56 protein-coding genes, 2 tRNA genes and 2 pseudogenes (1 of these 60 cut by a window edge) are annotated in these 55,372 nt (G+C 59.4%); 18 read left to right on the top strand and 42 right to left on the bottom strand.

What is annotated here, in order from left to right; all coding sequences use genetic code 11:
- Positions 1-457 precede the first annotated feature (457 nt).
- The 4 genes and pseudogenes from ACVW0Y_RS14910 (at position 458) to ACVW0Y_RS14925 (ending at position 3,470) form a co-directional block, all read left to right on the top strand.
- Positions 458-1,327, top strand: coding sequence for an SPFH domain-containing protein (locus tag ACVW0Y_RS14910; protein WP_457439096.1), 870 nt, complete (start codon positions 458-460; stop codon positions 1,325-1,327).
- 384 nt (positions 1,328-1,711) lie between these two features.
- Positions 1,712-2,664, top strand: a pseudogene (locus tag ACVW0Y_RS14915) (TIGR02677 family protein).
- A gap of 471 nt (positions 2,665-3,135) precedes the next feature.
- Positions 3,136-3,306, top strand: a complete 171-nt coding sequence (locus tag ACVW0Y_RS14920) for a DUF4406 domain-containing protein (RefSeq protein WP_457439097.1) — start codon at positions 3,136-3,138, stop codon at positions 3,304-3,306.
- Entirely contained in the window at positions 3,303-3,470 is a 168-nt protein-coding gene (locus ACVW0Y_RS14925) for a hypothetical protein (protein ID WP_457439303.1), read from the top strand. The genes ACVW0Y_RS14920 and ACVW0Y_RS14925 overlap by 4 nt, the downstream gene beginning before the upstream one ends.
- Before the next feature lie 72 nt (positions 3,471-3,542).
- On the opposite strand, the gene ACVW0Y_RS14930 is transcribed toward ACVW0Y_RS14925, so the two are convergent.
- Positions 3,543-3,926 carry a hypothetical protein gene (locus tag ACVW0Y_RS14930; protein ID WP_457439098.1) on the bottom strand — a complete coding sequence of 128 codons (384 nt, stop codon included), beginning with the start codon at positions 3,924-3,926 and terminating at the stop codon, positions 3,543-3,545.
- 113 nt (positions 3,927-4,039) lie between these two features.
- Between ACVW0Y_RS14930 and ACVW0Y_RS14935 the strand changes: the two genes are divergently transcribed.
- Positions 4,040-4,252, top strand: coding sequence for a hypothetical protein (locus ACVW0Y_RS14935; protein WP_457439099.1), 213 nt, complete (start codon positions 4,040-4,042; stop codon positions 4,250-4,252).
- A pseudogene (locus ACVW0Y_RS14940) lies at positions 4,252-5,362 on the top strand (tyrosine-type recombinase/integrase). The gene ACVW0Y_RS14935 and the pseudogene ACVW0Y_RS14940 overlap by 1 nt, the downstream one beginning before the upstream one ends.
- Before the next feature lie 77 nt (positions 5,363-5,439).
- Here ACVW0Y_RS14940 and ACVW0Y_RS14945 read toward each other — a convergent pair.
- The 10 genes from ACVW0Y_RS14945 to ACVW0Y_RS14990 all read right to left on the bottom strand — a co-directional run bounded on the left by ACVW0Y_RS14945 (position 5,440) and on the right by ACVW0Y_RS14990 (position 13,195).
- A tRNA-Pro gene (locus tag ACVW0Y_RS14945) sits at positions 5,440-5,516 on the bottom strand.
- A 92-nt stretch (positions 5,517-5,608) separates the two neighbouring features.
- The gene (locus tag ACVW0Y_RS14950) at positions 5,609-5,965 is read right to left on the bottom strand and encodes a MerR family transcriptional regulator (protein ID WP_108096684.1); all 357 of its coding nucleotides are present in this window, start codon (positions 5,963-5,965) and stop codon (positions 5,609-5,611) included.
- Positions 5,946-6,248, bottom strand: coding sequence for an integration host factor subunit alpha (ihfA, locus tag ACVW0Y_RS14955; protein ID WP_003243414.1), 303 nt, complete (start codon positions 6,246-6,248; stop codon positions 5,946-5,948). The genes ACVW0Y_RS14950 and ihfA overlap by 20 nt, the downstream gene beginning before the upstream one ends.
- A gap of 3 nt (positions 6,249-6,251) precedes the next feature.
- The gene (pheT, locus tag ACVW0Y_RS14960; RefSeq protein ID WP_457439100.1) at positions 6,252-8,630 is read right to left on the bottom strand and encodes a phenylalanine--tRNA ligase subunit beta; all 2,379 of its coding nucleotides are present in this window, start codon (positions 8,628-8,630) and stop codon (positions 6,252-6,254) included.
- A 38-nt stretch (positions 8,631-8,668) separates the two neighbouring features.
- On the bottom strand, positions 8,669-9,685 hold the full coding sequence (gene pheS, locus ACVW0Y_RS14965; RefSeq protein ID WP_457439101.1) for a phenylalanine--tRNA ligase subunit alpha: 1,017 nt from the start codon (positions 9,683-9,685) through the stop codon (positions 8,669-8,671).
- 95 nt (positions 9,686-9,780) lie between these two features.
- A complete protein-coding gene (gene rplT / locus ACVW0Y_RS14970; protein ID WP_108096687.1) occupies positions 9,781-10,137 on the bottom strand; it encodes a 50S ribosomal protein L20 in 357 nt (118 codons plus the stop codon).
- Between the two features lie 29 nt (positions 10,138-10,166).
- Positions 10,167-10,361 carry a 50S ribosomal protein L35 gene (gene rpmI, locus ACVW0Y_RS14975; RefSeq protein WP_042552869.1) on the bottom strand — a complete coding sequence of 65 codons (195 nt, stop codon included), beginning with the start codon at positions 10,359-10,361 and terminating at the stop codon, positions 10,167-10,169.
- Between the two features lie 60 nt (positions 10,362-10,421).
- Entirely contained in the window at positions 10,422-10,973 is a 552-nt protein-coding gene (gene infC / locus ACVW0Y_RS14980; RefSeq protein WP_177411407.1) for a translation initiation factor IF-3, read from the bottom strand.
- The gene (thrS, locus tag ACVW0Y_RS14985) at positions 10,973-12,895 is read right to left on the bottom strand and encodes a threonine--tRNA ligase (RefSeq protein ID WP_457439102.1); all 1,923 of its coding nucleotides are present in this window, start codon (positions 12,893-12,895) and stop codon (positions 10,973-10,975) included. The genes infC and thrS overlap by 1 nt, the downstream gene beginning before the upstream one ends.
- A 223-nt stretch (positions 12,896-13,118) precedes the next feature.
- A tRNA-Val gene (locus tag ACVW0Y_RS14990) sits at positions 13,119-13,195 on the bottom strand.
- 183 nt (positions 13,196-13,378) lie between these two features.
- On the opposite strand from ACVW0Y_RS14990, the gene ACVW0Y_RS14995 reads away from it, so the two are divergent.
- A complete protein-coding gene (locus ACVW0Y_RS14995; RefSeq protein WP_457439103.1) occupies positions 13,379-14,662 on the top strand; it encodes an NAD(P)/FAD-dependent oxidoreductase in 1,284 nt (427 codons plus the stop codon).
- A gap of 57 nt (positions 14,663-14,719) precedes the next feature.
- Here ACVW0Y_RS14995 and ACVW0Y_RS15000 read toward each other — a convergent pair whose 3' ends face one another.
- From ACVW0Y_RS15000 to ppsA, 9 genes are all read right to left on the bottom strand, one after another.
- Positions 14,720-15,391 carry a peptidase C39 family protein gene (locus ACVW0Y_RS15000; RefSeq protein WP_457439104.1) on the bottom strand — a complete coding sequence of 224 codons (672 nt, stop codon included), beginning with the start codon at positions 15,389-15,391 and terminating at the stop codon, positions 14,720-14,722.
- A gap of 123 nt (positions 15,392-15,514) precedes the next feature.
- Positions 15,515-16,549, bottom strand: coding sequence for an OmpA family protein (locus ACVW0Y_RS15005; RefSeq protein ID WP_457439105.1), 1,035 nt, complete (start codon positions 16,547-16,549; stop codon positions 15,515-15,517).
- Between the two features lie 107 nt (positions 16,550-16,656).
- On the bottom strand, positions 16,657-17,247 hold the full coding sequence (sigX, locus tag ACVW0Y_RS15010; RefSeq protein WP_457439106.1) for an RNA polymerase sigma factor SigX: 591 nt from the start codon (positions 17,245-17,247) through the stop codon (positions 16,657-16,659).
- A 93-nt stretch (positions 17,248-17,340) separates the two neighbouring features.
- Entirely contained in the window at positions 17,341-18,165 is an 825-nt protein-coding gene (locus ACVW0Y_RS15015; RefSeq protein WP_457439107.1) for a mechanosensitive ion channel family protein, read from the bottom strand.
- Between the two features lie 2 nt (positions 18,166-18,167).
- Positions 18,168-18,413 (bottom strand): CrfX protein, encoded by a 246-nt coding sequence (locus tag ACVW0Y_RS15020; RefSeq protein WP_457439108.1) that lies wholly within the window; start codon positions 18,411-18,413, stop codon positions 18,168-18,170.
- A gap of 53 nt (positions 18,414-18,466) precedes the next feature.
- Entirely contained in the window at positions 18,467-19,462 is a 996-nt protein-coding gene (locus ACVW0Y_RS15025; RefSeq protein WP_457439109.1) for a zinc transporter ZntB, read from the bottom strand.
- 47 nt (positions 19,463-19,509) lie between these two features.
- Positions 19,510-19,998, bottom strand: a complete 489-nt coding sequence (gene rraA / locus ACVW0Y_RS15030; RefSeq protein WP_457439110.1) for a ribonuclease E activity regulator RraA — start codon at positions 19,996-19,998, stop codon at positions 19,510-19,512.
- A 101-nt stretch (positions 19,999-20,099) separates the two neighbouring features.
- Complete coding sequence (locus tag ACVW0Y_RS15035; RefSeq protein WP_457439111.1) at positions 20,100-21,098, bottom strand: alpha/beta fold hydrolase; 999 nt, start codon at positions 21,096-21,098, stop codon at positions 20,100-20,102.
- Positions 21,099-21,244: 146 nt separating this feature from the next.
- Positions 21,245-23,617, bottom strand: coding sequence for a phosphoenolpyruvate synthase (gene ppsA / locus ACVW0Y_RS15040; RefSeq protein ID WP_457439112.1), 2,373 nt, complete (start codon positions 23,615-23,617; stop codon positions 21,245-21,247).
- A 195-nt stretch (positions 23,618-23,812) separates the two neighbouring features.
- Between ppsA and ppsR the strand changes: the two genes are divergently transcribed.
- The gene (ppsR, locus tag ACVW0Y_RS15045) at positions 23,813-24,631 is read left to right on the top strand and encodes a posphoenolpyruvate synthetase regulatory kinase/phosphorylase PpsR (protein ID WP_457439113.1); all 819 of its coding nucleotides are present in this window, start codon (positions 23,813-23,815) and stop codon (positions 24,629-24,631) included.
- A 28-nt stretch (positions 24,632-24,659) separates the two neighbouring features.
- On the top strand, positions 24,660-25,304 hold the full coding sequence (locus ACVW0Y_RS15050; protein ID WP_457439114.1) for a LysE family translocator: 645 nt from the start codon (positions 24,660-24,662) through the stop codon (positions 25,302-25,304).
- A gap of 93 nt (positions 25,305-25,397) precedes the next feature.
- Here ACVW0Y_RS15050 and prpF read toward each other — a convergent pair whose 3' ends face one another.
- The 5 genes from prpF to ACVW0Y_RS15075 all read right to left on the bottom strand — a co-directional run bounded on the left by prpF (position 25,398) and on the right by ACVW0Y_RS15075 (position 32,188).
- Entirely contained in the window at positions 25,398-26,585 is a 1,188-nt protein-coding gene (prpF, locus tag ACVW0Y_RS15055) for a 2-methylaconitate cis-trans isomerase PrpF (RefSeq protein WP_457439115.1), read from the bottom strand.
- A 116-nt stretch (positions 26,586-26,701) separates the two neighbouring features.
- The gene (gene acnD / locus ACVW0Y_RS15060) at positions 26,702-29,314 is read right to left on the bottom strand and encodes a Fe/S-dependent 2-methylisocitrate dehydratase AcnD (protein WP_457439291.1); all 2,613 of its coding nucleotides are present in this window, start codon (positions 29,312-29,314) and stop codon (positions 26,702-26,704) included.
- Between the two features lie 14 nt (positions 29,315-29,328).
- On the bottom strand, positions 29,329-30,492 hold the full coding sequence (prpC, locus tag ACVW0Y_RS15065; RefSeq protein WP_457439116.1) for a bifunctional 2-methylcitrate synthase/citrate synthase: 1,164 nt from the start codon (positions 30,490-30,492) through the stop codon (positions 29,329-29,331).
- Positions 30,493-30,575: 83 nt separating this feature from the next.
- Positions 30,576-31,460 carry a methylisocitrate lyase gene (gene prpB, locus ACVW0Y_RS15070; protein ID WP_457439117.1) on the bottom strand — a complete coding sequence of 295 codons (885 nt, stop codon included), beginning with the start codon at positions 31,458-31,460 and terminating at the stop codon, positions 30,576-30,578.
- Positions 31,457-32,188 carry a GntR family transcriptional regulator gene (locus tag ACVW0Y_RS15075; protein ID WP_457439118.1) on the bottom strand — a complete coding sequence of 244 codons (732 nt, stop codon included), beginning with the start codon at positions 32,186-32,188 and terminating at the stop codon, positions 31,457-31,459. The genes prpB and ACVW0Y_RS15075 overlap by 4 nt, the downstream gene beginning before the upstream one ends.
- Before the next feature lie 378 nt (positions 32,189-32,566).
- Here ACVW0Y_RS15075 and rloA point away from each other — a divergent pair, with 378 nt between their 5' ends.
- From rloA to ACVW0Y_RS15090, 3 genes are all read left to right on the top strand, one after another.
- On the top strand, positions 32,567-33,118 hold the full coding sequence (gene rloA / locus ACVW0Y_RS15080; RefSeq protein WP_457439119.1) for a retropepsin-like aspartic peptidase RloA: 552 nt from the start codon (positions 32,567-32,569) through the stop codon (positions 33,116-33,118).
- Between the two features lie 143 nt (positions 33,119-33,261).
- On the top strand, positions 33,262-34,788 hold the full coding sequence (rloB, locus tag ACVW0Y_RS15085) for an osmotic stress tolerance membrane protein RloB (protein ID WP_457439120.1): 1,527 nt from the start codon (positions 33,262-33,264) through the stop codon (positions 34,786-34,788).
- 3 nt (positions 34,789-34,791) lie between these two features.
- Complete coding sequence (locus ACVW0Y_RS15090) at positions 34,792-35,778, top strand: alpha-L-glutamate ligase-like protein (RefSeq protein WP_457439121.1); 987 nt, start codon at positions 34,792-34,794, stop codon at positions 35,776-35,778.
- A 66-nt stretch (positions 35,779-35,844) separates the two neighbouring features.
- Here ACVW0Y_RS15090 and thrH read toward each other — a convergent pair whose 3' ends face one another.
- Positions 35,845-36,462, bottom strand: a complete 618-nt coding sequence (thrH, locus tag ACVW0Y_RS15095; protein WP_457439122.1) for a bifunctional phosphoserine phosphatase/homoserine phosphotransferase ThrH — start codon at positions 36,460-36,462, stop codon at positions 35,845-35,847.
- Between the two features lie 186 nt (positions 36,463-36,648).
- Here thrH and ACVW0Y_RS15100 point away from each other — a divergent pair, with 186 nt between their 5' ends.
- Positions 36,649-37,269 (top strand): phosphoadenosine phosphosulfate reductase domain-containing protein, encoded by a 621-nt coding sequence (locus tag ACVW0Y_RS15100; protein ID WP_457439123.1) that lies wholly within the window; start codon positions 36,649-36,651, stop codon positions 37,267-37,269.
- Between the two features lie 76 nt (positions 37,270-37,345).
- On the opposite strand, the gene ACVW0Y_RS15105 is transcribed toward ACVW0Y_RS15100, so the two are convergent.
- The 6 genes from ACVW0Y_RS15105 to ACVW0Y_RS15130 all read right to left on the bottom strand — a co-directional run bounded on the left by ACVW0Y_RS15105 (position 37,346) and on the right by ACVW0Y_RS15130 (position 41,926).
- Positions 37,346-37,882: a DinB family protein gene (locus ACVW0Y_RS15105; protein WP_457439124.1), complete on the bottom strand. Its 537-nt coding sequence runs from the start codon at positions 37,880-37,882 to the stop codon at positions 37,346-37,348.
- A 59-nt stretch (positions 37,883-37,941) separates the two neighbouring features.
- Positions 37,942-38,916: an HTH-type transcriptional regulator CysB gene (gene cysB / locus ACVW0Y_RS15110; protein WP_457439125.1), complete on the bottom strand. Its 975-nt coding sequence runs from the start codon at positions 38,914-38,916 to the stop codon at positions 37,942-37,944.
- Positions 38,917-39,079: 163 nt separating this feature from the next.
- The gene (locus tag ACVW0Y_RS15115; RefSeq protein WP_457439126.1) at positions 39,080-39,583 is read right to left on the bottom strand and encodes a universal stress protein; all 504 of its coding nucleotides are present in this window, start codon (positions 39,581-39,583) and stop codon (positions 39,080-39,082) included.
- Positions 39,584-39,697: 114 nt separating this feature from the next.
- Positions 39,698-40,603, bottom strand: coding sequence for a 5'-nucleotidase (locus tag ACVW0Y_RS15120; RefSeq protein WP_457439127.1), 906 nt, complete (start codon positions 40,601-40,603; stop codon positions 39,698-39,700).
- A gap of 7 nt (positions 40,604-40,610) precedes the next feature.
- Positions 40,611-41,567 (bottom strand): putative 2-dehydropantoate 2-reductase, encoded by a 957-nt coding sequence (locus ACVW0Y_RS15125; RefSeq protein ID WP_457439128.1) that lies wholly within the window; start codon positions 41,565-41,567, stop codon positions 40,611-40,613.
- Positions 41,567-41,926, bottom strand: a complete 360-nt coding sequence (locus tag ACVW0Y_RS15130) for a thioredoxin (protein WP_457439129.1) — start codon at positions 41,924-41,926, stop codon at positions 41,567-41,569. Before ACVW0Y_RS15130 ends, ACVW0Y_RS15125 begins: the two co-directional genes overlap by 1 nt.
- A gap of 32 nt (positions 41,927-41,958) precedes the next feature.
- Here ACVW0Y_RS15130 and ACVW0Y_RS15135 point away from each other — a divergent pair, with 32 nt between their 5' ends.
- Positions 41,959-42,381, top strand: coding sequence for a PilZ domain-containing protein (locus ACVW0Y_RS15135; RefSeq protein WP_457439130.1), 423 nt, complete (start codon positions 41,959-41,961; stop codon positions 42,379-42,381).
- Between the two features lie 168 nt (positions 42,382-42,549).
- Entirely contained in the window at positions 42,550-43,626 is a 1,077-nt protein-coding gene (locus ACVW0Y_RS15140) for a 3-deoxy-7-phosphoheptulonate synthase (RefSeq protein WP_457439131.1), read from the top strand.
- Between the two features lie 59 nt (positions 43,627-43,685).
- On the opposite strand, the gene ACVW0Y_RS15145 is transcribed toward ACVW0Y_RS15140, so the two are convergent.
- Both ACVW0Y_RS15145 and ACVW0Y_RS15150 read right to left on the bottom strand, forming a co-directional pair.
- Positions 43,686-43,955 (bottom strand): GNAT family N-acetyltransferase, encoded by a 270-nt coding sequence (locus tag ACVW0Y_RS15145; RefSeq protein ID WP_108096718.1) that lies wholly within the window; start codon positions 43,953-43,955, stop codon positions 43,686-43,688.
- 19 nt (positions 43,956-43,974) lie between these two features.
- Entirely contained in the window at positions 43,975-45,240 is a 1,266-nt protein-coding gene (locus ACVW0Y_RS15150) for a hypothetical protein (RefSeq protein ID WP_457439132.1), read from the bottom strand.
- A 447-nt stretch (positions 45,241-45,687) separates the two neighbouring features.
- On the opposite strand from ACVW0Y_RS15150, the gene oprI reads away from it, so the two are divergent.
- On the top strand, positions 45,688-45,939 hold the full coding sequence (gene oprI / locus ACVW0Y_RS15155; protein ID WP_108096720.1) for an outer membrane lipoprotei OprI: 252 nt from the start codon (positions 45,688-45,690) through the stop codon (positions 45,937-45,939).
- Between the two features lie 229 nt (positions 45,940-46,168).
- Here oprI and ACVW0Y_RS15160 read toward each other — a convergent pair whose 3' ends face one another.
- From ACVW0Y_RS15160 to ACVW0Y_RS15170, 3 genes are all read right to left on the bottom strand, one after another.
- The gene (locus ACVW0Y_RS15160) at positions 46,169-47,128 is read right to left on the bottom strand and encodes a L,D-transpeptidase family protein (protein WP_457439133.1); all 960 of its coding nucleotides are present in this window, start codon (positions 47,126-47,128) and stop codon (positions 46,169-46,171) included.
- 77 nt (positions 47,129-47,205) lie between these two features.
- Positions 47,206-47,487, bottom strand: a complete 282-nt coding sequence (locus ACVW0Y_RS15165; RefSeq protein ID WP_457439134.1) for a hypothetical protein — start codon at positions 47,485-47,487, stop codon at positions 47,206-47,208.
- Positions 47,488-47,678: 191 nt separating this feature from the next.
- Positions 47,679-48,284, bottom strand: coding sequence for an arylesterase (locus ACVW0Y_RS15170; RefSeq protein WP_457439135.1), 606 nt, complete (start codon positions 48,282-48,284; stop codon positions 47,679-47,681).
- 10 nt (positions 48,285-48,294) lie between these two features.
- Here ACVW0Y_RS15170 and ACVW0Y_RS15175 point away from each other — a divergent pair, with 10 nt between their 5' ends.
- Together ACVW0Y_RS15175 and ACVW0Y_RS15180 are read left to right on the top strand one after the other, a co-directional pair.
- Positions 48,295-48,978 (top strand): ABC transporter ATP-binding protein, encoded by a 684-nt coding sequence (locus tag ACVW0Y_RS15175; RefSeq protein WP_457439136.1) that lies wholly within the window; start codon positions 48,295-48,297, stop codon positions 48,976-48,978.
- Positions 48,978-51,482, top strand: coding sequence for an ABC transporter permease (locus ACVW0Y_RS15180; RefSeq protein ID WP_457439137.1), 2,505 nt, complete (start codon positions 48,978-48,980; stop codon positions 51,480-51,482). The genes ACVW0Y_RS15175 and ACVW0Y_RS15180 overlap by 1 nt, the downstream gene beginning before the upstream one ends.
- Before the next feature lie 78 nt (positions 51,483-51,560).
- Here the strand turns inward: ACVW0Y_RS15180 and greB are convergent, their stop codons facing one another.
- The 5 genes in view from greB to ACVW0Y_RS15205 are tightly spaced (at most 45 nt apart) and all read right to left on the bottom strand, a layout consistent with a single transcriptional unit that may run on beyond the window.
- Positions 51,561-52,040 carry a transcription elongation factor GreB gene (greB, locus tag ACVW0Y_RS15185; protein ID WP_457439138.1) on the bottom strand — a complete coding sequence of 160 codons (480 nt, stop codon included), beginning with the start codon at positions 52,038-52,040 and terminating at the stop codon, positions 51,561-51,563.
- Positions 52,037-53,182, bottom strand: a complete 1,146-nt coding sequence (gene solA, locus ACVW0Y_RS15190) for an N-methyl-L-tryptophan oxidase (protein ID WP_457439293.1) — start codon at positions 53,180-53,182, stop codon at positions 52,037-52,039. Before solA ends, greB begins: the two co-directional genes overlap by 4 nt.
- Positions 53,183-53,227: 45 nt before the next feature.
- Complete coding sequence (gene nadE / locus ACVW0Y_RS15195) at positions 53,228-54,055, bottom strand: ammonia-dependent NAD(+) synthetase (RefSeq protein WP_457439139.1); 828 nt, start codon at positions 54,053-54,055, stop codon at positions 53,228-53,230.
- 1 nt (position 54,056) lies between these two features.
- Positions 54,057-55,286 (bottom strand): nicotinate phosphoribosyltransferase, encoded by a 1,230-nt coding sequence (gene pncB / locus ACVW0Y_RS15200; protein WP_457439140.1) that lies wholly within the window; start codon positions 55,284-55,286, stop codon positions 54,057-54,059.
- 10 nt (positions 55,287-55,296) lie between these two features.
- Positions 55,297-55,372, bottom strand: the 3' end of a protein-coding gene (locus ACVW0Y_RS15205; RefSeq protein ID WP_457439141.1) for a nicotinamidase. It continues 572 nt past the right edge of the window; the window shows 76 of its 648 coding nt (coding positions 573-648); its start codon lies off the right edge, out of view; the stop codon is at positions 55,297-55,299.

Consider the following 55,372-nt stretch of genomic DNA (forward strand, 5'->3'; position numbering starts at 1 on the left):
TCAGATCAACTTCAGTCTCTCGTCAGCGGGAGGCGAATTCTACAGCGTTTCAAACCGCTGTCAACACCCTCTTTACACCGCTTTCGATCAACTCACCCGATCGACTAACAGGACCAAACCTCAACCCTGTCAGCCCGGCGCATTCTACGCAGATCACTCTGCTTTGCAACCCTTAATTTTTAGCTAACCTATTGATTAACAAGAAGTTTTAAGAGCCTTCCGCGCCGGAAGTGGTGCGCATTATAAGCATCCACAAAAACCCGTCAAGGCATTATTGAAATGATTCTGCGATCCAGTAGAAAACTGAGAAGAAGCCAGCAGGCAAGTCTGCCTTCAAGGGAGAAGACTCCATGGCTCAGTGACTCAATTGGCAGACCTCGCTCTCCTCTATCTATAAGCTTGCCTTCGTCGGGCCTCTCAACCCTGGAATGATCAGAACCTCTATAAAGGAAGGCGTATGCAAGGATTCAACAGTAAGGCCATCGGAGTGGTGATCGCCGTACTCATTGCCCTAGGTGTAATTTCCACCTCTTGGTACACCGTCGACGAAACCGAACGTGGCGTACTGCTGCGCAACGGTGCTCTGGTTGGCGTCATCGAACCAGGCCTCTCTTTTAAGACACCCTTTATCGAAACGGTAAAATTCATCTCCGTGCAAAGTCAGGCTACTTCCTACCGGGAGCTGCAGGCCTACAGCAAGGACCAACAGACCGCCACTCTTCAGGTGTCGGTGTCGTGGCACGTAGTCCCAGGTGAAGTTTCCAAGGTGTACACCCAGTATCAGGATCTAGACGGTCTTGTTTCCCGCCTTATAAGCCGCCAAGTTCCTACCCAGGTAGAAAACGTTTTCGGCCAATACAACGCGGTAACCGCGGTACAGCAGCGCGGAAAATTCGTCGCCGACGTCGCGAAAGCTATTAAGGAGTCAATTAACGGCCCCGTGGTGATTGATGGCGTCCAAGTCGAAAATATTGATTTCAGTGACGACTACGAACGCTCCATTGCGCTGCGCATGAAGGCCGAGGTGGAAGTAAAAACCCGCGAACAAATGCTGGCGACAGAACAAGTCCAAGCGCAGATTCGCGTCACACAAGCCCAGGCCGAAGCCGATTCCAAACTGGCCGAAGCCAAAGCAGACGCCGAAGCCACTCGACTGCGCGGTGAAGCTGAAGCCGATGCCATTAAAGCGCGGGCTCAAGCGCTCTCCAGCAACCAGAACCTAGTGGAGCTGACCAAAGCCGAGCGCTGGGACGGCACCTTACCGACAACCATGCTGCCAAACAGCGCCTTACCCTTTATTGATGCGACCAAGCGAAGCGAGCAATAACGCCGAAAGTGGATGTACAAAGGCCTACATCGTGTAGGCCTTTTTTGCTTCTGACAGACGCGAAACAAACCCAACCTATACTCGTGCCGCCCCACTTCCGCTACATCGTTGCGAAAACGGCTGACTACTGCCTGACGACGGCCGCTCAGCAACTCCTTGCGAATGCTTGGCAAGCGCAAGAAAGAACTTAAGAATGGCACCATCACTCACGTGACGACCGTCACTGGAGCAGCTTTGGTGATTCGCGACTCAGCTTGGCAGGACGCTAGCTCAGGCCTGTTTCGCCACGCCACGGCGGAGAAGGGAGGCCTCTATCGCGCCATATAGGAAGTCTTCGCGGCCGCCAAGCGCCAGTAACGCCTGCAACTGCGCCCCGATGAGGTAATCGCTGAGGCTAGCTGGACCAACAGAACGCCACCGTCGCAAGAAAAGGTCTCCGCAGCGCTGACTCAACTGGCGGCGTGGGGCAACCTTGAATCGCAGCCGGACATGACCCGAGTGTCCACGCTCAATGACTACTACCGCGCGCGTTACCTTTACCGGCTTTCGCGCGGAGGCGAAGCAGTAGAGGCAAGCCTCGTCGCATTCGCTGAAAGCCTGCGCCCTCGTGCCGAACTGCAGACAGTCGCCCTCGAAGACATCGATAGCCGCTTGCAAGCCCTGCAGCGGCTAATCGACGAAGCACAACCCAACGCCCTCGTAGACACCCACAAGGCACACGAGATTCTTCGCGACCTGGTGCGGGTGTTCAAGGTCTTGCCGAAAACGCTCAAGCATTCATGGCGGGCGTCGCTCGCAGCCTGGAGTTGCAACAGGCGGATGCGACCACATTGGTCGCTTATAAGCGTCGCCTGATCGACTATCTGGAACGTTTCATGGGCGATCTGATTCGCCGCTCCGACGCCATTGCCCGCAGGCTGCTGGCGTTATCAACCGCCATCGAACCCATCCTGCTGCAAGTGTCTGGCCGCGAAGCGCGCGACGCAGCTCCTGATGATGCAGGCGAACAGGCGCAACAAACGCAACGTCACCTGAATAACTGGCGTGAACGCTGGAAAGGTCTGCGAGGCTGGTTCTTGGCCAGTGGCAACGAGCCGCCGCAAGCAGAGTTGTTACGCGCCCGTGCTCGCTCGGCAATTCCGCAATTGTTAAGTGCAATCGCGGTAGTCAATGAGCGACGCAGTGGCCGCAGTGGCCGCAGTGGCCGCAGCGACCGGTCGGCCGACTTTCGCGTCCTTGCGCAATGGTTCGCCGCCTGCTCCCGCGATGACAATGCCCACCGCCTGGCGCGCGCGGCCTTTGCACTGCAACCGGCACGACATTGTCCTTTTCACTAAAGCTCTGGGTTGAGCTTTCCAGTAGTGGTGATAGACCATCAGACGGCTACTTGCCACCCGACACCCGACTTTTTAGCTATTTGCTGTAAGGGAACAGCAGGCGTTTCCATAGACTCGGCCGCGGTGGCCTCGTCACCCTGCGAAACACCTTCAGCACCGCATCAGAACCAACCTCCAGCTCTCGAAGGCTTCGCCGGTTCTTCTCCATCTCGCGAATAACCAACAGCGCCAGCTGAGTTTCTGTCTCCGTAAGCTTTTCCGTCTCGCCCTACCCCTTCCAATAACCACTTACCAATCACGCTAGCAGGTGAGGAATTCCCGTGCGCCGAATCTACCTTTCCTGGCCAATGACCGGCCTCCCCGACTTCAACTACCCAGCCTTCAACGCCGAAGCCGCACGCCTCCGGGCCCTGGGCTACGACGTGGTGGAATCCAGCCGAGAACCCGCCGCAAGCATCCTGGGCCGACTACATGCGCCAGGACATTCCGCAGCTGCTCACCTGCGACACCCTGGCCCTGCTGCCGGCCTGGCGCAACTCGCGAGGTGCCAAGCTCGAACACCACATCGCGGCCCAGCTGGGAATCTTCAAGGTCAGCACTGCAGATATCCGGCAACCAGCAGTACAGGCGATGCCCGCATGAGCACGAACCGATCCATCATCTTCACCGAAGAACCACTGGCGGAAGCGCTCGGCAAGGTCCAGTCGGTGCTTGAGATGAGCGTCGAGCTGATAGCGCAATGCGTGTTGGGCGACATCAAGCCCGTACTGGCGCGAGGAAAATGGATGGTTCGTAGGGTCTTTTGAGATTGACGACTTTACGCCTTTCGAATGGCAGCCCTTGCCATCCTCGCCAGCGAGGGTGGGGGAATGAGCAGGTCACTGCCCTGCCTCGCGCCTGAACTCTTCGCGGGTGGGCATCGTCCAGTCGGAGGGCCGTCTCTCGTATATCGAATCGGGGTGCTTGTCGCCTTCGTAGGCGAACAATAGTAGGTAAAAAATCAGCGCCAGGGCCGCCAGGGCTGCTCGAGCAGCAGGGTGTGCATCTCTGCCAAGGCTACCCGGGCCAATGGTAATTGTGCTCCCCCGGAGGTAAGCAAAGATCGCCTGGGCGAACAGTGCGTGCCCTAACAGCATTCCCCAGAAATTCTGAGAGTCGTTGCTGAACCGCATGAAAACACTGGTCAGCGAGGCCGTAACCATCAACGCCAGTATCAGGTATCGATAGCGTTTTAAAAACGGAAGGGCAGCATCCAGCCGCATACAGTCTTGCTCCTTCAAGTAAACGATTCGCCAGCATTGTCCCACGCTACAGCTGCAAACCCCATTCCCCACTCCCCTACAGCCTGCCGGTGATCGGCAGGAGGAGAATCCCTATGCGCAAAGAACTGATCAAAATCAGTGAGTTTCGCCGGCACCGGTGGGGCCAGAACGGCACACCGCCCTGCTCCCAGGCCATCAGGAACTACATCCGCAACGGCCAGATCCCCGGCGAGCAAATTGGCAAACTCTGGTATATCGACTGGGCTGCCTTCCAACAGGCCGGCGGCAATGACCTGGTCGCGATGGTATTGAAAGGAGCTGCATGATGTCCCCACTGTCGCGCAACAAGTCGAATAAGGGACTGCCACAGAACCTCTACTTCGACGACCGCCGGAGCACCTACCGCTACCGGCGACCCACGGATGGCAAGTGGTTTCAGTTCGGGGTCGACCGCCTGAAAGCCATTGATGCGGCCAAGCAGCCGAACCTGGCATTCTTGAAAGGCGCAGACCGGGTCGGTGCCGTCTTAGGCGAATCGTCCGAATCGTTCGGGTCGTTCCTCGACGACTACGAGAAGGACGTCTTGCCGCCGCGCGGGCTGTCGAAAGGCACGCTGACCTTGTACGGCGTGCACTACCGGCGGTTTCGCCGGGAGTACGCCAGCAAGGCCATGGACCAGATCACCATCCGCATGGTCGCATGCATTGCTGGACCCGCTCACCCCTAGCACGGCCAACCAGTGCCGGGCGTTGCTGGTGGACATTCTCAACCACGCCGTGGCCAAAGGCCTGTGTCCGGACAATCCGGCGGCCAGCACCATCGGGCGTATCGAGAAGAAAAAGCGCAAACGCCACACCGTCGAAGGCCTGAAAGCCATCCGCGAACACTCGCCGGCCTGGCTGCAGAACGCCATCGACCTGGCACTGATCACCGCGCAGCGGCGTACAGGCATCTTGGATATGAAGTTCGAAGGGGTTCGGGACGGCCACCTATACGTGGTCCAGAAGAAAACAGCCAAGGCCAGCGATGCGGCGTGGATTCGCTTCAAGACTACCCCCGAGCTGCAGGCCGTCATCAGCCGCTGCGGCGACGACACCGTGTCGCCGTACCTGGGGCACCGGAAAACCGAGCGCAAAACCAGAAGCAGACAGAAACGAAGGACCACTGGACCAAGGTGGAAGAGCGGTACCTGACCAGGGCATTTAAGGAGGCGCGCGAGGCGGCGGATTGCTACAAGGTTGGACTGACGAGGAGATGCCGGGCTTCCACGAAGTTCGGGCGCTGTCGCTGCGCCTGTACAAAAAACCGGGAAGGACGGGCAGAAGATTGCCGGGCATGCCAGCGAGGAGATGACCAAAAACTACCAGCGCGATCACGCGGAAGTGGTGTGGTCTGAGGCGGTTCCGGACTTGGATATCAGCGATATCGCCGGTTAGTTTTGCGCGGGTTTTGCGCAAGCCGGAAATGAAAAAGGGGACCAGCACCGTAAGTGACTGATCCCCTTCACAAATTATGGTCGGGACGGAGTGATTCGAACACTCGACCCCTAGCACCCCATGCTAGTGCGCTACCGGACTGCGCTACGCCCCGACGGTACATCTGAAACGCTTCCCAACAGCTCGAAAGCGGATCGGACTATACATTAAGCTTTTGAAAAGTGGAAGTTTTTCGAAAGCCAAGTGTTACTTACGCAAAACCAGCAGAACCTCTTCCAATTCGGCAATCATCTGCCGAATAAGCTGCTTATATTGCGTGGTGTCATCTTTTGCCTCATCCCCCGACAGGCGCTGGCGAGCGCCGCCGATGGTGAAGCCCTGATCGTAAAGAAGGGCTCGGATCTGCCGAATCATCAGCACATCCTGGCGCTGGTAGTACCGACGGTTGCCGCGCCGCTTTACCGGGTTAAGCTGGGTAAATTCCTGCTCCCAGTAACGCAGCACATGCGGCTTCACCGCACACAGCTCGCTCACCTCACCAATGGTGAAGTAACGCTTACCAGGTATGGGCGGTAACTCGTCGTTATGACTTGGTTCCAGCATAAGCCTCAACTCTGGCTTTTAATTTTTGCCCGGGGCGGAAGGTCACCACGCGTCTTGCCGTGATTGGAATTTCTTCCCCTGTCTTGGGATTCCTGCCAGGGCGCTGACGCTTGTCACGCAAGTCGAAATTGCCGAAACCGGACAACTTCACCTGCTCGTTCAGCTCCAGCGCCTGACGGATTTCCTCAAAGAACAGTTCCACCAATTCCTTGGCTTCCCGTTTATTCAGGCCTAGCTCTTCGTACAGACGTTCGGCCATTTCAGCTTTCGTCAGAGCCCCCATACGCTACTTCCTTAACGTGGCGTTGAACCTTTCTTCAAGCGAGGTAAGGATATTCTGCGTTGTAGTACTCACCTCTTCGTCATTAAGAGTGCGCGATGGATGTTGCCAGGTCAAGCCAACGGCCAAGCTTTTTCTATGCGGATCAATACCTTTACCGTGATACACATCAAATAGCTTGAGGTCCGTCAGATACTCGCCCGCCGCCTCACGAATGGCACCGAGTACAGCATCAGCTGCAATGCTCTGATCAACCAGTAACGCCAGGTCACGACGCACTTCGGGGAAGCGCGACAACTCGTGAAACTTGGGCAGAAGACCTTGAGCCACTTCGGCCAGAACCAGCTCGAAGAGAAATAGCGGCTGTTCAACACCTAGAGTTTTCGCCAGCTCGGGGTGGATCGCACCGACGTAACCTACCAGCTGACCATCACGCTCAACCCGAGCAGTCTGACCTGGATGCAGCGCGGGGTGTTCGCCAGCAACAAAACTGAACGCGCCTTGCGCACCGGAGAAACCCAGAAGCGCTTCAACGTCGGCTTTGGCATCGTAAAAATCGACGGTTTCGCGACCGTGCGCCCAACCTTCAGCCAAACGCGAACCGCAAATCACACCGGCGAGCATCGCTTCTTGCTTCAGTCCTTCAAGCTGCCCAACAAAACGCAGGCCACTTTCGAACAAGCGCACGCGGGTTTGCTGGCGGTTCAGGTTGTGCTGAACGGATTTGACCAGACCTGGCCACAACGAAGAACGCATCGCCGCCATATCCGAGGAAATCGGGTTGGCCAGCATCAACGGCTCCACACCTGGAGTGAACAAGGCAAACAGCTGAGGATCGATGAAGCTGTACGTGATCGCTTCCTGATAACCGCGGGCGACCAGCAGACGACGCAACGCTGGCAGCTCGGCCCGCGCTTCAGCCTTAGGCTGAGGTGCCAGGCGCGCTTGCGGGTAGCGAACGGGCAGGCGGTTGTAGCCGTAGAGACGGCCCAGTTCTTCGATCAAGTCGACTTCGAGGCTGATATCGAAACGATGACTTGGCACCACAACTTGCCATTGGCCTTGCGCCGCAGCGCTCACCTGCAAGCCCAGCGCAGTCAGCAAGCGCTCGATTTCGCCAGCATCCATTTCCATGCCAAGCATTTGATTGATGCGCTCGGCACGCAGGGTGATGGAGGGAGTCGTCGGCAGATCGGTGGCACTGGCCACTTCGATGATTGGACCAGGCTCGCCGCCAACGATTTCCAGCAGCAAACCGGTTGCACGCTCCATCGCCTCGCGGGCCAGACGCCAATCCACACCGCGCTCGAAACGATGCGAGGCATCGGTGTGCAGGCCATACGAACGCGCCTTACCGGCCACGGCGATGGTGTCGAAGAAGGCACTTTCCAGGAACAGATCGCGAGTACCGGCGGCAACGCCGCTGTGCTCGCCACCCATCACGCCGGCAATTGCCAAAGCGCGCTGATGGTCAGCGATTACCAGGGTGTCGGCGCGCAGCGCTACTTCCTGGCCGTCGAGCAGAATCAGCTTCTCGCCCTCTTCCGCCATACGCACACGGATACCGCCATTGATCTCATTGAGATCGAAGGCATGTAGCGGCTGACCGAGCTCGAGCATCACGTAGTTGGTGATATCCACGGCCGCATCGATGCTGCGAACGTCAGAGCGACGTAGGCGCTCGACCATCCATAGCGGGGTCGTCTTGCTCAGGTCGACATTGCGAATCACACGACCGAGATAACGCGGGCACGCCTTGCTGGCGAACACCCCAACAGGGATCACTTGATCGTGAGCGGCCGGAACCACTGCCACAGCAGGACGGCTAACTGGCGCGGCGTACAGCGCCCCTACTTCTCGCGCCAGACCTGCCAGCGACAGGCAATCGCCACGGTTAGGGGTGAGGTCGACTTCGATACTGGCGTCATCCAAACCCAAATAAACGCGTAGATCCTGGCCAACAGGAGCGTCGCCGGACAGTTCCATCAAGCCGCTATTCTCATCGCTGATCTGCAGCTCGGACGCCGAGCAAAGCATGCCGTTGGATTCAATGCCACGCAGCCTGGCTTTCTTGATGTTGAAATCATCAGAGAGCTCGGCACCGATCATGGCGAACGGCACTTTCAAGCCAGCGCGCACATTCGGCGCACCGCAGACAACCTGGAAGGTTTCTGAGCCATTGCTTACCTGGCAGACGCGAAGCTTGTCAGCATCCGGATGCTGTTCAGTGCTCAGCACTTCACCGACCACGACACCGCTGAACACGCCGGCGACCAACGCAACGCTGTCGACCTCAAGACCGGCCATGGACAAACGCGCTACCAACTCATCACGGGAAACCGACGGATTTACCCAACTACGCAGCCATTGTTCGCTGAATTTCATTCTGTTCTTCTCCTAGAAAACGTTAACGGGCATGCGACCTAGCGAAATTGCGCAAGGAATCGCAGGTCGTTGTCGAAGAACAGACGCAAGTCGTTAACGCCGTAGCGCAGCATGGCCAGGCGCTCAACGCCCATACCGAAGGCAAAACCTTGGTATTTTTCCGGGTCGATGCCGGACATTTTCAGCACATTCGGGTGCACCATGCCGCAACCCATGACCTCGAGCCAACCGGTTTGTTTGCACACACGGCAGCCTTTACCGCTGCACATCACGCACTGCATATCGACTTCAGCGGACGGCTCGGTGAAAGGGAAAAAAGACGGACGGAAACGCACGCCCAGGTCTTTCTCGAAGAACACCCGCAGAAACTCTTCGATGGTGCCTTTCAGGTCAGCGAAGCTGATGTCCTGGTCGACCAGCAGACCTTCCACCTGGTGGAACATCGGCGAGTGGGTGATATCCGAATCACAGCGATAAACGCGACCCGGGCAGACGATGCGGATCGGCGGCTGCTGGGATTCCATGGTGCGCACCTGAACCGGCGAGGTGTGAGTGCGCAGCAACATGTTGGCGTTGAAATAGAAGGTGTCATGCATTGCCCGCGCCGGGTGGTGGCCAGGAATGTTGAGCGCCTCGAAGTTGTGGTAATCGTCTTCGACCTCAGGGCCTTCGGCAATGCCGTAGCCAATGTGAGTGAAGAACTGTTCGATACGCTCAAGCGTACGAGTGACAGGGTGCAGCCCACCGGAGGACTGACCGCGGCCTGGCAAGGTGACGTCGATGAATTCGGCAGCGAGCTTTGCGCTCAAAGCTGCTTGCTCAAGCAATTCCTTGCGGCTGTTGAGCGAGTCTTGCACACGGTCCTTGGCGGCGTTGATCAGCGCACCGACCTTAGGGCGATCTTCGGCTGACATATTGCCCAGGCTCTTCATTACCTGAGTCAATTCGCCTTTCTTGCCGAGATACAGAACCCGGATTTGCTCCAGGGCATTGACGTCTTCTGCGCGCTGAACGGCCTCTAGTGCTTGAGAGACCAGCGCATCCAGGTTTTCCATTTACAGACTCCAGATACGAAATAGGGGAAGAGCTCGAAGGCTCTTCCCCTATTGGTGACGTTTAGCACCGGGCGAGCCCGGTGATTGTCGGGGACTTAAGCCAGAACGGCTTTCGCTTTCTCGACAATCGCAGCAAACGCCGCTTTTTCGTTCACTGCCAGATCAGCCAAAACCTTACGGTCGATCTCGATAGCTGCCTTTTTCAAGCCAGCGATGAAACGGCTGTAGGACAAACCGTTGATGCGGGCGCCAGCGTTGATACGGGCGATCCACAGAGCACGGAATTGACGTTTTTTCTGACGACGGTCGCGGTAGGCGTATTGGCCTGCCTTGATTACCGCTTGTTTGGCAACGCGGAACACGCGCGAACGTGCACCATAGTAGCCTTTAGCGAGTTTCAGAATTTTTTTGTGACGACGGCGAGCAACAACGCCACGCTTAACACGAGCCATGAGTAACTTCCTCTAATTCTTGACCGAAATTAACGAACGCGCAGCATGCGCGCGACCTTTGCCACGTCAGACGGATGCACCATGGTGCTGCCGCGCAGATGACGCTTACGCTTGGTCGACATTTTGGTCAGGATGTGGCTCTTGAAAGCGTGCTTGTGCTTGAAACCGGTAGCGGTTTTCAAGAAACGTTTAGCTGCACCGCTTTTGGTTTTCATTTTTGGCATGTTCGGATACTCCGCATTCAGTTGATAAACATAACCGCAAGGCCTGCCGTGCCCTGGTGGTTATTTCTTCTTTTTGGGGGCGATGACCATGATAAGTTGGCGTCCTTCCATCTTCGGGTGCTGCTCAACGGTGCCGTATTCAGCAAGGTCACCTTCAACCCGCTTCAACAACTCCATGCCCAGCTCCTGATGCGCCATCTCACGGCCGCGGAATCGCAAGGAAACCTTGGCCCTGTCCCCATCACTAAGGAAACGTACCAGGTTGCGTAGTTTTACCTGGTAATCCCCTTCTTCCGTCCCTGGACGAAACTTGATTTCTTTAACCTGAACCTGTTTCTGGTTCTTCTTCGCTGCGGCAACCTGCTTCTTCTTTTCGAAGATCGATTTGCCGTAATCCATTACGCGACAGACCGGTGGAACCGCATCAGCGGAGATTTCTACCAGGTCCAGCTTGGATTCTTCAGCGATTCTAAGCGCTTCATCAATCGAGACGATGCCAATTTGCTCGCCGTCAGCGCCAATTAACCGAACCTCGCGTGCCGAGATATTCTCGTTGATCGGGGCTTTCGGTGCAGCTCGTTTATCTTGTCTCATTTCACGCTTAATAATAATTACTCCGAATCTTGGCGACCACGCCGGGAAACCGCTTGCGTAAGGAACTCAGCGAATTGGGCGACTGGCATGGAGCCAAGGTCAGCACCTTCTCGCGTACGCACAGCGACAGTTTGCGTTTCAACTTCCCGATCTCCGATAACCAAGAGATACGGAACCTTGAGCAAAGTATGCTCGCGGATTTTAAAGCCGATTTTTTCGTTTCTCAAGTCAGACTTGGCACGGAACCCGCTTTGATTGAGGCTTTTTTCAACCTCAAGCGCAAAATCAGCCTGTTTGTCGGTGATATTCAAAATCACCGTCTGAGTAGGCGATAGCCAAGCCGGGAATGCACCTTCGTAGTGCTCGATCAGCATGCCGATAAAGCGCTCGAACGACCCCAGGATTGCGCGGTGCAACATAACGGGGTGCTTGCGGCTGTTATCTTCACTGACGAATTCAGCCCCCAGACGCACTGGCAGGTTGAAATCGAGCTGCAGGGTACCACACTGCCATACGCGTCCCAGGCAATCCTTCAAAGAGAACTCGATCTTCGGACCGTAGAACGCACCCTCGCCCGGCTGCAGATCATATGGCAGGCCAGCACTATCCAGCGCAGACGCCAGAGCGGCCTCAGCACGATCCCACAACTCATCGGAGCCCACACGCTTTTCAGGGCGAGTCGATAGCTTGAGCTGAATATCGGTGAAGCCGAAATCTGAGTACACATCCAGGGTCAACTTGATAAACGCGGCCGACTCCGCCTGCATTTGCTCTTCGGTGCAGAAAATGTGGGCGTCGTCCTGAGTGAACGCGCGAACCCGCATGATGCCGTGCAGCGCACCCGACGGCTCGTTACGGTGGCAGGCACCGAACTCAGCCAGACGCATCGGCAGCTCGCGGTAGCTTTTCAGCCCCTGATTGAATACCTGCACGTGGCATGGGCAGTTCATCGGCTTAATCGCGTAATCGCGGCTTTCCGACTCAGTGGTAAACATGTTTTCGGCGTAGTTGGCCCAGTGCCCGGATTTCTCCCACAGGCTACGGTCGACAACTTGCGGCGTCTTGATTTCGAGGTAGCCGTTCTCACGCTGAACTTGGCGCATGTACTGTTCAAGCACTTGGTACAACGTCCAACCGTTCGGATGCCAGAACACCATACCCGGCGCTTCTTCCTGGGTATGGAACAGGTTCAGGCGCTTGCCGATTTTGCGGTGATCGCGCTTTTCAGCTTCTTCAATACGCTGAACATAAGCAGCCAGCTGCTTCTTATCTGCCCAGGCAGTGCCGTATACGCGCTGCAACTGCTCGTTCTTGGCATCGCCGCGCCAGTAGGCACCGGACAGCTTGGTCAGCTTGAATGCCTTAAGGAAACGAGTGTTCGGCACGTGCGGACCGCGGCACATGTCGAGGTATTCTTGGTGATAGTAGAGGCCCATCTGCTGGGTATCAGGCATGTCCTCGACCAGACGCAGCTTGTATTCCTCGCCGCGAGCGGAAAACTCAGCGATGACTTCGGCACGCGGAGTCATCTTTTTGACCACGTCGTATTCGGTATCGATCAGCTGGTGCATACGCGCTTCGATCGCGGACAGGTCGTCCAGCGTAAAGGGGCGCTCGTAGGCGATATCGTAATAGAAGCCTTCTTCGATGACCGGACCGATCACCATGCGCGCAGTCGGATACAGCTGCTTGACCGCATGCCCCACCAAGTGAGCGCAGGAGTGACGGATAATTTCCAGCCCCTCTTCGTCCTTCGGCGTAATGATCTGCAGAGTGGCGTCGCTGCTGATGAGATCGCAGGCGTCTACCAGCGTACCGTTGACTTTGCCAGCCACGGTGGCCTTGGCCAGACCGGCACCAATGGATTGAGCCACCTCGGCTACGGAAACCGGGTGATCGAATGAACGCTGACTGCCGTCGGGAAGAGTAATAACAGGCATGGCGCTTCCTCTCCTAGTGGTGACCCCTACCAAAGGTCACATGGGTTGGGATGAGCCAGTACGCGATCCGGCGGTATACCCGCCTCACAGTGGCAGGAGCCCGAGGGCCAACCTGAACCGAACCGCAGTCACTGGGGATTTTTAGGACCTTGGATGCTTTCAGAAAGCCGCAGCCCTGACAAGCGCCCAATAAAAAAGGGTCACCGAAGTGACCCTTTAAATTTGGTAGGCACGATTGGACTCGAACCAACGACCCCCACCATGTCAAGGTGGTGCTCTAACCAACTGAGCTACGTGCCTGCAATGGAGGCGCATTCTACGGAGGCAGCTAAAAGAGTCAACTCTTTTCTCGCTAACTACCTGAATAAACGTATTTTTTACTGTTCAGAGCGGCGTTTTATATTTTGCACGGAGGCTAGCCGGGCATTTTTATCTCAGGTAGCATCGGCCGATTCGTAAAAAATATAAAACAGAGGTTGCAAGATGGCACACACTTCTTATCCGCAGTCTTACTACGCCGCGTCGGCCAATGCCGTACCCGCCAGACCCGAGTTGGTCGGCGACGTAGAAACCGATGTCTGTGTTGTGGGTGCAGGTTACACCGGGCTTTCCACCGCCCTCTTCCTCCTGGAAAACGGCTTCAAAGTCACCATCGTTGAAGCCGCCAAAGTTGGCTTCGGCGCCTCCGGCCGCAATGGCGGTCAGATCGTCAACAGCTACAGCCGCGATATCGACGTCATTGAGCGCACCGTCGGCCCGAAGCAGGCGCAACTCCTTGGCCAGATGGCGTTTGAAGGTGGTCGCATCATTCGCGAGCGCATCGCCACCTACAATATTCAGTGCGACTTGAAGGACGGAGGCGTGTTCGCAGCCATCACCAAAAAGCAGATGGGCCATCTGGAATCGCAAAAAAAGCTCTGGGAACGCTACGGCCACACCCAGCTTGAGCTGATGGATAGCACGCGCATCCGCGAAGTGGTCAATACCGAGAATTACATTGGCGGCATGCTCGACATGAGCGGCGGCCACATCCACCCGCTGAACCTGGCGCTCGGCGAAGCCGCGGCCGTTGAATCTCTGGGTGGTGTTATCTACGAACAAACCCCTGCCACTCGCATCGAGCGCGGTGCCAACCCTGTAGTGCACACGCCGCAGGGCCGAGTGAAAGCCAAGTTCGTGGTCGTCGCCGGCAACGCTTACTTGGGCAACCTGATTCCGGAGCTGTCTGCCAAATCGATGCCATGCGGCACCCAGGTGATTACCACCGAACCGCTGAGCGACGAAGTCGCCGCCAGCTTGCTGCCGCAAGACTACTGCGTGGAAGACTGCAACTACCTGCTCGACTACTACCGCCTCAGCGGCGACAAGCGCCTGATCTTCGGCGGCGGCGTGGTGTATGGCGCTCGTGATCCGGCCAACATCGAAGCCATTATTCGCCCCAAACTGGTGAAAACCTTCCCACAGCTGAAGAACGTGAAGATCGACTACGCCTGGACCGGCAACTTCCTACTCACCTTGTCGCGGCTGCCGCAAGTGGGTCGCCTGGGCGACAACATCTATTACTCCCAAGGCTGCAGCGGCCACGGTGTTACCTACACCCATCTGGCGGGAAAGATTCTGGCCGAATCCCTGCGCGGTCAGGCTGAACGCTTCGACGCCTTCGCCGGCCTGCCGCACTATCCGTTCCCGGGCGGCCATATGATGCGCGTACCGTTCACCGCGATGGGCGCCTGGTACTACAGCCTGCGCGACAAGCTCGGCTTCTAAGTTCGAATGCAGAAATGAAAACGGCGCCTCGAGGGCACCGTTTTCATTTTCAGCTATTTAATGTGCGCCGTGCTCAAGTGCTTCACGGGCATTACCAGCGGCCAGCTTCTGGCCTGCTTGCTCAAGCTGCGACACCGCACTCAACCAGCGTTGCCGCTCGACATTCGCTGGCAACTGCGCCGGCGCCTGAATCAGCACAGCCCAATTGCCGAGCTTATCCCAGGCCGCCTGGAAGTCTTTGAAGCTCACCACCAGCCGACGACTCATCCCGGAACGCAACAGCAAGCGCTGCTTGACCCGGTCATAACCGACGACCACAGCGTAGTGCGGCGAGGACACCAGACTGCTGTCATCCAACCGCGCCAGCACCGGGTAGCCAGCCGACACCTGCTCCAATACATCAGCCAATCGCGAAGACAGAGGATAAACGAGCAAACCGTGCTCGTTTACCACGCGGTTCAAGTTCTTCTCTATCGCGGTTTCCTGGCCCGGCAAGCGCATTTTTTTGGCCACCAACCCAGGCGTGGTCACCACATCCTGCTGGGACAACATCATCGCCACCGCACCGGGAGCGCCCTCGAAAGCAGTCTCGGCAAAAAACGGCACCGCATTCAACTCGACACGCTCTGGCAACGCACGTACTTCGGGCGCAACCACCACCTGCGAGGAGCAACCAGCCACCAGCAGCAACACACTGCCCGTCAGCAGTAACGATCGAAGTCTCGACACCTGCGCATGCTCCCGATTAATCCATGAAAGGCCCGAATCATACATGGGCGACCAAGGGCAAACCTTTATTCCGGGCAAAGAAAAGCCCGACCTAGGCCGGGCTTTTCTGAAACACCGCGCTAATTACTTAGCTTGGGCTTCTACTTCAGCTTCTACGCGACGGTTTACAGCGCGGCCAGCTTCGGTAGCGTTATCCGCAACCGGCTTGGACTCGCCGTAGCCAACAGCGTTAACGCGCTCGCCACCTACACCGTACTGGTTAACCAGAACTTCACGAACGGCGTTAGCACGACGCTCGGACAGTTTTTGGTTGTAAGCGTCAGTACCAACGGAGTCGGTGTGACCTTCAACAGTGGTGGAAGTCGCTGGGTACTGCTTCATGAAGTCAGCCAGGTTCTTGATATCGCCGTAGCTTTCTTCTTTGACTTTCGCTTTGTCGAAGTCGAATTTCACGTCCAGCTCAACGCGAACAACTTCAGCAACAGCTGGGCAGCCATCTGCATCAACGGTTACGTTGGCAGCGGTGCCTGGGCACTTGTCGACGTTGTCGCAAACGCCGTCGTTGTCGCTGTCGGAGCAGACTTCTGGAGCAGGAGCAGCAACTGGCTCAGCTGCTTTTTTGCCGCCACCGAAGTTAACGCCGATGCCGACGCTTGGTGCCCACTCGGTGTCGCCTTGGTCGATGTTGTACTGAGCTTCAACGCCAGCACGGGCGTAGAAGTTGTCGGTGAAGTAAACCTTGGCACCGCCGCCAACGTTGGCGAAGGTGGAACCGTTACGGCCACCAGCGCCGTTCTGGCCAATGCTCTGGTCCGAGAAACCAGCGGAAACGTACGGACGAACAACGTCGCCCGGAGCGTTGAAGTGGTACAGGGCGTCGAGAGCAGTGTTCGAGCCTTTGATGTTACGGCCGTCTTCGCTGCGAGCGTTGTGGACTTCGTCGTAACCCAGACGCAGTTCAACTTCGTCGGTCAGGAAGTAACCGATGGAACCACCGAACAGGTTGCCGTTGTTTTTGAAGTCACGAGCGCTGTCGAACATTTCCTTCTTGGCGAAGCCTTCAACTTCTACTGCACCTTGGCCTTGGGCCAACGCCTGAAGAGAAGAAGCAGCAATCAGCGAGCCGATAACAACGCCTAAGGTGTTTTTAAATTTCATCCGTAAATCCCTATCTTGGTGGTCAGTAAGTTGTCTGACAAACGCAAGACAACTCAGGCGGCGATTCTAACAGGAATCGCCTGGTCGGTTAGAGGTATTTCACCCAACTAAGTTTCGGCTATCCCCGAAAATTTTTCCCGCAAACGATCGAGCGCCCGTTTATATCGCATCTTGGTTGCGCTCAATCCCATGTGCATGATGTCGGCAATCTCTTGAAACTCAAGCTCTGCGACAAATCGCAGCACCAGAATCTCTCGATCAATGGGATTCACATGCACCAACCAACGGTCGAGGCCGCCAGGCTCCTGGGCTACAGGAGCCTTTTCTTCAGAAGCCTCTTCCAAAGGATCCAAACTAAGGGCGTCCAATAAACGTCTTTTTCGCCGCTCTTTCCGGTACTGGGTAATGCACTCGTTGTAGGTAATGCTGTAAAGCCAAGTCTTGAACTTTGACTTGCCTTCAAAATTCTTCAAGCCATATAAAACTTTCAACATTACTTCTTGACAGACGTCGTCGGCATCCCGGTCGTTTCCGAGATAACGCGCACATACGTTAAATAAAGTGCGTTGGTAACGACGCATTAGCTCTTCATATGCCCGCGTAATGTGGAACAACTCCACATGCGCACGCGCCACCAGCTCTTCATCCGAGAGCTCGCGGGGGTCATAGCGGGAAGATAGCGTTTGAGCTTTATTCAAAACGAGTCGGGCCGGCAGTCTGGTGAATAGCCGCCACAGCCTTGAACCTCAGACAGTCCAGGATGGCGGCATACATTAGCAGGGATTGGCGTGTCAGCGGCTGCTCACCCGTTGCTCGAGAATTTCGCGATTGGCCAGCGAAACCAGCTCGCCGTCATCCGTCAGCAGGATGGTCTTAACAGTACCGATTTCTTCGATCTGCCCTTCCACCTCGCCCACCTTCAGCTGCTGCCCGACCTCATACAGCTCACGCACATAGATACCGGCGAGAATCTGCGCGGCGATGTCACGGCTACCCAGGCCCAGGGCCAGTGCCACGGCCAGACCAACGGAGATCAGCACGATGGCGATGACATTGTTGAGCAGGTCGGTTTTGACTTCGAGCTGACCGATCGCGACCGAAATGCTGAGAATGATCACCAGGCCCTGAGCGATACGCCCCAGACCGTTGGCGTAATCCAGTCCGACACCGTCGGCGGCACTGCGTACCAGGCCACTGACCAGTTGCGCCAGCAAGATACCGATCACCAGCACCATCGCCGCGCCAAAGACCTTGGGCAGGTACAGTGCCAGCACGTCGAGGGTGGCGGATACCCGCTGCAGCCCCAGCGACTCCGCAGCCGAGACCAGGAAAACCAGAAGAACGAACCAGTAAACGATCTTGCCGATCAAGGCCGAGACCGGCACCTGGATGCCGGCACGGCCGATCAGTTTAGTCAGCCCCGTACCCGCCATCAGGCGATCCAGGCCAACCTTACCGAGCAGTTTGGACAGCAGGGTGTCGAGCAACTTGGCCACGACAAACCCCAGCAAGACCAGAATAAGCGCCACGAACAGGTTGGGGATGAACACGGCAACCTTGGTCCACAGGGCGGCCATCGCCTCTTTCAGGCTTTGAGTCCAGAGATCGAGTTCCATGTTCAGTCAGCCTTATTGGGATTACGAGCGGAGGAAGTGCGGCGAGATACCGGGGCTACGTGATCGGAGCCGGTGCTGACGGCGATCATCAGCGCTTCGAGGCAACGCCCCATCAGGCCGAACAGGTCGCCGGCACCCACTTGCCGGTTGGCGGTTTTCAACACACGGCCCAGGGTTGCGTCATCGTCGTGGCTGGTAGCCGAGGACTTGAGCAGATCTCGCAGGGATTGTTCGAATGGATCGTGCATGCGCACCTCAGGATTTCTCAGGGCTAGACGCGGCGTAATTTCGCCAAGTCACATCAAACCCAACGCAATCGACGAAAAAGCCACCATTGTCCCAACGCAACCGACGCCATCAACAGGCAGGCCAACAGAAACCCATAGGGGCTTTCAGAACCCGGAATACCGCCAACATTGATGCCCAGCAGGCCTGTGAGAAAACTCATCGGCAGGAAAATTCCGGTGACGATGCCGAAGCGGTACATGGTCCGGTTCATCCGCTCACTCATGCGCCGGCTCTCGGTTTCCAGCACCAGCCCTACCCGCTCGCGGATCAGCTCGAGTTCTTCTAGGTAGCGGGTCAGGCGGTTGTTCAATTCGTTCCAGTAGTCGCTGTCGTCATCGGCAAACCACGGCAATTTGTTGCGTGTCAGTTGGCCGAAGATATCCCGCTGCGGCGCGAGAAAACGGCGCAAGCCTGCCGCTCGACGGCGGATATGCAGCATCTGCCCATGCTCAGGGGTGAAACGCTCATCGGCATCAGCCTGCTCTTCCTGGCTGTCGACCAGCTCAGACAGATCCGCCACCAACGCATCGACCCTGCCGGTCATGTGCTGCGCCAGGTACAGCATCAGTTCCGAGGCAGTTTTCGGCCCCTTGCCCGCTTCCAGTTCGGCAATCAGGTCTTCGGTGGCATGCAACGGGCGCAGGCGCAGTGAGATGACCCGCTGGGCGGCGGCAAAAATGCGCACCGAAACCATGTCTTCCGGTTCGGCACCAGGGTTCAGGTTGACCCCTCGCAGAAACAACAGCAGTTCGTCATTGGGCAGCGGCAACAGGCGCGGGCGGGTGTTCTCCTCCAGCAGCAAGTCGCAACTGAATTCGTTCAAGCCACTGCCGTCGCGCAGCCAGGCGTGGGTTTGCGGATGGCCGCGATCCCAGTGCAGCCACAGGCTTTCTTGCGCCTGTAACGTCAGCCCATCAATTTGCTGGCGGGTGACCGAGCGAGCACCGCCCTCGCCGTCCAGCACAAAAGCATGGACCAGCCCCCATTGCGCATTGTCTTCTTCGTGCATTCCCTATCCCTTAACAAAAAACCCGGTTTTCACCGGGTTTCCTAGCCTTACGCAGGCATCTTCAACGCTTGCGGCGAGATGATGACGCCGTTGTTGTCGGCATACACGAACTCACCCGGGCGGAAGGTTACGCCACCGAAGGTCACGGCTACGTTGAGGTCGCCAATGCCGCGCTTTTCGGTCTTCATCGGGTGGCTGGCCAGCGCCTGCACGCCCAGTTCGGTCTGCGCGATGACATCGACGTCACGGATGCACCCGTAGATCACCAAGCCTTCCCAGCCATTCTTCGCGGCTTTTTCCGCGAGCATGTCACCGAGCACCGCGCGACGCAGCGAGCCACCCGCGTCCACCACCAGGACTTTGCCTTTGCCTGGCAGGTCGACCTGGTCTTTGACCAGCGAGTTGTCTTCGAAGCACTTGATGGTGACGATTTCACCACCAAAGGAGTCGCGGCCGCCGAAATTGCTGAACATCGGCTCGACTACCTGCACCAGCTCCGGGTAGGCGTCGCACAAATCGGGAGTGACGTATTGCATGGGAAAACTCCTTGATAGGTTTTGGAAACCGCTTGTTCAAAGCTCTACTGGTTCAAAGCTCTACTGATTCAAAAGTTCAATACGGCGCCATCTTAGCCGCGTCACTGCGGCGATGAAACGTCCTGTTCAGCGGGTTCCAGCGCATCAGGCAGGCGCAAATGGCGCAGCCAATGTTCAGCCAGCGGCCAGACTTCCTCTTGCGCTGCCTTGCTGACCAGCATTTCGACATGGCCGAAATCATCGCTAAAGCCCTGCTTCTTGCCGAGACAGAGAAAACGCCGGCGCTCGGAACCGAACTGTTCGAGCAACTTGCGACAGCCCCAGGCCGGGTCCTGCAGGTCGCCATCGGCCCCCACAGCCAGCACCGGCACGTTGACCTCGGCCAGACCTTTCCACCAATCGTTCTTCTTGCCCTCGCCAAAGCGGCCGAACAGGCCGTGCCAGCGCAGGCTTTCGCGGATCAGGCCGATCGGCTCGTCTTCCGGGCCACGCTTGAGGCGTGAGCCGGAAATCACCGATACGCCCTTGAGCAACAGGCGCGCACTCCACTCCACCAGCGGCACTTTCAACGGCCAGTAGACGCGGCTGATCTGGCTGCCGAACAAGGCCACTGACGCCACGTCGTCTGCGTCGAGGTAACGCCCACCCAGCGCACCGGCCAGGGTAATACCGCCCAGCGAATGGCCAATCCAGTGCGGTGCCTGGCCGCTTTGCTCACGCACAAAGGCGGCAATGGCTGGCAAGTCGTAGCGGACGTAATCGGCGACCTTGTTGTGTCGGTACTCGAGATTGCGCGGCGACAAGCCGTGGCCACGCATTTCGGCGATCCACACATCGAAGCCGGCACGCGCCAGGTAAGGCCCCAGGCCAACGCATTTGGGCGAGTACCAGAAGCGCCGGTTGGAAAAGCTGCCAGGGATCAGAATCACCGGCACGCCACGGTTCTCGCCATGATCAGCCATACCCAGACGGGTCAGGGCCAGTTCCACGCTGAAGTCGGGGCTATTGGAGGGTTTGAGACGGTATACGTCCTCACTGAGATCGCCACGAAACTCGGCGCTCATCAAGGCTACGGGAAACAGTTCACTGCTACTTTGCATGCGGATCGACTGACAGAAAAAACTTGCAGAAAAAAGGGCGGGAATGGACCCGCCCTTCTTTGGTGTTTTTGTTGGGCTTCGCTGCGCTCAACCCAACTTACGCATCAACCGTAGGTTGGATTGAGCGCAGCGAAGCCCAACGAACCTCAGGCCTGTTGGCCTTCAGCCAGGAAGAACCAGGTTTCCAGCACGGAGTCCGGGTTCAACGACACGCTTTCGATGCCCTGTTCCATCAGCCATTTGGCCAGGTCCGGGTGGTCCGAGGGGCCCTGACCGCAAATGCCGATGTATTTGCCCGCCTTGTTACAGGCCTGGATGGCGTTGGACAGCAGCTTCTTAACCGCCGGATTACGCTCATCGAACAGGTGCGCGATGATCCCGGAGTCACGGTCCAGACCCAGGGTCAACTGGGTCAGGTCGTTGGAACCGATGGAGAAACCGTCGAAGAACTCAAGGAATTCCTCGGCCAGAATGGCGTTGGACGGCAGTTCGCACATCATGATGATGCGCAGGCCATCTTTGCCACGGGACAGACCATTGGCCGCCAGCAGGTCGATTACCTGGCTGGCTTCGCCCAGGGTACGCACGAACGGCACCATGATTTCGACGTTGGTCAGGCCCATCTCATTGCGCACTTTCTTCAGTGCGCGGCATTCCAGTTCGAAGCAATCGCGGAACGACTCGCTGATATAACGCGAAGCCCCACGGAAGCCCAGCATCGGGTTCTCTTCTTCCGGCTCGTAGAGCTTGCCGCCGATCAGGTTGGCGTATTCGTTGGACTTGAAGTCCGACAGACGCACGATGACCTTCTTCGGCCAGAACGCCGCGGCCAGGGTGCTGATGCCCTCAACCAGCTTCTCGACATAGAAGCCGACCGGATCGTCGTAACCGGCGATGCGCTTGTCGACGCTGTCTTTGATTTCCGGCGGCAGACCGGCGTAGTTGAGCAGCGCCTTGGGGTGCACGCCGATCATGCGGTTGATGATAAATTCCAGACGCGCCAGGCCGACACCGGCGTTGGGCAACTGGGCGAAGTCAAAGGCGCGGTCCGGGTTGCCGACGTTCATCATGATCTTGAACGGCAGATCGGGCATGGCATCCACTGAGTTGGTGCGGATGTCGAAGCCCAGCTCACCTTCGAAGATAAAACCGGTGTCGCCTTCAGCGCAGGACACAGTCACGCCCTGGCCATCGCTCAGCACCTGGGTGGCGTTGCCGCAACCCACAACAGCCGGGATACCCAGTTCACGGGCGATGATCGCCGCGTGGCAGGTGCGCCCGCCGCGGTTGGTGACGATGGCGCTGGCGCGCTTCATCACGGGTTCCCAGTCCGGGTCGGTCATGTCGGAAACCAACACGTCGCCTGGCTGCACCTTGTCCATCTCGGACACGTCGTTGATCACGCGCACTTTACCGGCACCGATCTTCTGGCCAATGGCGCGACCTTCCACCAGCACTTTGCTGGTTTCTTTGAGCAGGTAGCGCTCCATCACGTTGGCAGTGGTGCGGCTTTTCACGGTTTCCGGACGCGCTTGAACGATGTACAGCTTGCCGTCGTCGCCGTCTTTGGCCCACTCGATGTCCATCGGGCGGCCGTAGTGTTTTTCGATGATCAGCGCTTGTTTGGCCAGTTCGGTGACTTCGGCATCGCTCAGGCAGAAACGGGCGCGGTCGGCACGGTCGACATCAACGGTTTTCACCGATTTGCCGGCCTTGGCTTCGTCGCCGTAGATCATCTTGATGGCTTTGCTGCCCAGGTTGCGACGCAGGATCGCCGGGCGGCCTTCTTCCAGGGTTTTCTTGTGAACGTAGAATTCGTCCGGGTTGACCGCGCCTTGCACCACGGTTTCGCCCAGGCCGTAGGCGCCGGTGATAAACACCACGTCACGGAAACCCGATTCGGTATCCAGGGTGAACAACACGCCGGCCGTGCCGGTTTCCGAGCGCACCATGCGCTGCACGCCAGCCGACAGGGCCACCAGCTTGTGGTCGAAACCCTGGTGTACGCGGTAGGAAATGGCGCGGTCGTTGAACAGCGAGGCGAACACTTCCTTGGCCGCACGAATGACGTTTTCCACGCCGCGGATATTCAGGAAGGTTTCTTGCTGGCCAGCGAAGGAGGCATCTGGCAGGTCTTCGGCGGTGGCCGAGGAGCGAACCGCGACAGCCATGTTCTCGTTGCCATTGGCCATGGCGGCGAAGGCAGTGCGGATTTCAGCGTTGAGGCGTTCAGGGAATTCCGCTTCCATGATCCATTGACGGATCTGCGCACCGGTTTTGGCCAGGGCGTTGACATCATCGACATCCAGCGCGTCGAGCGCGGCATGGATCTGCGCGTTGAGGCCGCTCAGTTCAAGGAAATCACGGTAGGCTTGGGCGGTGGTCGCGAAACCACCGGGGACCGAGACGCCAGCGCCTGCGAGGTTACTGATCATTTCGCCGAGGGATGCGTTCTTGCCCCCCACGTGCTCCACATCATGGACGCCGAGCTTATCGAGGGAAACTACGTATTCAGCCAAGGTGATCTCTCCACTAACGGTGTTGGACTAGCTCAGACCCTATTTACTCTCACACCCTGCTGCGTACAGATTGCAGCCCTGTGTGACGGTGGCCTGGCCCTGGAAAATAAGTAACAATGCCAACCGGCATGGCTTCGATCAAAAGGGGGCCTATCATAGCCAAGAATCATCCTTAGCTTAAGGCCCTCGGTGCAAATGAAACGAACCGCTTTCTTCATCTCCGACGGCACCGGCATCACGGCCGAAACGCTTGGCCAAAGCCTGCTGGCGCAGTTCGAGAACATCACTTTTCACAAGCTCACGCGCCCCTACATCGACACCGTGGAAAAAGCGCGGGCGATGGTACAGCAAATCAACAATGCGGCCGAGAAAGACGGCGTGCGCCCGATCATCTTCGACACCATCGTCAACCAGGACATTCGCGACATCCTGGCCAAGTCCGATGGCTTCATGATCGACATCTTCTCGACCTTTCTCGCCCCGCTTGAACAGGAACTGACTTCACACTCGTCCTATTCGGTGGGCAAGTCCCATTCCATCAGTCACAACTCCAACTATATGGAGCGTATCGAGGCGGTGAACTTTGCCCTCGACAACGACGATGGTGCCCGCACCCACTACTACGACAAGGCCGACCTGATTCTGGTCGGTGTCTCGCGCTGCGGTAAAACCCCCACCTGCCTTTATATGGCACTGCAATATGGCATTCGTGCGGCCAACTACCCGTTGACCGAAGAAGACATGGAGCGCCTGCAACTGCCCAGCGCGCTCAAGCAGTACAAAGACAAGCTGTTCGGCCTGACCATCGACCCCGACCGTTTGACTGCCATCCGCAACGAACGCAAGCCCAACAGCCGTTACGCCAGCTTTGCCCAGTGCGAGTTCGAAGTGCGTGAAGTCGAACAACTGCTGCGCCGGGAAAACATTCCGTACATCAATTCCACCCATTTTTCGGTGGAAGAAATCTCCGCCAAGATCTTGGTGGAAAAAGGCGTTGAGCGGCGTCTGAAATAACCCCGCTTTTTTAACCCAGGTACCCGCCATGACCCTGATGGACTGCTTGCTGTTCGCGCCAATCGCTGTGTTTATCGCCCTGACGCCAGGGCCGAACAACTTCTGCGCACTGAACAACGGTATTCGTCATGGTGTCGGCACTGCGGTTGCCGCCACCGTCGGCCGGGCCATTGCCTATGCCATTTTCCTCAGCATTTCTGCCGTGGGTCTTGGTGCCATGCTGCTGGCTTCGGAAACCGCGTTCACCACCCTCAAGTGGATCGGCGCCGCTTACCTGCTCTACCTCGGCATCCGCACCTGGCGCAGCCGTGAATTCAGCGGCCTTGATCTGGCTGAAAGCAGCGTAGCAGACAGCGCGCAGGCGAACAGGAGTGTGACCAAACTGATGCTTCAAGAGTTCCTTGTCGGCATCAGCAACCCGAAAGCCATTCTGCTGTTTGCGGCGATTTTCCCGCAGTTCATCAAACCCGAATTGCCCCCCACCGAACAATTTGTGTACCTGGGCGGCACCTACCTGCTGGCAGAGTTCTTTGCCTCCATGGTCTACGGCCTGTTCGGCCGGCAGATTCGCCGCCTGATCAAGACCCCAACCGGTGCCCGCCGCCTGAACAAAACCACTGGCGCGTTTTTTATGGGTGCCAGTGGCGTGCTGCTTGGCACGACTCACCATTAAACCCATTTTCGGTGCCTGGTATCGCGGCTGAAGCCGCTCCTATGGGCCTGCGTAGCCCTCGTGGGAGCGGCTTCAGCCGCTTTGCCTTACCCCTCAAACACCATCCCCAGGCACCCGCACCCAGCCTTCCATCAAAATCCGCGCACTGCGGCTCATGATGGCTTTCTTGACTACCCATTCGCCGTTTTCCTGAGTCGCCTCAGCCCCTACCCGCAAGGTGCCGGATGGGTGCCCAAAGCGCACTGCAGTGCGCTCACCGCCACCGGCCGCCAGGTTGACCAGGGTGCCCGGGATGGCTGCCGCCGTGCCAATCGCTACCGCCGCCGTGCCCATCATGGCGTGGTGCAGTTTGCCCATGGACAGCGCGCGCACCAGCAGATCAACCTCGCCGGCCTGCACGGTCTTGCCGCTGGAGGCTTGGTAGTCCTTGGGCTTGGCCACAAACGCGACCTTGGGCGTATGTTGCCGTGTCGCCGCCTCGGCCGCGGTTTTGATCAAGCCCATACGCAGCGCTCCGGCCACCCGAATCGCCTCGAAACGCGCGAGGGCTTTGACATCGCTGTTGATGTCTTCGCGCAGCTCGGTGCCTTGATAGCCGATGTCTTCGGCATTGACGAATACCGTGGGGATACCGGCGGTAATCATCGTCGCCATGAAGGTACCGACACCAGGCACTTCGAGGTCGTCCACCAGGTTGCCGGTGGGAAACATCGAGCCGCCCTCCTCGCCGTCATCGGAAGGGTCGAGAAACTCCAGCACGATCTCCGCCGCCGGGAAGGTCACCCCATCCAGTTCGAAGTCTCCGGTTTCCTGGACCTGGCCATTGCTGACCGGGACATGGGCGATGATGGTTTTCTGGATATTGGCCTGCCAGATGCGCACCACGCACACGCCGTTGTCCGGAATACGCGCCGGATCGACCAGACCGGCATGCAGGGCAAACGCGCCCGCACCGGTAGACAGGTTGCCGCAGTTGCCACTCCAGTCGACAAAGGCTTTGTCGATGGAGACCTGGCCATATAGATAGTCGACGTCATGATCCGGCTGCGTGCTTTTGCTCAGGATCACGCATTTACTGGTACTGGACGTGGCACCGCCCATACCGTCGATTTGCGCCGAATATGGGTCGGGACTGCCAATCACCCGCATAAACAGACGATCACGGGCGACGCCCGGTACCTGGCAGCTTTGCGGTAAATCTTGCAGGCGGAAAAACACGCCCTTGCTGGTACCGCCACGCAGGTAGGTGGCGGGGATTTTGATTTGCGGTGCGTGGGGCATGAGTTAAGTCCTGAATGTTTCGATAGTCCCTGTAGGAGCGGCTTCAGCCGCGATGCTTTTCAAGATCAAGAGCATCGCGGCTGAAGCCGCTCCTACGGAGCCATGCGTAGCGGCGTTTAAACTGCCACCGTCGCCTCGAGGAAATCCTGGGCAAAGCGCTGCAGCACACCGCCGGCCTCGTACACCGAAACCTCTTCGGCGGTATCCAGGCGGCAGGTCATCGGCACTTCCAGGCGCTCACCGTTTTTACGGGTAATGACCAGCGTCAGGGTGGCACGCGGCGTGCGTTCGCCAACCACGTCGTACAGCTCGGTGCCGTCCAGGCCCAGGGTCAGGCGGTTGGTGCCGGGTTTGAACTCCAGCGGCAACACGCCCATGCCCACCAGGTTGGTGCGGTGAATGCGTTCGAAGCCCTCGGCGGCAATCGCTTCCACCCCAGCCAGGCGTACACCCTTGGCGGCCCAGTCGCGGGACGAGCCCTGACCGTAGTCGGCACCGGCCACGATAATCAGCGGCTGCTTGCGCTCCATATAGGTTTCGATGGCTTCCCACATACGGGTGACCTTGCCTTCCGGCTCCAGGCGGGTCAGCGAACCCTTCTTCACCTGGCCATCGACCACGGCCATTTCGTTCACCAACTGCGGGTTGGCAAAGGTGGCGCGCTGCGCGGTCAGGTGGTCACCACGGTGGGTGGCGTAGGAGTTGAAGTCCTCTTCCGGCAGGCCCATTTTCGCCAGGTACTCACCGGCGGCGCTGTCCAACAGAATGGCGTTGGAAGGCGACAGGTGATCGGTGGTGATGTTGTCCGGCAGCACCGCCAGCGGGCGCATGCCGGTCAGCGTGCGTTCACCGGCCAAGGCACCTTCCCAGTAAGGCGGACGACGAATATAGGTGGACTGCGGGCGCCAGTCGTACAGCGGGCTCTCTGCTTCTTCGAAGCTGCCCAGATCGAACATCGGAATGTAGATCTGCTTGAACTGCTCAGGCTTCACCGAGGTGGCGACCAGCGCGTCGATTTCTTCGTCGCTTGGCCACAGGTCCTTGAGGGTGATCGGGTTGCCGGCCGGGTCATGGCCGAGCACGTCCTGCTCGATATCGAAACGCACGGTACCGGCAATGGCGTAAGCCACTACCAACGGCGGCGAAGCCAGGAAGGCCTGCTTGGCGTACGGGTGAATACGGCCGTCGAAGTTGCGGTTGCCCGACAACACGGCGGTGGCATACAGATCACGGTCGATGATTTCCTGCTGAATCACCGGGTCCAGCGCGCCGGACATACCGTTACAGGTGGTGCACGCATAGGCGACGATGCCAAAACCCAGCTGTTCCAGTTCGGTCAGCAAGCCGGCCTCTTCCAGATACAGCTTGGCCACCTTCGAGCCTGGCGCAAACGAGGTTTTCACCCAGGGTTTACGCACCAGGCCCAAGGCATTGGCCTTCTTCGCCACCAAACCGGCCGCCACCACGTTGCGCGGGTTGGAGGTGTTGGTGCAGCTGGTGATGGCGGCGATGATCACCGCGCCATCCGGCAGCAGACCATCGGCCTCCTCCACCTTGCTGGCTGCCAGCATGGCTTCACCGGCAATCCCGCGCTCCTGCAACGCCGAAGTCGGCAAGCGCTTATGCGGATTGCTCGGGCCGGCCATATTGCGCACCACGGTGGACAAATCGAAGCTCAGCACGCGCTCGTATTCGGCGGTCACCAAGGCATCGGCCCACAGGCCGGTGAGCTTGGCGTATTGCTCGACCAGCGCCACTTGCTCAGGCTCGCGGCCGGTGAGTTTAAGGTAGTCGATGGTCTGCTGATCGATATAGAACATCGAGGCGGTGGCACCGTATTCCGGGCACATATTGGAAATCGTCGCGCGGTCGCCAATCGACAGGCTGTCTGCGCCTTCGCCGAAGAACTCGACATAGGCACCCACCACCCGCTCCTTGCGCAGAAACTCGGTGATCGCCAGCACGATATCGGTCGCGGTAATGCCCGGCTGACGCTTGCCGGTCAGCTGCACGCCGACGATATCCGGCAGACGCATCATCGAGGCGCGACCAAGCATCACGGTTTCCGCTTCCAGACCGCCGACACCGATGGCGATCACGCCCAAGGCATCGACGTGGGGGGTGTGGCTGTCGGTACCGACGCAGGTATCCGGGTACGCCACGCCATCACGGGCCTGGATCACCGGGCTCATTTTCTCCAGGTTGATCTGGTGCATGATGCCGTTGCCGGCCGGGATCACGTCGACGTTCTTGAAGGCAGTTTTGGTCCACTCGATAAAGTGGAAGCGGTCTTCGTTACGACGGTCTTCGACGGCGCGGTTCTTCTCGAACGCGTCCGGATCGAAGCCGGCGAATTCCACGGCCAGGGAGTGGTCGACAATAAGCTGGGTCGGCACCACCGGGTTGACCTTGGCCGGGTCGCCACCCTTCTCGGCAATTGCATCACGCAGGCCAGCCAGGTCGACCAGCGCGGTCTGACCGAGAATGTCGTGGCAGACCACGCGCGCCGGGTACCAGGGGAAGTCGAGGTCGCGCTTGCGCTCAATCAGCTGCTTGAGCGAATCGGTGAGCATCGCCGGATCGCAGCGGCGCACCAACTGCTCGGCCAGCACACGGGAGGTGTAAGGCAGCTTGGCGTAGGCACCGGGCTCGATGGCGTCCACCGCCTCGCGGGTGTCGAAGTAGTCCAGCGCGCTGCCGGGCAGGTTCTTGCGGTACTGAGTGTTCATTTCGATGCTCATGATTACGGGCGATCCTTGAGCGGCACGAACTTCAGGTCCTCAGGACCTGTGTAGTTGGCACTCGGGCGGATGATCTTGCCGTCGATACGTTGCTCGATCACATGGGACGACCAGCCGGAGGTACGGGCGATCACGAACAGCGGGGTGAACATGGCCGTGGGCACGCCCATCATGTGGTAGCTGACGGCGCTGAACCAATCGAGGTTCGGGAACATCTTCTTGATGTCCCACATGATGGTTTCCAGGCGCTCGGCAATATCGAACATCTTGGTGTTGCTCTGCTCGGCGGACAGCTCGCGCGCCACCTCTTTGATCACTTTGTTGCGCGGGTCGGCCACGGTGTACACCGGGTGGCCGAAACCGATCACCACTTCTTTTTTCTCGACGCGGGCACGGATATCGGCCTCGGCTTCGTCCGGGTTGTCGTAGCGCTTCTGGATCTCGAAGGCCACCTCGTTGGCACCGCCATGCTTCGGGCCGCGCAAGGCACCAATGGCGCCGGCGATGCAGGAGTGCATATCGGAACCGGTACCGGCGATTACCCGCGAGGTAAAGGTGGAGGCGTTGAATTCGTGCTCGGCATACAGGTTCAGCGAGGTGTGCATGGCGCGCACCCACGACTGGCGAGGCTTCTCGCCATGCAGCAGGTGCAGGAAGTGGCCGCCGATGGAGTCATCGTCGGTTTCCACATCGATACGCTTGCCGTTGTGGCTGAAGTGGTACCAGTACAGCAACGCTGAACCGAGGGAGGCCATCAGCTTGTCGGCGATATCGCGGGCACCGGGGTGGTTGTGGTCGTCCTTTTCCGGCGACACGCAGCCCAGTACCGATACCGCTGTGCGCATGACATCCATCGGGTGTGCCGAGGGAGGCAGTTGCTCCAGCGAGGCTTTCAGTGCCGCTGGAATGCCCCGCAGGGCCTTGAGTTTGGCCTTGTAGCCAGCCAGCTCGGCGACGTTCGGCAGCTTGCCGTGCACCAGCAGGTGGGCGATTTCTTCGAATTCGCAGCGATTGGCGAAGTCCAGCACGTCATAGCCACGGTAGTGCAGGTCGTTGCCGGTACGGCCGACGGTACACAGCGCGGTGTTGCCTGCCGCGGTGCCACTCAGGGCTACCGACTTCTTGGGTTTGAAACCCGGCGTGGTCGTCTCTTGGGTTGCGCTCATCGCGGGTAACTCCTCATCTGATCCGGTTGGATTTCTTGTTCTTTTGCTACAAGCCGCCCTTCAGCCAGGCGGCTTGCGCGGTATCACTTCTTGGCAGCAAACAACGCGTCGAGCTTTTGCTCGAAAGCGTGGTAGTTGATACGGTCGTACAGTTCGGCGCGAGTCTGCATCAGTTCGATGACGTCCTTTTGATGACCGTTCTGCCGAATCGAGGTGTACACCGCTTCTGCCGCCTTGTTGGCAGCGCGGAAGGCCGAGAGTGGGTAGAGCTGAATCTTCACGCCCACCGAGGCCAGCTCATCGCGGGTAAACAGTGGAGTAGCGCCGAATTCGGTGATGTTGGCCAACACCGGTACGCCCAGGGCATCGACAAAACGCTTGTAGGTCGGCAGATCGTAGGCAGCCTCGGCAAAGATGCCGTCAGCACCGGCCTCGACATAGCGCAGGCAACGCTCGATGGCAGCGTCCACACCCTCAGCCTGGATCGCGTCGGTACGGGCGATCAGGAAGAAGTCGGCGTCGGTTTTAGCGTCGGCAGCGGCTTTTACCCGGTCGGCCATTTCTTCGGTGGAGACAATCTCTTTGCCTGGGCGGTGACCACAGCGCTTGGCACCAACCTGATCTTCAATATGGGCGGCAGCGGCACCGGCCTTGATCAGATTTTTTACCGTGCGCTCGATATTGAAAGCGCTGGGGCCGAAGCCGGTGTCGATATCCACCAGCAGGGGCAGGTCGCAGACGTCGGTAATGCGGCGGACGTCGGTCAGCACATCGTCCAGGGTATTGATGCCCAGGTCCGGCAGACCGAGGGAGCCGGCAGCCACCCCGCCACCCGACAGATAGATGGCTTTGTAGCCGGCACGCTTGGCCAGCAACGCGTGGTTGGCGTTGATCGCGCCAATGACTTGCAACGGCGATTCGGCAGCGATGGCAGCGCGGAAACGTTGACCCGGGGTGTTCGAACTCATGCTTCACCTCTCTTTGTTGAATCGGTAGCGCCCTGCCCGGCCTGGCCGGTGTAGTGGCGTTCAATGTTGCGTTTGGAAGCGGCGATATGGCGGCGCATCAACAGCTCGGCCAGTTCGCCATCCCGTTCGGAAATCGCATCGAGAATGCGATGGTGCTCGGCAAAGGCATGGCGCGGGCGATTGGGGGTGGCGGAGAACTGCAGGCGATACATGCGCACCAGTTGGTACAGCTCGCCGCAGAGCATCTGCGCCAGGGTCTTGTTGCCGCTGCCTTGAATGATCCGGTAGTGGAAGTCGAAGTCGCCTTCCTGCTGGTAGTAACCGACCCCGGCCTGGAACGCGGCGTCGCGCTCATGCAGGTCGAGCACGCTGCGCAGCTCATTGATCTCGGTCTGACTCATGCGTTCGGCGGCCAGGCGGCAGGCCATGCCTTCCAGGGATTCGCGGATTTCGTAGAGCTCGATCAGCTCGGCGTGACTCAGGGAAACCACCCGGGCGCCAACATGGGGAACCCGCACCAGCAGCTTCTGCCCTTCCAGGCGATGGATCGCTTCGCGCAGCGGGCCGCGGCTGATGCCGTAGGTGCGGGCCAGCTCCGGCTCGGAGATCTTGCTGCCCGGGGCGATATCGCCCTGCACGATGGCCGCCTGGATACGGCGGAACACGTGCTCGGAGAGCGTCTCTGAGTCGAGAGGAGAATCGACTGCGGTTTCGAGGGCGTCTTGCATAGTGTCGACACATCGTTAGATATTTCGACGGAAACTACCCCTCAAAGACCTTTTCGTCAAACAATCTGTAGACATTGTCGACAGTATTTTTAGATCGTCTTCTGCAGGAATCGCGGCGAAGCCGCTCCTACGAGACCGTGTAGCTCGTAGGAGCGGCTTCAGCCGCGATGTTTTTAGGCGAGCAACCGCCTGTCGCCGCAGAAAATCCGCATGATAGAATGCGCCGCGCCTGGGCCCACGGAGCGCACCGCGCGGGCTGCTAGACTCACTCGCCAGGCGTTAGGTGAAACTAAGCCCTTGCTGTTAACACTAAGTGACTTGATACGGGGACTCGCTCCACGAGACCCGCTGCAATTACCACGATCCGTTTTAGGACTTATGACACTCAAGCCCTTAGCCCTGCTGTTATCTCTTCTTCTGTTGCCGGCCCTTGGCCAGGCGGCGGACAAGGGCGTGTACGGCCTGAATGAATACGCCCAGCTCACCGATATCGACCTGCAGGTGGCCGCCAAGCTCGACACTGGTGCCAAGACCGCCTCGCTGAGTGCCCGCGATATCAAACGCTTCAAGCGTGATGGCGAAACCTGGGTGCGTTTCTACCTGGCCATCGATGATGCCCATGCCCACCCTATCGAACGACCGCTGGCACGTATCAGCAAGATCAAGCGTCGCGCCGGGGATTACGACCCGGACGAAGAGAAAACCTATACCGCGCGCCCGGTGATTGAACTGCAGGTGTGCATGGGCAAGGCCCTGCGCACCATCGAGGTCAATCTCACCGACCGCAGTGCCTTCCAGTACCCCCTATTGATTGGCTCCGAAGCGCTGAAACGCTTCGACGCCCTGGTCGATCCCAGCCTGAAATACGCCGCTGGCAAACCCGGTTGCGCCGTGGCCGATGAGAACAGCGAGAAACAACCTGTCAGCTAAGCGGCCTACCCGGCCGGCACATTGTCGACAGACAGCTTCAAGAACGTGAGCTCCACCGCAATGCCATTACCTGCACCGCACCCTGCCTGGGGCCATGTGGTACAGCGACACCGACAAGATTGATTAATGGACAGGTTCCCGACATGCGCTCTCTTACCCTGCATCTGAAAGTCCTGATCGCCATATTGGTGACCCTGGGCGTTCTGATTACGGCTTACCAGATTTTCATCGTGGGCATCCCGATCACCGAGGATGAAACCGATGATCTGTGGAACATCGACGCCAAGGTCGAGTTCGTGGCAACGCCGAAAAACCCGGTGAAAGTGCAGATGTTCGTGCCACCGCTGAGCCAGGACTATGTCAGCCTCAACGAGAGCTTTATCTCCAATAACTACGGGGTGAGCATCAATCGGGTCGACGGCAACCGTAAGGTCACCTGGTCGGCACGTCGGGTCAGCGGCAACCAGACCCTCTACTACCGCCTGGTGCTGACCAAGCGCTACAGCGGCGAAAAACCCAAGGCCAAGGGCCCGATCTTCCGCGACAGCATCGCCGTCGAAGGTGCCGAAAAAATCGCCGCCGAAGCCCTGATGGCACCGATTCGCCAACACTCGGCCGACATCGAGACCTTCATCAGCGAAACCATCAAGCGGGTCAACAACGTCGGCGACGACAACGTCAAATTGCTGCTGGCCGGTGATCCATCGACGCCGAACAAGGCCAAGACCATCGAGCTGTTGCTGTCCATTGCCCATGTGCCGATGGAACGCGTACACACCATTCGCCTGGTGGCCGATCAGCCGCAAACCCCGGAGCTGTGGCTGCGCAGTTTCAACGGCCAGGACTGGCTGTACTTCAACCCGGAAACCGGCGAGCAGGGCCTGCCGGCTGACCGCCTGGTGTGGTGGACCGGTGACGAAAATCTGGTGAGCATCGAAGGCGGCAAGAAGCTGCAGGTGCGCTTTAGCCTCAACAACAGCCAGATGAACGCCATTCGCCTGGCCAAGCTGACTGACGAAAACACCGACGCCGACTTCCTTGAGTACTCGCTGTACGGCCTGCCGCTGCAAACCCAGCAGACCTTTATGATCATGGTGATGATCCCCATCGGCGTGCTGGTGATTCTGGTGCTGCGCAACCTGATCGGCCTGCAGACCCTGGGTACCTTCACCCCGGTACTGATCGCCCTGGCCTTCCGGGAGATGCAGCTGGGTTACGGCATTGCGCTATTTACGATCATCACAGCGCTGGGCCTGTCGCTACGGTCATACCTGGAACACCTGAAGCTGCAGATGCTGCCAAGGCTGTCAGTGGTGCTGACCTTCGTGGTGGTACTGATCGCCACCATCAGCCTGCTCAGCCACAAGCTGGGTCTGGAGCGCGGCTTGTCGGTGGCGCTGTTCCCGATGGTGATTCTGACCATGACCATCGAACGCCTGTCGATCACCTGGGAAGAGCGCGGTGGCGGCCATGCCATGAAAGTGGCGATCGGCACCCTGTTCGCCGCCTCCCTGGCGCACTTGCTGATGACCGTGCCGGAGCTGAACTACTTCGTCTTCACCTTCCCGGCTGTGCTGTTGATTCTGGTGGGCTTCATGTTGGCCATGGGTCGCTATCGCGGCTACCGCCTGACCGAGCTGTTCCGCTTCAAAGCCTTTCTGAAGGACTGAGCCATGTTCGGCATGATCAAAACGTGGAAGGCCCTGGAAGCCAAAGGCATCATGGGCATCAACCGGCGCAATGCGGACTACGTGCTCAAGTACAACAAACGGCACCTGTATCCGATTGTGGATGACAAGATCATCACCAAGGAGCGGGCGATCCAGGCCGGCATCCATGTGCCGGAAATGTACGGCATCATCGAAACCGAGAAACAGATCGACACCCTGCGCGACATCATCGGCGAGCGCCCGGACTTCGTCATCAAACCGGCACAAGGTGCCGGTGGTGACGGCATTCTGGTGATCGCCGACCGCTTCGAAGAACGCTACCGCACGGTGTCCGGCAAGATCGTCAGCCATGAGGAGCTGGAGCATCAGATCTCCAGCATCCTCACCGGCCTGTATTCGCTTGGCGGCCACCGCGACCGCGCGCTGATCGAATACCGGGTAACCCCGGACCAGATCTTCAAAAGCATCAGCTACGAAGGCGTGCCGGACATCCGCATCATTGTGCTGATGGGCTATCCGGTGATGGCCATGCTGCGTCTGCCGACGCGCCAATCCGGCGGCAAGGCCAACCTGCACCAGGGAGCCATCGGCGTGGGTGTGGACCTGGCCACCGGCGTAACCCTGCGCGGCACCTGGCTGAACAACAAGATCAGCAAACACCCGGACACCACCAACGCGGTCGACGGTGTGCAGCTGCCCAACTGGGACGGTTTCATGAAGCTGGCCGCCGGTTGCTACGAGCTGTGCGGCCTGGGCTATATCGGTGTGGACATGGTGCTGGACCAGGAAAAGGGCCCGCTGATTCTCGAACTCAACGCCCGCCCCGGCCTGAATATCCAGATCGCCAACGATTGCGGCCTGACCCACCGCGCCCATGCCGTGGAAGCGCGGATTGCCGAGCTGACGGCACAAGGTGTGGTGGAAACGCCGGAAGAACGGATGCGCTTTGCCCAGGGGCTGTTTGGCAACGTGCACAAGGCCGAGATCTGATCGCCGCCCCGCCTTGCAGACGTAAAAAAGCCCGCATACAAGCGGGCTTTTTTATGGTCGAGAACCTTACAGGCTCAGCTCACGATTGGACGCCTTGATGAATTCCTGTTTCAGGTCTTCATAGGTGTGCACCGCCGGGAACTGCGGGAACTCGCGGATCACGTTTTCCGGGGCATGGAACAGGATGCCGGCATGGGCTTCGCTGAGCATGGTGGTGTCGTTGTACGAGTCGCCGGCAGCGATCACGCGGTAGTACAGGCTCTTGAAGGCCAGCACCGACTGACGTTTGGGGTCTTTCTGGCGCAGCTGGTAGCTCACCACGCGGTCGGTTTCATCAGTGATCAGCTTGTGGCACAGCAGGGTCGGGAAACCCAGTTGGCGCATCAGTGGCTGGGAGAATTCGTAGAAAGTGTCGGAGAGAATCACCACCTGGAAGCGCTCGCGCAGCCAGTCGACAAACTCCACTGCGCCATCCAGCGGTTTGAGGGTGGCGATCACTTCCTGAATGTCGGCCAGTTTCAGACCGTGCTCATCGAGGATGCGCAGACGCTGCTTCATCAGCACGTCGTAGTCTGGAATATCGCGGGTGGTGGCTTTAAGCGCTTCGATACCGGTTTTTTCCGCGAAGGCGATCCAGATTTCCGGAACCAACACACCTTCCAGGTCGAGACAGGCGATTTCCACAGGGCACTCCTAAACAGGATTCACAAAGAAGGCGGCACTCTAGCCGCTTGCCTGCGCCCACGCAACGCACGGCAGCGCCGGCTCTTCAGTGCTGCTGATATCGCCTATCAACGCAGCGTGCTGCAGGGCCGCAGCGGATTTTGCTACCATCGCCCTCCTCTGCCGACATGACCCTGGAGCCTCGCAATGGACCTCGATCTGGATACGCTCAACGCTCAATTCGCCAATGAACCGGAAAAACTGGTGGAGTGGGCACTGAGCCTGGGCAAGCCCGCGATCTGCACCACCAACTTCCGTCCGTTCGAAGCGGTGATCCTGCATATGGTCAGCCAGGTTCAGCCGGACATTCCGATCATCTGGATGGACAACGGCTACAACACCGAAGCCACCTACAAGTTCGCCGATGAAGTGACCCGCGCGCTGAATCTCAACCTGATCACCTACCTGCCCAAACGCAGCCGCGCCCATCGCGAAGCACTGGAAGGCCCGGTGCCCGGCCTGGACGATCCGCGCCATGAAGCCTTCACCGAAGAGGTGAAACTGGAACCCTTCGCCCGCGCCCTGCGTGAAACCGCGCCCGGCGTCTGGTTCACCGCCCTGCGCGCCACCGACACCGCCGTGCGGGCACAGATGGAGCCAATCAGCATCAACCCCGACGGTTTGATCAAGGTTGCCCCGCTGCTGCAGTGGTCGTCCAAAGACCTGTACCAGTACCTGACCAAGCATGGTCTGCCGAATAACTTCGATTACTTTGACCCAACCAAGGGTGAAGATAATCGCGAGTGTGGGCTGCACATCAGCCACTGAGGTTTACTAAATCGCGGCTGAAGCCGCTCCTACGGGTTGCATAGGACCTGTAGGAGCGGCTTCAGCCGCGATGTTTTTACAGGCCCTGATTGCGGATCTGATCGAGCAAGTCGGTTGATCCCACATCCACTCCCGCCTGAAACAACAAGGTGGTGGCCTGTCCGCGATGGTGGGTCTGGTGGTTGAAGAAATGGGCGGTCAGCGCGCCGAAGGGTTTCTGTTGCGTGCCTTGGGAGTTCTGATACCGCAGCAGGTGCGCCAAGTCGGCTTCTCGCACTTGCCCAGCCCAGGCGCTGATAATCGCATCCAGGTACAGGCGCCTTTCCAGCAGTTCATCCAGCTCGCTACAAAGCAGATCCCGCAGGCTGGTTGGCTTGGCAATCTGCGCCATCGCGCGCAATGCGGGAAAGTCCGCCGGGTGTTCGCTAAAGCGCTTCAGCCAGACGATATCCCCGGCCACCACATGATTGAGCGTGCCAAACAGCGAGGTAAAAAAGGCCTTGCGGTCGGCCATCAGCTCGCGCGCGGGCAAGCTGGCCGCAGCGGTATACAGTGAGTGATTCATGGCCGCGTTATAGGCGGCCATCAGTACCAAGTGATCACAGCTGGACATCAGCAAAGAACCCTACGAAAAAGGCGCCCGCAGGCGCCTTTGAAATTGATGCTCGCCGATCAATGCACCGGCAAGACCACGTCCTGAAACAGCTCTTCCAGTTCCACCTTGTTGTGGCACTGCACGGCCTTGGCCATGACATCGCGGGTCAGGTGCGGGGCGAATTTCTCGATGAAATCGCACATAAAACCACGCAGGAAAGTGCCACGGCGGAAGCCGATCTTGGTCACGCTCGGCTCGAACAGTTCGCTGGCATCGAGCACCACCAGATCCGGGTCAAGCTTGGCGTCCACCGCCATCTTGGCCACGATGCCCACGCCCAGGCCCAGGCGCACGTAGGTTTTGATCACGTCGGCGTCGGCAGCGGTAAACACCACTTTGGGCGTCAGGCCGCGATGGCTGAACGCTTCGTCGAGCTTGGAGCGGCCGGTGAAACCGAATACGTAGGTCACGATCGGGTATTCGGCCAAGGCTTCCAGGGTGAGCTTGGGCAGCTTGGTCAGGGCATGGCCCTGGGGCACCACCACGCAGCGGTTCCAGGTATAGCAAGGCATCATGATCAGGTCGTTGAACAGCTCCAGACCTTCAGTGGCGATGGCGAAGTCGACGGTACCGTCAGCGGCCATTTCTGCGATCTGCATCGGCGTGCCCTGGTGCATATGCAGGGCCACGTCCGGGTATTGCTTGATAAAGTTGCTGATCACCCCCGGCAAGGCGTAACGCGCCTGGGTGTGGGTGGTGGCAATGGACAGCGTGCCTTTTTTCTCGTTGGAGAATTCCTGGGCAATCTGCTTGATGCTTTCGACCTTGCGCAGAATCTCACCGGCGGTGGTGATGATGCGTTCACCAGCAGGGGTCACACGGGTCAGGTGTTTGCCGCTGCGGGCGAACACCTCGACTCCCAACTCGTCCTCGAGCAGACGGATCTGCTTGCTGATACCCGGCTGCGAGGTATACAGGCTCTGCGCCGTGGCGGACACGTTGAGATCGTGGTGCGCGACTTCCCAGATGTAGCGCAGTTGCTGGAGCTTCATAAATATCCCTCAAAGCAAAAAGGCGATGCTGCAGACGCCAAAGGCGTTATATAACCATAGTAGTGGTTAGAAGGCTAAATCTAGACTATTTCTTCGCATAAGAGGAATCAGCCCAAGAGCACCGCCTTTTCTACCGCCCCCTGCGGCTTGCCGCTCGGTCCCGCTATACCTCGGCCCGCGTGCGGTGCTGCAGCATCGGCACCAGATACACCGGCATCTCCGCCAGCTGCACCAAGCGCGCGGCCGTACGACCCAGAGGAATATCCTGAGCGGCGGTATGACTGCTGTGACTGCCGACCACCAGCAGATCGACATTAAAACGTTGCGCCTCGGCCAGGATCACCTGCGGGGGGTCACCCTGCACCACACGCACAGCACGAACCATCTGCATATCCTGCTGGGCATCGCCCATCTCATCGCGAAAACCCTCGAACACCCGCTGCTCAATACTGGCCAGTACACCGCTCAGGCCATTGATGCGAATTTCCGTGAGTACCGCTTCATCCAGGTAGGTTTTCAGTACCGACTCGGCAAACAACCCCATCGGCTCTACGGCATGCACCACATATAAATCAGCGCCGAAGGCACGGGTCATGGCCAGGGCATGCTGCAACACGTAGGGGGCGTAAAGGCCTAGGTCGGTGGCGTAAAGAATCGAGCGAATCATGCGGCCTCCTAACTGCACTCTTAACGGCCTGGATTGAGCTTAGCAGCGCTGGCTATAAATCCAGGCGCTGTTAGCAGTCCAAGACGAACGGGCAGGAGGCCGATCAGGGCGGCGTTAAAGCAGCGGCTCGTTGCTGATGCCATGGGGGACGTGGCCGGTGGCCACAACTTCGCGACTTTTTTCGCAGTGGCCGGCCTGGTCGTCGAAGAACACGTCGGCACCGAAGGTTTCCAGAATCGCGGTCTTTTCCAGGCCGCCAAGAAAGTACGACTCATCCAGACGGATGTTCCATTCGCGCAGGGTGCGGATCACCCGCTCGTGGGCCGGTGCCGAACGGGCGGTCACCAGGGCGGTGCGAATCGGACAGCTTTCCAGGGGGAACTCCTGCTGCAGGCTGTGCAAGGCCGACAGAAAGGGTTTGAACGGCCCACCGCCCAGCAGCTCGCGCGCCGACTCGCGCTCGTGGGTCTGGAACGCCACCAGGCCGCCGGCCTGATACACCCGTTCGGACTCATCGGAAAACAGCACGGCATCACCGTCGAAGGCAATCCGCAGCTCGTTGCTGGCCGCACGCCGGGCACCACCGGAAAGAATGGTCGCCGCGCCAAACCCGGCGCGCAGCGCGCTGCGCACATCTTCGGCATGGGTGGAAAGGAACAGGTGGCAACCGAAGGCAGCCAGGTATGGATCCGGGCTACGGCCGCCAACGAAGGCGGCGCGGGAGATTTCCAGACCGTAGTGCTGAATCGAATTGAACGCCCGAAGGCCGGTGTCGGCACTGTTGCGCGACACCAGAATCACCTCGACCCGCTGCCGACCAAGCGCGGTATTCAGGGCCAGGAGTTTTTCCACCAGGGGAAAGGCATCGCCGGGGGCGAGAATTTCTTCCTCGTGCTCGATCTGGTATTGCCGGTAGGCCTCCACACCCTGGCTTTCGTAGATGCGGTGGCTTTCCCGCAGGTCGAACAACGCCCGCGAGGAAATCGCCAGTACCAGTTTGTCCCCCAGTCCCTTGCTCATAAGCGCCTCAACTCAGATTGCGTGCATCGATAAACGCCAATTGTTGCTGCAGGGCGCGAATGCGCGGCAAATCGACGCCTGCGCGCTCGGCAGCGGCCAATGGCTCGGCATAGATGTACTGCAGCTCCAGCGGGCGTTTTTCCACATAGTCGTGGTACATGCTCGGCAGGTAGTCCGGCATGCGGTCAGTGGAAGCCAGCAGTTTGTCGGCGAACACTTCAGGAATTTCGTAGCCGCACGCCGCAGCGCCCTGGATCACTTCCTTCATGATCGCCAGAATCAGCGCACGGGTTTCGCCGTGGGCCATCAACGCCGTGGTGCCCGTATTGAGCAGCACCGACAGGCCGTTGTACGGCACGTTCCACACCAGTTTCTGCCAGCGCGCCTGCGCCAGATTGGGCATGGCAGTGGAATCCAGACCGGCGTGCTTGAACAACGCGGCACCCGCTTCGGCAATCGCCAGCTGGGCAGCCGGTTCGCTGGCCGGACCGCTGTGGTAACCGAGGTTCACCCCGCCCAGCGCCTGGTGCTCGATCACGCCCGGAGCGGCACGATGCACGCAGATATAACAAAGACCACCCAATAGATGCAGGGAATCAGGCAGCAGCGGCCGCAAGCCCTCCTCCACCGCCAAGCCGTTCTGCAACAGCACCACCTTGGCATCCGCGGCAGCGACCTTGGCGATCAGCGGTGCCAATTCGGCGTTGCTGGTGCTTTTCGCCCCCACCAACAGCCAGTCACAGGCCGGCATGTCAGCGGCATTGCAATATGCCTGAACGTTTTCGAGCTGCAGTGCACCATGCACGGCGCTATTGAGTTGCAGGCCACGCTCGGCTACGGCGGCGTATTCGCTGCGCAGCAGGAAATGCACATCGAAACCGGCACGGGCCAGCATCAGGCCGTAAAAACCACCAATGGCACCGGTACCGATGACGCCGATACGTGGATTGGGAGATAACGACATCAGGGAAGCTCCTCAGGTAAACGGGCCAAAGCCGCAGCCATAGCGGCGTTCAGCTCGACCGGACGCAAGCGCGTATGCAGCGCGCCGAAAAATTGACCATCGCGCACGACGAACAACGCTGGCAAGTGAAAAACCTCATAACGCTCGACCAATCCGCCATTGTTGGCGGCATCGATCCAGCACAAACGCTGCACCGAGAGGTCCATCTGCGGCAACTCGCGACGGGCCCAGCGGCAACTGGCACAGCCTATGCTCGTAAATATCAGCAGCGATGTGCCAGACCAGTCGAGCAACGAGCGATCTGCATCGTAATCGGTCAGCTCGATTTGCCTGGCTATACTGCTAGCAGTGATGTCCATGAGCCATCATCCAGTAGTGGAGTTTTCCCGTAATGCGACAGTTTTTGCGTCATCCCAGTGATATGCCAGTTGAACTGATCCAGCGCAAGCACGCCTTCCTGCCCCGCCAGCGCCTGCACAATATCAGCCTCGGCGGCGTGGCCTGCAATTCTTCCAAAGGTTTTCGCCGCGGCACTGCCGTAGAGCTGCGTATTCCCCTGCTAGGTGATCAGGCCCGTTACAGCGGCGTAGTGGCCTGGTGCAAGAAGCAGCCAGCGGACTATCTGGTGGGCATTGCCTTTATTGATGAAGAAACCCTGTTCCGTGCCCGTATGGTCGAACAGGTCTGCCAGATCGAACACTACCGCCACCTGCGTGAACAAGAGCTTGGCCAACCCCTTCCCGTGGAAGCCATTGCCAAGGAATGGATCGCCGAACACGCGGCGACATTCTCCACTGTCAGCGGCCTGCAATAAGGCTTGCCCCTTAGCGTCATATTCAGCCCCATAAGCACGAACGCCCCATTGTCGAGGCGGGCCGTACGCGCTAAGGTTCCCACCCCCGTTACGCTCTGCGCTCTGTCGCAAGATGGCTGGCGGCCGACACCCCTGACCTGACTGACGACCTGACTGACGAGTAGCACGATGGCTGATTTACCGATCGATGACCTTAACGTCGCCTCCAACGACACCCTGATCACCCCCGACCAGCTCAAGCGTGAAATTCCGCTGACTGAAGCCGCGCTGCAAACTGTGGTGCAAGGCCGTCAGGTGATCCGCAATATTCTCGACGGCAAGGACCACCGCCTGTTTGTAGTGGTCGGCCCCTGCTCGATCCACGACATCAAAGCCGCCCATGAATACGCCGAGCGCCTGAAAGTGCTGGCGGCTGAGGTAGCGGACACGCTCTATCTGGTCATGCGCGTGTATTTTGAAAAGCCACGCACCACCGTCGGCTGGAAAGGCCTGATCAACGACCCGTACCTGGATGACTCCTTCAAGATCCAGGACGGCCTGCATATCGGTCGTCAGTTGCTGCTCGACCTGGCCGAAATGGGCCTGCCCACCGCCACCGAAGCCCTCGACCCGATCTCCCCGCAGTACCTGCAGGACCTGATCAGCTGGTCGGCCATTGGCGCGCGTACCACCGAATCGCAAACCCACCGGGAAATGGCCTCCGGCCTGTCCTCGGCGGTCGGTTTCAAAAACGGCACCGATGGCGGCCTGACTGTGGCGATCAACGCCCTGCAGTCGGTTTCCAGCCCGCACCGCTTCCTCGGCATCAACCAGGAAGGCGGCGTGTCCATCGTCACCACCAAAGGCAATGCCTACGGTCACGTGGTACTGCGCGGCGGCAACGGCAAACCGAACTACGATTCGGTGAGCGTGGCGGTGTGCGAACAGGAACTGACCAAGGCCGGCATTCGCCCGAACATCATGGTCGACTGCAGCCACGCCAACTCCAACAAGGACCCGGCCCTGCAACCCCTGGTGATGGAGAACGTGGCCAACCAGATTCTGGAAGGCAACCAATCGATCGTCGGCCTGATGGTGGAAAGTCATCTGGGCTGGGGCAACCAATCGATCCCCAAAGATCTCAATGCCCTCAAGTACGGCGTGTCGATCACCGACGCCTGCATCGACTGGGACACCACCGAGAAAACCCTGCTGGGCATGCACAGCAAGCTCAAGGGCGTGCTGCCCAAGCGTCAGCGCGGCTAAGCACGATAAGCACAAACAAAAACGCCGGGCTTAGCCCGGCGTTTTTTTTAGCCCGTGGATCAGTGCCGATCACGGCGCTCCATATAGCGTTCCACGTAAGAGCACGACGGAATCACGGTGTAGCCCATCCGTTCGGCGTACTCCAGCGCGCGCTCGGTCAGCGCCGCAGCGATGCCACGGCCACGCAATGAATTGGGCACAAAGGTGCGATAGATATCGAGCGTCTGCTTACCCAGGTCCATATAGGCAAGGTAAGCACGGTCACCGTCCACAGTGGTCTCGAATTGATGACCTGCCTGGTCATGGTTGATAGACAGCGCCTCGCTCATCACAACTCCTCAGCGGGTCTTAGAACATGACCCTTACCTTATCGATCTTATCCAAGCGCAAAAACATCTCCGCCGTCCCCGAGCCGAATTGGACACTGAGGAAGGCTTTGCCGTTCTCCACTTTGCGCAGCACACCCTGATAATAGGTACCGTCATGGGTAATGAACTGCAAACGCTTGCCAGCGTAGTCGGGCAGGCTGGCGACACTCACGAACTCATATTGCTGCGTAGCGGCTTTTGACTCAACTTTTTCTGCAACCACCAAATCATTCGGCAACGCCTCCTTGCGTGCATTGGGGTCGAACCAGGTGAACCCCAGCGGCGTCACCAACTGCTGATTGATCATCAGCGACGGGTGCAACATACCCAGTACATCCTTGGCCTCGAAAAACTGCAGGCCGTCCCAGCTCAGGCCCTCGTTCGGGCTGATTTCCAGGCGCAGCGACTGTGGGTCCTTGAGGTAACGGCCATAGGCTTCCAGCACCGCCGGATCCAGCGCCACACGCTGACTGCGCAGCACCTTGTCGAATTGCTCCACCGCGGTTTTCAGGTACGCCTCGCTGGTTTGCCCCAGCTTGGCAGCGCAAAACTCCTGCACCTTGCGCTGGTACTGGTTGTCATTGATTTCCACTGCCACCAGCGACAGCTCCGGCGGATGCACGCGCATATCACCCGGGTTGTCGGACATATTGGCCAATGCCAGGGTGACCTTCAGCTCACCCATATCGCGGGTGTCGGAGCTCATGGAGAAGTGCAGCGTTTTTTTCCCTGGCGAGAACAGATACGAGAGCTCCGCATCGGTTTCAAAAGTCCGGTAGCCCATCTCCAGCAACTCGGTAGTGCCGATAAAACGCACCTTGCCGCAGCTCACTTCGCTCATGGCGGTAAACAGGCTGCGCTCGGCAGGCGCGTCGTAGAGCTGTTGCATAAAGGGGCCATGAACATCCAGAGCCAGCCCTTTCAGATTGATCGCCAGTTGCTCGGGAAACTTGCCTTCAGCCAGGCTTTCCTTGAAACGCAGTAGCTCGCCCAGGCCATTGAACTTCAACTGGGCGTGCTCGACCCGCACGCTGTCGCCAAACGCCGGCACTTTAATGGAGAGCCTTTCCAGACCTACACGACCATCAAAGGAGGAGGTAATGCCGCCGTAGCTGATATCCATAATCGGCGATAACTGGGCGATGGCATCGTTCATAATCGAACGCACCGATAACCACAGTGACAGCTTGATTAATACGGCAACGGCAATCGCCGCGAACAAACCCCATTTAAAAATTCTGGCCACGATGACGTCCTTGCTGTCGATAGACAGGCACTTTGCTGAAGGTCTTGTGCGGCGCAGCTTAACAGGCCGGCAAAGTGCCAGCTACCACCCTGGTTGGCAGTCGAACCAAGGCATTTATGCAGCTGTGAAGGACAACTCGAAATAGACGGTTTTTTAACGCTAGTTGCGCGGCAAAGAGCGGACAACAGTCGCTGAAGTATGGCCAGGAAAGTATTCCGAGCAGCGCCGCGCGCTGGCGTAAATGCACAAGCCGCAGACGCACCTGGATATTTTTTATCCAACTGCATTACTACTTGCTTACATAACGCTCAATTTCACCAAAAAAAAGTGTTGCGCTGGCGCTACGTCCGTTTACTTACTACAAGTAATGAGTAGTATGTAGACCGGCAAATACCTCGAGCTCGGGGCAGTTGCTTTATGGAAAAAATGCACCTTAAGGGGAACACGATGAACAACGTTCTGAAACTCTCTGCTCTGGCTCTGGCCGCCGTTCTGGCTACCGGTTGCAGCAGCGTATCGAAAGAAACTGAAGCTCGCCTGACTGCTACTGAAGACGCAGCAGCTCGCGCTCAAGCTCGTGCTGACGAAGCTTACCGCAAAGCTGACGAGGCTCTGGCCGCTGCTCAGAAGGCTCAGCAAACTGCTGACGAAGCCAACGAGCGCGCCGCTCGTATGCTGGAAAAAGCCAGCCGCAAGTAATAGCCCCCGCGGCTATAGAGCCGGACCCTCTGTGGTCCGGCTTTTTTTTGATCGGTAGAAAGCGATTGGCTGCACCGAAAAGCAAGAACATCGCGGCTAAAGCCGCTCCCACGGATTGTGCGATTTCGCAGGAGCGGCTTTAGCCGCGATGCTTTTGATATTGCCAACGCCCACAAAAAAGCCCGCTGCGAGGTAAGCCGGCAGCGGGCTTTTTGTTTGCGGCTGGCGCTTACTGGGCAACAGCCGCCGTGTTGGTGATCACTGCGCCTGGGGTGGCGATCTCCACCGGCAAGCCATCTTCGGCTGCCACCACGTCACGCACCACTTCCCAGTCCAGGCTCAGGCCATTGGACAGGTCTTCGCGCTTGAGCAGGGCGTTGATCACCGCGGTGTGTTTGTCCACCACCGACGGGTTGCCGTTGTCGTCCAGCGGGGTGTGGGCTTCGAGGTAGACCTTGCCGCCACTAACACCGAATTTGTACGGATCGTTAAGGATGCGCACCTTGGTACCCACCGGCACCATCTTCGCCAGTTCCAGCACGTTGTTGTTGAGCATGCGGAAGCAGCCGTGGCTGACGCGCATGCCGATGCCGAACTTCTTGTTCGAGCCGTGGATCAGGTAACCCGGCAGGCCGAGGTTGAATTTGAACGGCCCCAGCGGATTGTTCGGGCCGGGTGCGACCACTGTTGGCAACGGGTCGCCATCGGCAGCGTGCTCGGCACGGATCGAGGCCGGCGGGTACCAGGCTGGATTGGCGGTCTTGGCGGTGATGGTGGTCTGGTTGATCGGCGAACCCCAGCCCTCACGACCAATCCCCAGCGGGTAGGTGTGCACCACGTTCTCGCCTTTGGGGAAGTAGTACATGCGGTACTCGGCGAGGTTGATCACGATGCCTTCGCGCGGGCCCGGCGGCAGCACAAAACGGGTCGGCAGAATGATCTGCGTACCAACGCCCGGCAGCCAGGGGTCGACACCCGGGTTGGCGGCGACCATTTCCAGATAGCCCAGATCGTTGGCCACGCCGATATCGGCAAAGGTGTCTTCGTACTTGGCGGTGATGACCTGAACCTGGCCAATGATGTCTTCGCCCGGTGGCGGCAGCGGGAATTCCAACGCTGCGGCAGGGCCGACCGCGAACAAAGCGGCGAGTGACAGGGAACGGGCGACTGCAGGAGCGCGCGACAACATCCGGTGATCCTTGGCTGATTTAGCGAGTAGAGAAAAGACGGCGATTGTACACGCGCGTTCGCCAGGCCGGGAGGGGCCTAGACACCCGGCCACAGTGGCCGGTCGCCTTCGCGATGGGCCTGCAGGGTGGCGTAGCAGGCCGCGCATAGGCGCTTGTCGCGCAACAAGGGTTTTTCCAGGTTCACCCACTTGGGCTGCGCCGGCAGCAAACCGCCGCACAGGGTACGGTCGGCGTGACCGCTCAACTCAAGTTGCCGGGCCACCAGGTGCACGCGAATCTCACGGCAGGCGAACAGGTCGAGCTGCTCGTCTGGTTCGATCAGTTGGTAAGCGTGTAAGGACCAAGCGGGGCGCGGCATTGAGGGCTCCTGGGGACGGCGCCACCTTAGCCGAAAGGTTGCGCCTGGAAAAGCCTTCCGATCAGGCCTTTTTTAAAACGTAACGAGTGAAGGCCAGGCAAGGCAAAAACAGCTGAAAAAAGCGGAGTTGGCTGTAGCCAATGAGCATTTTTGAATCTGTTTTTAACGCCGCATGGCCGAGCGCAGTAGTTTTAAAGTAAAGGTTTGACCGCTGGCCAGGCATTATCGAGGAGCTTCGATTGAGCGCCAGCAGCCGGATGAATCCCGTCCGCCTGCATCAGCTCCGGCACCCCGCCCACGCCCTCAAGGAAGAACGGCACCAGCGGCACCTGCTTCTCGCTGGCCAGGTTGCTGAAGGCCGCAGCAAACGCCTTGTTGTAACGCTCGCCATAGTTGGGCGGCAGACGCATGCCCAACAGCAGCACTTTCGCCCCCGCCTGCTGGGACTGCTCCACCATCGACGCAAGGTTTTGTTGCAATTGCGCCGGCGGCTGGCCACGCAGGCCGTCGTTGCCACCCAACTCGATGATCACCAGATCCGGCTTATGCTCTGCAAGCAGCGCCGGCAGGCGCGCAAGGCCTCCTGCACTGGTGTCGCCACTGATCGAGGCATTCACTACGTTCTGCGCGAAACCGCCCTCCTGCAGGCGTTTTTGCAACAAATTGACCCAACCCTGGCTGGTTTCCAGGCCCAAACCGGCGCTGATACTATCGCCGACGACCAGCACCGTGCTTGCCACCGCCCCTTGTGCCCAAAGCATTACGACCAGGGCACTGGTTACCCACCATGTACGCATTGGAATCTCCATGACCGCGAGCATTCTTACTGCGCGGAACCTTAGCAAAGTGGTTCCCAGCGCGGAAGGCGATTTGACCATCCTCCACGACCTCTCCCTCGACCTGCTGCGCGGCGACAGCCTGGCGATAGTCGGCACCTCCGGGTCGGGGAAATCCACCCTGCTCGGTTTACTTGCCGGCCTCGACCTGCCCAGCCAGGGCGAGATCACCCTCGCCGGCCACACCCTCAATACCCTCGACGAAGACCAACGCGCCCGGGTGCGAGCCGAGCATGTGGGCTTTGTGTTCCAGTCGTTCCAGCTGCTCGACAGCCTCAACGCGCTGGAAAACGTCATGCTGCCATTGGAGCTCGAAGGCCATCGCGATGCCCGCGAGCGGGCCCGTGCCCTGCTCGAACGGGTCGGCCTGGGCAAACGCCTGAGCCACACGCCGCGCCAGCTGTCTGGCGGCGAGCAGCAACGGGTGGCGATTGCCCGCGCCTTTGCCGCCGAGCCGGCGGTGCTGTTTGCCGACGAGCCCACCGGCAACCTCGACACCCATACCGGCGAGCACATCAGCGACCTGTTGTTCGAAATCAATCAGGAGCGCGGCGCCACCCTGGTGCTGGTGACCCACGATGAACGTCTGGCGCAACGTTGTCATCGGCGTATCCGCCTGGAAGCCGGGCATATCGTGCACACGGCGCAAGCCTGATGACCGGCCTGCCCTTTACTCGTCTGCTCAACCTGGCCGCCCGCCAACTGCGCCGCGACACCCGCGCCGGCGAGCTGCGGGTGCTGTTCTTCGCCCTGCTGATCGCCGTGGCCGCCAGTACCGCCATCGGCTTTTTCAGCGCCCGTCTGAACGCGGCCATGCTGCTGCGTGCCACCGAATTCCTCGGCGCCGATATGCTGCTCAGCAGCAGCTCACCGGCCAGCCCGGAGCAGTTGCAGGCCGCTAGCCAGCGCCAACTGCAGCATGCTCAGTTGGTGGAGTTCTCCAGCGTGATCGCGGCTGACGAAGGCATTCAGCTGGCCAGCGTCAAAGCGGTGAGCAGCGCCTACCCGCTGCGGGGTCAGCTGAAAAGCGCGCTGGCCCCCTATGGCGAAGAAACCAGCGGCGGCAGCCCGCAGCCGGGCGAGGCCTGGGTCGAGGCGCGACTGCTGGTGGCGCTGAATGTGAAGGTCGGCGACAGCGTCGATGTCGGCGCGAAAACCCTGCGCCTGAGCCGCGTACTCACCTATGAACCGGACCGCGCCGGTGACTTCTACAGCCTTACCCCGCGCCTGCTGATGAACCTCGACGACCTGCCGGCCACCGGCGTGGTCCAGCCGGGCAGCCGGGTGCGCTATGCCGAACTGTGGACCGGCAGCGCGGAAAACCTGGAAAGCTACCGCCAGGCCCTTAAGCCAATGCTGGCGGCCAACCAGAAAATCGAAGGCGCGCGCGACGCCAACCGCCAGGTCGGTGGTGCCCTTGGGCGCGCCGAGCGCTACCTGAACCTGTCCAGCCTGGCTGCCGTGCTGCTCGCCGGGGTGGCCGTGGCGCTGTGCGCCGCGCGCTTTGCCGCCAAACGTTTTGACGCCAGCGCCCTGCTGCGTTGCCTGGGTCTGTCGCGCCGGGAAGCGCTGACGGTGTTCACCCTGCAACTGGCCATGCTCGGCCTGCTGGCCAGCGGCCTGGGGGCCTTGCTCGGCTGGCTCGGGCAGTTGGGACTGTTTTATCTGCTGGGTGGATTGCTGCCCGCCACCGTGCCCAACGGCGGCGTAATGCCGGCTGTGGCCGGGATCGCCACTGGCCTGGTGGCGCTGGCCGGCTTTGCGCTGCCGCCCCTGGCGGCGCTGGGACGGGTGCCGCCACTACGGGTTCTGCGCCGTGACCTGATGCCGGTGCCGCCCAGTTCCTGGCTGGTGTATGGCGCGGCCCTGCTGGCCCTGACCCTGATCATGTGGCGCCTGAGCCTCGATCTGCCGCTGACCCTGGCCCTGCTCGGCGGCGGTCTGGTCGCCGCGTTGCTGCTCGGTGGTGCCCTGGTGCTGGGCCTGCAGGGCCTGCGCCGCCTGCTGGCGGGGGCACCGCTGCCGGTGCGTCTGGGGCTTGGCCAGCTGTTGCGTCACCCGTTGGCGGCAGCCGGGCAGACCCTGGCCTTCGGCTTGATCCTGCTGTCCATGGCCCTGATCGCCCTGCTGCGTGGCGAGCTGCTGGACAACTGGCAACAGCAGTTGCCCAAGGATGCGCCCAACTATTTCGCCCTCAATGTGCTGCCCGCCGATAAAGACGCCTTTGCCGCACACTTGGCCAAGCTTTCGCCACACCCAGCGCCCTTGTACCCCGTGGTGCCAGGCCGGCTGGTGGCGATCAATGGCCAGCCGGTGAAGGACGTGGTGAGCAAGGACTCCACCGGCGACCGCGCCGTGCGCCGCGACCTCAGCCTGACCTGGGCAGCCGACATGCCAGAGGGCAACAAGCTGGTGGCCGGCAACTGGTGGACGGCCGAGAAAAGCCCTGCGGTGCCAGGCGTTTCTATCGAAAGCAAACTGGCCGAAAGCCTCAAGGTGAAACTCGGCGACCGCCTGAGCTTCAGCGTTGGCGGGCTCAACCGCGAGGCTCAGGTCACCAGCCTGCGGGAAGTCGACTGGGACACCTTCCAGCCCAACTTCTATATGGTCTTCGAGCCCGGCACTCTGCAGGATCTGCCGGTGACCTACCTGACCAGCTTCTATCTGCCGCCGCAGCATGAACGCCAGCTGGTGGAGCTATCGCGCAGCTTCCCGGCGGTGACCCTGCTGCAAGTGGAGGCGATCCTGGCGCAGCTGCGCAGCATCCTCGCCCAGGTCACTCTGGCAGTGGAGTACGTGTTGCTGTTCGTTCTGGCTGCTGGCTTGACCGTGCTGTTCGCCGGCCTGCAGGCCACCCTCGACGAACGCATCCGCCAGGGCGCACTGCTGCGCGCCCTGGGTGCCGAGCGCAAGGTGTTGCAGCGCGCGCGTCTGGCCGAGTTCGGCGTATTGGGCGCGGCCAGCGGTTTGCTCGCGGCGCTGGGCAGTGAGCTGGTGAGCTTTCTGCTCTACCGCTTTGCCTTCGACATGGTCTGGACACCGCATTGGTGGCTGCTGGTTTTGCCGCTGATTGGCGCGGTGCTGGTGGGCAGTGCCGGGGTGATCGGTACTCGCCGCGCGTTGAATGCCAGCCCGTTGACGGTGCTGCGCGAAGGTTAAGTGGGCGCGCGGATCGCGGCTAAAGCCGCTCCTACGGATAGTGCATTCTCGTAGGAGCGGCTTTAGCCGCGATGCTCTTTAGGCCGGCTTCACATACTCGATCACATTCACCCACCACCACTTCTCCCCTTCCGGGGTGTCGACCATAAATTCATCGCCGACCTCCTTCTTCAACAGCGCCCGGGCCATGGGCGAGTCGATGGAGATGTAGTCGTTGCGGCCGTGGATTTCGTCGTAGCCGACGATGCGAAAGCGCTTTTTGTCGCCGTCGTCGTTTTCAATTTCCACCCAGGCGCCGAAATACACGCGGCCTTCCTGTTCCGGCGAGTAGGCCACCACGCGCATATCCTCCAGGCGCTTGCGCAGGTAGCGCACACGGCGGTCGATTTCGCGCAGCAGTTTCTTGTTGTACTGGTAGTCGGCATTTTCGCTGCGATCGCCAAGGGACGCGGCCCAGGTGACCTTTTGCGTGGTGTCCGGGCGTTTCACCCGCCACAGGTAGTCCAGCTCCTGCTTCAGCGCTTCATGGCCTTCGACGGTGATGATCTGCGTGCTCAAACTGCGGCTTCCCCTGGGGCGAAACGGGCCAATGAAAAGGCGCTCAGGTCCAGTTCGCTGTGGCCATCGACCACCTGCTGGGCCAGCGCTTCGCCAATGGCGGCGGAATGTTTGAAGCCATGCCCGGAACAGGCGCTGACTACGGTGATATGGGGCTGCGTCGGATGCTGATCGATGATGAAGTGGAAGTCCGGCGTCACCGTGTAGGTGCATACCGCCGTCCTCACCGCCTTGGGTGTTACCCCGGCGATCTTGCCCAGCAGTTGGCCGGCGAACATCTCGGCACATTCTTCGTCAGTCACCTGGCGATCCAGCGCAGCGGGCACCGTGCTGACGCCGTATTGCTCGGTGGCGATCTTTATCGAGTGCTCCCCCGGCATCGGCGGAAAGCCGTAACACAGGTCTTCGTCGGTCGGCCCATGGGCGAGGATAAAGGTCGGCGATAACGCGGGAAAAATGCTCGGCTGCGCCAATTCGAACCAATAGAGTTTTTGCCGGCAAACCCGCAGCAACCGGTCGAACGGTGCCCCCAGCAGCTCGGCATTCCACATGCCGGCGCAGACGATCACTCGCTTGGCATGCACGGTGGGTCCGCTGCTGAACACCGTCACCTGCTCGGCGCTGGACTCCAGGGCGGTGACTGTCACCCCAGTCAGCAGCTCGGCACCGTGCTGGCGCGCCAACTGCAGTTGGGTGTCGATGCATTGCTCCGGACGCACATAACCGCCACCCGGTTCGTAGTAGCCGGTGGCGCTGTCGAGCAGCGGGGCGAACTGCGCAAAGCGCGCGCGGATTTGCGCGGCGTCCAGCGCTTCATGCTCGATGCCATAGCGGCGCGCCTGGGACAGGGTGCGTTCGGTGAAATCGGCGGTGCCATGGTGGGAAGTGGCGGTTTCGCTGGAGGTCATCACCAGCACGCCGCACTGCTCGAACAGCTGGGCACCGGTTTCGGCCTCCAGCTCGCGCCAGATCTGCTGGGCACGGCGTACCAACGGCGCATAGGCGTCGCCCTCGCCCACCGCCTGGCGGGTGATGCGCGTGTCGCCATGGCTGGAGCCCTGGTCATGGGGAGGTGCAAAACGGTCGATACCGACCACCTTCACCCCGCGCTTGGCCAATTGGTACAGGGTGGCCGCGCCCATGGCACCAAGGCCGACCACTGCCACCTCAACGTGCAACGCCGTCACCTATTCCGGCACCCGTGGCAGGGCACGTTTGTGTGCGGTCTTGGCAAAGGCGCGTTCGATGATGGCGGTCGCTTCCGGCGCTACCGCCTTACCCAGCAGATAGCCGTCGATGTCCTCATAGGTGCAACCGTAAGCGGTCTCATCGAGTTTGCCGGGGGCCAGCTCTTCGAGATCCGCCGTCGGCGCTTTGAACACCAGACGATGGGGAGCACCGAGGGCCGCGGCGAGCATGCGCACCTGGCTTTTGCACAGACCGGTCAGGGGCGCGAGGTCGCAGGCACCGTCACCGAACTTGGTGAAAAAGCCCATCAGCGCCTCTGCGGCGTGATCGGTTCCCACCACCAGGCCATTGCTGAAGTTGGCGATGGCGTACTGCGCCACCATGCGCGTGCGCGCCTTGACGTTGCCCTTGGCAAAGTCGGTGAGGCTCGGTGCCGGCGTCAGCCCGTCGATGGCGACATTGGCCATCAGCCCTTCGACAGCGTCAGCAATATTCACCACGGTGGTCTGGTCTGGCTGGATCACATCCAGCGACGCCTGGGCATCCTGCTCATCGGCTTGGGTTTTGTACGGCAAGCGCACGGCAATGAATTGTGCCTGCTTGCCCTCGGCGCGCAGTTGCTCCACCGCCAACTGGCAGAGACGGCCAGCGGTCAGCGAGTCGACGCCGCCGCTGATACCCAGCACCAGCGAGGTGCAGCCGGAGCTGCTCAACACGCCCTTGATAAAGTCGATACGGCGGGCGATTTCGGCCTGCTCGCCGCCTTCGACCAGCTGCCGGTTAACCCCCAGTTCACGGGCAATCGCATCTTGCTTCGCGGTGCTCATTTCACACTCCTACAGGCTGTTCAGTGTCGCGCACGCCAAACACATTGGCGGCGTATTGCAAAAATGACGCGTCTTCACAGACGTTCTTGATCGGGTCATCAGAGAACTTCACCACCGGTTCGCCATGTACCCGCACCAGCTTCATCACGATGCTGAGCGGTTCAACGCCGTCGACATCACAGGCCAGGCTGGTGCCCATACCAAAACCGAACTTGGCCCGACCACGCACGTGGCGAATGATCGGCAGGCATTTTTCGAAGTTCAAGCCATCGGAAAACATCAGGTCCTTGGTCATCGGGTCGATGCCCAGTTGGGCATAACGCGCCAGCACCTTGTCGGCCCAGACAATCGGATTACCCGAGTCCTGGCGCAAGCCGTCGTAGAGCTTGGCGAAATACAGGTCGAAGTCCTTGAGGAAAAAGTCGGTGCTGATGCAGTCGGTCAGGGCGATGCCCAAACGGCCACGGTATTCACGCACCCAGTTTTCCAGCGCGGCGTTCTGGCTTTCACGCAAGCGGCTGAGCTGCTGGTGCACCATCAGCCACTGGTGCGCCATGGTGCCGATCAGCGGCAAGTCGAACTCATAGGCCAGGTGCGCGTTGCTGGTGCCAACGAATACCCCTGGGAAGTCGCGGCGCATGATATTCACCACCTCGCGCTGGGCCTTGAACGACAGGCGCCGGCGGGTGGAGAAATCCGATACGCGAAACTCGGCCAGTTCTTCCTCACTGGCGTTTTTACGCAACCAGTCGAACTTCTGATAGAGCTTGCGGGTAACGTCTTCAAGCTCCACCTCGGGGTATTTTTCCCGATTGCGCAGCTCGCTGACCAACGCCAGCACCGGTTGCTCGAACATGATGCAGTGCAGCATCGGCCCACGGACGCGGATATTCAGCTGGCCGTCCACCTGATTGACCAGGATGTAGCGCAGGTTGAAGCGGTACAGGCCGAGGAACTGCTCGTAATCGGCGGTGAGGTATTCACGGCGGCGCTTGTCGAACAGAAAGCGCAGCTCGTCTTCGCGCATGCGCATGGCGGCGAGCTTCTCCAGCTCCTCGCGGATCTGCGGAATCAGGTGCCCGAGGTTTTCCTCGGAACGGACAATGAACTGGTACTCCACATCGACGTTCGGGTGCTGGTGCAACACCGCCTGCATCATGGTGAAGGTGTAGTAATCGGTATCCAGAAGGCTCTGAATCACTCCGCTGTCGCGGTCGTAGGCACTTTCCATGATGTTGTCCTTAAACGCCTACCAGTGAGGCTAATTGCGCACGGTTGCTGGAAATGATCACACCGGCACCCTGCATATCGGCGATT

The sequence above is a fragment of the Pseudomonas sp. TE3786 genome, assembly GCF_054057335.1.

What these genes read in the sequence shown, in the direction of transcription:
- ACVW0Y_RS14910 (WP_457439096.1), top strand. Translation starts at nt 458, where the DNA reads ATGCAAGGATTCAACAGTAAGGCCATCGGAGTGGTGATCGCCGTACTC.
- ACVW0Y_RS14920 (WP_457439097.1), top strand. Translation starts at nt 3,136, where the DNA reads ATGCGCCAGGACATTCCGCAGCTGCTCACCTGCGACACCCTGGCCCTG.
- ACVW0Y_RS14925 (WP_457439303.1), top strand. Translation starts at nt 3,303, where the DNA reads ATGAGCACGAACCGATCCATCATCTTCACCGAAGAACCACTGGCGGAA.
- ACVW0Y_RS14930 (WP_457439098.1), bottom strand. Translation starts at nt 3,926, where the DNA reads ATGCGGCTGGATGCTGCCCTTCCGTTTTTAAAACGCTATCGATACCTG.
- ACVW0Y_RS14935 (WP_457439099.1), top strand. Translation starts at nt 4,040, where the DNA reads ATGCGCAAAGAACTGATCAAAATCAGTGAGTTTCGCCGGCACCGGTGG.
- ACVW0Y_RS14950 (WP_108096684.1), bottom strand. Translation starts at nt 5,965, where the DNA reads ATGCTGGAACCAAGTCATAACGACGAGTTACCGCCCATACCTGGTAAG.
- ihfA (WP_003243414.1), bottom strand. Translation starts at nt 6,248, where the DNA reads ATGGGGGCTCTGACGAAAGCTGAAATGGCCGAACGTCTGTACGAAGAG.
- pheT (WP_457439100.1), bottom strand. Translation starts at nt 8,630, where the DNA reads ATGAAATTCAGCGAACAATGGCTGCGTAGTTGGGTAAATCCGTCGGTT.
- pheS (WP_457439101.1), bottom strand. Translation starts at nt 9,685, where the DNA reads ATGGAAAACCTGGATGCGCTGGTCTCTCAAGCACTAGAGGCCGTTCAG.
- rplT (WP_108096687.1), bottom strand. Translation starts at nt 10,137, where the DNA reads ATGGCTCGTGTTAAGCGTGGCGTTGTTGCTCGCCGTCGTCACAAAAAA.
- rpmI (WP_042552869.1), bottom strand. Translation starts at nt 10,361, where the DNA reads ATGCCAAAAATGAAAACCAAAAGCGGTGCAGCTAAACGTTTCTTGAAA.
- thrS (WP_457439102.1), bottom strand. Translation starts at nt 12,895, where the DNA reads ATGCCTGTTATTACTCTTCCCGACGGCAGTCAGCGTTCATTCGATCAC.
- ACVW0Y_RS14995 (WP_457439103.1), top strand. Translation starts at nt 13,379, where the DNA reads ATGGCACACACTTCTTATCCGCAGTCTTACTACGCCGCGTCGGCCAAT.
- ACVW0Y_RS15005 (WP_457439105.1), bottom strand. Translation starts at nt 16,549, where the DNA reads ATGAAATTTAAAAACACCTTAGGCGTTGTTATCGGCTCGCTGATTGCT.
- ACVW0Y_RS15015 (WP_457439107.1), bottom strand. Translation starts at nt 18,165, where the DNA reads ATGGAACTCGATCTCTGGACTCAAAGCCTGAAAGAGGCGATGGCCGCC.
- ACVW0Y_RS15020 (WP_457439108.1), bottom strand. Translation starts at nt 18,413, where the DNA reads ATGCACGATCCATTCGAACAATCCCTGCGAGATCTGCTCAAGTCCTCG.
- ACVW0Y_RS15025 (WP_457439109.1), bottom strand. Translation starts at nt 19,462, where the DNA reads ATGCACGAAGAAGACAATGCGCAATGGGGGCTGGTCCATGCTTTTGTG.
- rraA (WP_457439110.1), bottom strand. Translation starts at nt 19,998, where the DNA reads ATGCAATACGTCACTCCCGATTTGTGCGACGCCTACCCGGAGCTGGTG.
- ACVW0Y_RS15035 (WP_457439111.1), bottom strand. Translation starts at nt 21,098, where the DNA reads ATGCAAAGTAGCAGTGAACTGTTTCCCGTAGCCTTGATGAGCGCCGAG.
- ppsR (WP_457439113.1), top strand. Translation starts at nt 23,813, where the DNA reads ATGAAACGAACCGCTTTCTTCATCTCCGACGGCACCGGCATCACGGCC.
- ACVW0Y_RS15050 (WP_457439114.1), top strand. Translation starts at nt 24,660, where the DNA reads ATGACCCTGATGGACTGCTTGCTGTTCGCGCCAATCGCTGTGTTTATC.
- prpF (WP_457439115.1), bottom strand. Translation starts at nt 26,585, where the DNA reads ATGCCCCACGCACCGCAAATCAAAATCCCCGCCACCTACCTGCGTGGC.
- acnD (WP_457439291.1), bottom strand. Translation starts at nt 29,314, where the DNA reads ATGAACACTCAGTACCGCAAGAACCTGCCCGGCAGCGCGCTGGACTAC.
- prpC (WP_457439116.1), bottom strand. Translation starts at nt 30,492, where the DNA reads ATGAGCGCAACCCAAGAGACGACCACGCCGGGTTTCAAACCCAAGAAG.
- prpB (WP_457439117.1), bottom strand. Translation starts at nt 31,460, where the DNA reads ATGAGTTCGAACACCCCGGGTCAACGTTTCCGCGCTGCCATCGCTGCC.
- ACVW0Y_RS15075 (WP_457439118.1), bottom strand. Translation starts at nt 32,188, where the DNA reads ATGCAAGACGCCCTCGAAACCGCAGTCGATTCTCCTCTCGACTCAGAG.
- rloA (WP_457439119.1), top strand. Translation starts at nt 32,567, where the DNA reads ATGACACTCAAGCCCTTAGCCCTGCTGTTATCTCTTCTTCTGTTGCCG.
- rloB (WP_457439120.1), top strand. Translation starts at nt 33,262, where the DNA reads ATGCGCTCTCTTACCCTGCATCTGAAAGTCCTGATCGCCATATTGGTG.
- ACVW0Y_RS15090 (WP_457439121.1), top strand. Translation starts at nt 34,792, where the DNA reads ATGTTCGGCATGATCAAAACGTGGAAGGCCCTGGAAGCCAAAGGCATC.
- ACVW0Y_RS15100 (WP_457439123.1), top strand. Translation starts at nt 36,649, where the DNA reads ATGGACCTCGATCTGGATACGCTCAACGCTCAATTCGCCAATGAACCG.
- ACVW0Y_RS15105 (WP_457439124.1), bottom strand. Translation starts at nt 37,882, where the DNA reads ATGTCCAGCTGTGATCACTTGGTACTGATGGCCGCCTATAACGCGGCC.
- cysB (WP_457439125.1), bottom strand. Translation starts at nt 38,916, where the DNA reads ATGAAGCTCCAGCAACTGCGCTACATCTGGGAAGTCGCGCACCACGAT.
- ACVW0Y_RS15115 (WP_457439126.1), bottom strand. Translation starts at nt 39,583, where the DNA reads ATGATTCGCTCGATTCTTTACGCCACCGACCTAGGCCTTTACGCCCCC.
- ACVW0Y_RS15120 (WP_457439127.1), bottom strand. Translation starts at nt 40,603, where the DNA reads ATGAGCAAGGGACTGGGGGACAAACTGGTACTGGCGATTTCCTCGCGG.
- ACVW0Y_RS15125 (WP_457439128.1), bottom strand. Translation starts at nt 41,567, where the DNA reads ATGTCGTTATCTCCCAATCCACGTATCGGCGTCATCGGTACCGGTGCC.
- ACVW0Y_RS15130 (WP_457439129.1), bottom strand. Translation starts at nt 41,926, where the DNA reads ATGGACATCACTGCTAGCAGTATAGCCAGGCAAATCGAGCTGACCGAT.
- ACVW0Y_RS15135 (WP_457439130.1), top strand. Translation starts at nt 41,959, where the DNA reads ATGCGACAGTTTTTGCGTCATCCCAGTGATATGCCAGTTGAACTGATC.
- ACVW0Y_RS15140 (WP_457439131.1), top strand. Translation starts at nt 42,550, where the DNA reads ATGGCTGATTTACCGATCGATGACCTTAACGTCGCCTCCAACGACACC.
- ACVW0Y_RS15145 (WP_108096718.1), bottom strand. Translation starts at nt 43,955, where the DNA reads ATGAGCGAGGCGCTGTCTATCAACCATGACCAGGCAGGTCATCAATTC.
- oprI (WP_108096720.1), top strand. Translation starts at nt 45,688, where the DNA reads ATGAACAACGTTCTGAAACTCTCTGCTCTGGCTCTGGCCGCCGTTCTG.
- ACVW0Y_RS15160 (WP_457439133.1), bottom strand. Translation starts at nt 47,128, where the DNA reads ATGTTGTCGCGCGCTCCTGCAGTCGCCCGTTCCCTGTCACTCGCCGCT.
- ACVW0Y_RS15165 (WP_457439134.1), bottom strand. Translation starts at nt 47,487, where the DNA reads ATGCCGCGCCCCGCTTGGTCCTTACACGCTTACCAACTGATCGAACCA.
- ACVW0Y_RS15170 (WP_457439135.1), bottom strand. Translation starts at nt 48,284, where the DNA reads ATGCGTACATGGTGGGTAACCAGTGCCCTGGTCGTAATGCTTTGGGCA.
- ACVW0Y_RS15175 (WP_457439136.1), top strand. Translation starts at nt 48,295, where the DNA reads ATGACCGCGAGCATTCTTACTGCGCGGAACCTTAGCAAAGTGGTTCCC.
- ACVW0Y_RS15180 (WP_457439137.1), top strand. Translation starts at nt 48,978, where the DNA reads ATGACCGGCCTGCCCTTTACTCGTCTGCTCAACCTGGCCGCCCGCCAA.
- solA (WP_457439293.1), bottom strand. Translation starts at nt 53,182, where the DNA reads ATGGGCGCGGCCACCCTGTACCAATTGGCCAAGCGCGGGGTGAAGGTG.
- nadE (WP_457439139.1), bottom strand. Translation starts at nt 54,055, where the DNA reads ATGAGCACCGCGAAGCAAGATGCGATTGCCCGTGAACTGGGGGTTAAC.
- pncB (WP_457439140.1), bottom strand. Translation starts at nt 55,286, where the DNA reads ATGGAAAGTGCCTACGACCGCGACAGCGGAGTGATTCAGAGCCTTCTG.